Consider the following 55,756-nt stretch of genomic DNA (forward strand, 5'->3'; position numbering starts at 1 on the left):
TTGACCGCCGACGACGTGCTGGTCAACTTCAACACGCCCGGCCGGCTCTGGTCCTCGCACAACTTCTTCAACATGCTCGCGCACCAGTCGGGTTCGGTGGTCGTCCCGCTGGGTTCGGTCGACCACGACGAACTGGACGAGTGGCTCGGCTTCGTGGAACGCCTCGGCGCCACCGCGCTGGACGCCACCCCCAGCCAGATCGCGCACATCCTGCAGTTCTGCGAGTCCACCGGCCGGCCCGCCCCGGCCTTCCGCAAACTGCTGTGGACGGGCGAGAAGTTCGGGGAGCGGGCCCTCGAACTGACCAGGCGCCTGCTGCCCGGGGCCGGCCTGCACGGCGTCTACGGCTCCACCGAGACCTGGGTGATCGGCCTGAACGGGCCGTCCTGCCCGGTGAACACCTTCCACGTGCTGCCCTACCAGCACGTGGAGATCGAGGACGGCGTGGTGCTCGTCACCAACACCCACCCCTCCTCGGTCAATCCCGTCCTGCGCTACCGGGTCGGCGACCGGGGGCGGTTCACCGCCTGCCCGTGCGGCCGCCCGGAGCCGGCCCTGGAGGTGTCGGGCCGCGACGACCCCCAGCTGAAGTTCGTGAGCATCCTGCTGATGCCCGAGGACATCGTGGAGTCGGCGCGCTCGGTCCCGGAGGTGCGGGACGTGCAGATCGCGCTCTTCGACCACGGCGGCCCCGCCGAGCGGATGGAGGTCCGCATCGTGGTGGATCCGGGCAGCGGGTGGGAGGCGGTGGAGGAGCGGACCCGGCAGCGGATCCTCACCCGGGTGTACCGGCTGGGCTGGGCGGTGGCCTCGGCCCCGGGCTCGTTCGCCGTCCGCGCGGTCGAGCGCCTCCAGGTGAACCCCCGGACGCACAAGACCCCGGTGCTGGTGCGCGAGGCCACGACGTCCTGAGCCGGCGGCCCGCACCGGCCGCCGCCAACGGCCGGTGCGGCCACCTGCCCGCCCTGCACCCCCGGGCGGCCCTGTACCGCCCTGACCGCCTGCTGATCCGCAGCTCCCGCTGACCCCCACGCGCCCGTTGAACCGCGCCCGTTGAACCGTGCCCGTTGAACCGTGCCCGTTGACCCGCGCCGCCCGCCGATCCGGCCCGTCCACCGCGGCCGGGCGGGCCGCCCCCGAGGAGAGAGCGTTCCATGACCACAGTGACAGTCCCGCCCGGCGGGACGACGGCCGACCTGTCCGTCTTCGAGCGGCACGAGTCGGAAGTACGGTTCTACAGCCGCAAGTTCCCGGTGGTGTTCACCCACGGGCGGGGCTCCTGGCTGCACACCGAGGACGGCCGCGCGTACCTCGACTTCTTCTGCGGGGCGAGCGCCCTGAACTACGGCCACAACCTGCCGCTGCTCAAGGAGCGGCTGCTCGACTACCTGGCGTCGGACGGCCTGATCCACGGCCTCGACCTGCACACCTCGGCCAAGCGGGAGTTCCTGCGGCGCTTCCACGAGGTGGTGCTCGCCCCGCGCGGCCTGGACCACCGGGTGCAGTTCTGCGGGCCGACCGGCACGGACGCGGTGGAGGCGGCGCTGAAGCTCGCCCGGAAGGCGACCGGACGGCAGACCGTGGTCGCCTTCACCGGCGCCTTCCACGGCATGTCGCGCGGTTCGCTGTCGGTCACCGGCAGCCGGTCCGCCCGCCGGGCGGGCGGCGTCGGCCTCCAGGACGTGGTCTTCGTCCCGTACGAGCAGGGCCCGGGCGGCGACTTCGACTCGATCGTCTACCTGGAGCGCCTGCTGTCCGACCCGGCCGGCGGGACGGAGCTGCCCGCCGCCGTGATCGTCGAGGCGGTCCAGGTGGACGGCGGCGTCTACCCCGCCTCGGCCGGCTGGCTGCGCCGGCTGCGCGACCTGACGGAGCGCTGGGGCGTCCTGCTGATCGTCGACGACATCCAGGCGGGGATCGGGCGGACCGGCGACTTCTTCAGCTTCTCGCACGCCGGCGTCGTCCCGGACCTGATCACGCTCTCGAAGTCGCTGAGCGGGTACGGCCTGCCGCTCTCGCTGCTGCTGATCGCCCCGGGGATCGACGTCTGGAAGCCGGGCGAGCACACCGGGACCTTCCGGGGCAACCAACTGGCCTTCGTCACGGCCGCGGCGGCCCTGGACCTGTGGACGGAGTCCGGCTTCACCGACCGGCTGGCGGACCGTGGGCGGCAGCTCCAGGGAGCGGTGCGGGCCTGGGCCGAGCCCAGGACGGACGTCACCGTCCGGGGCCGGGGCCTGCTCGTCGGCATCGACACCGGGGACGCCGCGCGGGCCGGCCGGGTCCAGCAGCGCTGCTTCGCGGACGGTCTCGTGCTGGAGCTCTGCGGCCGCGACGACCACGTGATCAAGCTGATGCCGCCGGTGAACATCTCCGCCGAGGACCTGGAGCACGGTGTCCGGATCGTCACCTCCGCCCTCGATGCCGAGTAGCCGCGGCGCCGTGCGGGCCGGCCGCCCCGGGCCGGCCCCGGCGGCCGGCCCGGCCGCACGGCCGGCGGACCCGGGGCCGCCCGCCCTGCTCGCGCTGCCGCTGGCACGCCGCACCGGCGCGGCGGCGGCGCGGGAGTTCGGCGCGGCCGGGATGAGCGAGGCGGCGAACGCCTGGGCCGCGGACGCCGACCGGCGGTACCGCGCGAGCACCGAACTGCGGGAGCTCCGCGGGGCGGAGGGCGCCGCCGTCCGGGTCGGCGTCAAGGACATCGTGGACGCGGCCGGCTTCGCCACCCGGCTCGGGCTGCGCGACTACCGGCACCACCCGCGCGCGTCCGCCCGCGTCCTGCGCGGGCTCCGGGGCGTCGTGGTGAACGCCAAGCTGGTCACCCCGGAGCTGAGCATCGGCCTGGAACACGGCTGTGTGAACCCGTACTTCCCGCATCTCGCCCCCTCCGGTTCGAGCACCGGGAGCGCGGTGGCCGTGGCGGCGAACATCTGCGACATCGCGCTGGGCACCGACAGCGTGGCCTCGATCCGGCTGCCCGCCGCCGCCTGCGGGGTGGTCGGCCTGCGGATGACCCACCGGCCCCGGCTGCTCGACCGGGTCTTCCCGCTCTCGCCGCCGCTGGACTCGCCGGGCTGGCTGGCGCGGACGGCCGAGGACCTGGAGCACTTCTGGCTGACCAGCGGGATCGCGGGCACCCTGGCCGGCGCCCCGGGCGGTGCCGGGCGTCCGGTGGGCCGGGTCTTCCGGATCGGGCTGGTCGAGGAGGCGCTGCGGGACCCGTGCGCCCCGCAGGTCCGGCAGGCCGTCGACCGCCTCTGCGGGGCCCTGGCCGACGCCGGCCACCGGGTGGTGCCGGTCCGCCCGGACGCGGTGACGCGCTGGCGCGGCGCGACGTACGAGCTGTGCTCCCGCACGGCCTGGGACGCCTACCGGGCCCGGCGGGAGGAGTTCGCCCCCCGGCTGGCCGACTCGACCCGGGTGGCGCTGGAGGCCGGTGCGGCCGTCGGCGACCGGCGCTACGGGGAGCTCCTTGACGCGCTGCGGGGCAGCCGGGCCGCCGTACCCGGGCTGTTCGCCGAGGCGGCGGTGGACGCCTGGCTGATGCCCGTCACCCCGGCGTTGCCCCGCGAGGTGTCCAGGCCGTCCGGCTCGGCCTCGACCATGCCCGATCCCGACGACCCCGACTACGAACTGCGGGTCGGCTGGAGCCCGGTGGCCAGCTGGGCCGGACTGCCGGCGATCACCCTCCCGGTGGCGGTGGACGCAGCGCACCGGGCTCCGATCGCCGTCCAGGCCGTCGGTCCGGCGGGGAGCGAGCCGGCCCTGATCGCCCTCGCCCGGGAGATCACCCGGCTGGTCGGGGGCCCGCTGCCGGCCCTCGCCGAGGCGGCGGAGGCGTCCGCGGCGTCCGCGGCGTCCGAGACCCCGGACGTCCCCGGGCGCCCGGCGAGCCCGCAGACCCCTGCGGTCCCCGAGGAAGGAGCCCTGCCGTGAGCGGCCCGAAGCCCCCGCCGTCACCGCTGCCCCAGCCGCCCCTGCCGGCCCGGCCACCGGCCACCGCCCCACCGTCCGCCGTCCCGCCGGACACCGAACGCCCGCTCGGCGCGGGCCCGTTCATGGCGGTGTGGATCCCCAGCCTGCTGACGGTGATCTCCACCGGACTGTGCGTCTTCGGGCTGGGCTGGTGGATCAGCCGAGCACCGGGCGGCGGTGCCCATCTCGGCACCACCGTCGCGCTGTCGAGCGCCCTGTCCCTGATCGTGACGACCATGCTGGCCGGCACCCTGGACCGGGCCGACCGGCGGCGCGGCCTGGTCGTCCTGCTGACCGCCCTGCTGCTGCCGCTGGCCGTCCTGACCGTGGTGTTCGGGCGCCGGCCCGATGTCGGCACCCTGGTGGTGGGGACGCTCTGCTACGTGGTCGTCTTCACCCTGCAGACCCTCTACATGGCGGCGATGGAGAACCTCGGCGCGGATCTCGCCCCCGGGTCCTGGCCGCCGGTGCGGACGGCGCTGCTCACCCAGATCCACACCCAGGTGGCCCGCGCGGCGGCCCCGATCGTCGGCGGCGGGCTGCTGGCCGCCGGGTCGTTGCGGGGGCTGGCGGTGATCGCGCTCGGCGGGGTGCTGGTGGTGCTGGTCGCGGTCCGGGCCGCCCGGCGGCACATCGACCTGGTGCCGGTCGCGCGGACCGGTCCGCCGGGCCGGTCCGCCGGCGGGGCCGGGGCGCTGCGCCGGACGCTGCGCGAGGCCGCCGACTCGACCCGGCTGATCCGCAGCCGTCCCGAACTCGTCTTCCTCGTCCTGTTCGGCGCGCTCGCCAATCTGGTGGTCTTCCCCTTCTACGCGGTGCTGCCCGCGTTCATCGACGAGTACCGGATGCCGGCGGCGGCGCAGGCGGGCCTGTACAGCTGGGCGTCCTCGGCGTACGGGGTGGGGATGCTGGCCGGCACCGTGCTGCTGATCCGGGTGCGCGGGCGCAGCGGTACGGTCGCGGGCCTGCGGACGGCCGCGTCGGCCTTCGCCGCCATCTGCCTGGTGCTCCTGCTGGTGACGGTGGTCCCGTGGCCGCCCGCGCTGGTCGTCGCGATGGCGCTGGCGGGGGCGCTGTTCGCCGTCCTGGTGGCGGTCGGCGGCGCGGTCTGGCTGGACCGGACCCCGGCCGCGATCAGGGTGCGGGTCTTCAGCCTGCGCCGGCTCTCGGTGTTCTCCAGCATCCCGCTCGGTTCGATGCTGATGGGCATCGGCGGCTCCCAGTTCGGCTACCGGGTGTTCGTCCGGGTGCTGCTCGTCCTGGTGCTGGCCGTCCTGGCCTGGCTCTGGGCGGGCTTCCTGCGTGGGCGTCCGGACGGGCCGGACGGGCCGGGGGTGTCGGGGCCGCCCGGGGCGCCGGCGTAGCTTGCCGGCCCGGGCGGCCCCGGCGGGCTCAGCGCCCGGCCAGCGAGCCGCCGTTGACGTGCAGGGTCTGGCCGGTGAGGTGGCCGGCGGCGGGGGAGGCCAGGAAGAGGACGGTGCCGGCGATGTCGGCCGGGGTGCCGGCCCGGCCGGTGCTGGTCTGGGCGATCAGGGCCGCCCGGCGCTGTTCGGTCATGGCGCCGCCGAAGAACTCGGTGGCCTCCACGAAGCCGGGGGCGACGACGTTGGCGGTGATCCGGTCCTTGCCGAGGTCCTGGGCGAGGGTGAGGTTCCACACCTCGACGGCGGCCTTGGCGGCGCCGTAGGAGCCCGACCCGCCGCGGTGGGCCGCGATGGAGCTGACGCTGACCACCGCGCCCCCGGCGGCGAGCCTCGGCCGGAGCGCGGCGGTGACCAGGACGGCCGACAGGACGTTGGCGTCCAGGTTGGCGCGCCAGGCGGCGGCGAGGCCGGCCAGCCCGGTGGGGGCCGGTGCGCCGATGTCGGTGTTGCCGCCGGCGTTGTTGACCAGGACGTCCACCTGTGCGGGCAGGGCGTCCAGGGCGGCCTCGACCTGCCCGGGATCGGTGGCGTCGAAGGCCACGGCGGTGACGCCGGGCCCGAGTTCGGCGGCGGTCCGCTCCAGGACGTCCTTGCGGCGGCCGGTGATCACGACCTGGTCGCCCTGTGCGGCGAACGATCCGGCGATCGCCCGGCCGATGCCGGTGCCGCCTCCGGTGACGACGATCTGACGCATCCCCACTCCTCGTTTAGCGCTAAACGTTTATGGGACACTATCAGCATGACCACGCCCGAGCAGCTCCCGATCGACCGCGCCGAGGAGATCTCCCGGGCCTGGCAGCGCGAGCAACCGGGCCTGCCCGTGGGGTCGATCGGCATCCTCACCCGGATCCGCCAGGCGGCCAAGCTGCTGGACGACGAGCGCCGCAGGGTGCTGGCCGTGGTCGCGATGGACGCCGCCACCCTCGACCTGCTCAGCACCCTGCGGCGCTCCGGCCCGCCCTACCGCCTCACCACCCGGGAGCTCGCCGACCGCTCCCTGATCACGGCCGGGGCGGTGACCCAGCGGGTGGACCGCGCCCAGGGCGAGGGCCTGGTCAGGCGGTTGCCGCCGGAGCCGGGCACCCGGGCGGTCGAGGTCGAGCTGACCGCTCCCGGGCACCGGGCGGTGGAGGAGGCGGTCGGCGGGCTGCTGACCTACGAGCAGGGCCTGGTCGAGAGCCTGGCGCCGCACGAACAGGACGAGCTGGCCCGCCTGTTGACGATCCTGCTGCGGGACCTGAGCGCCCGGGCCCGGGGCCCGCGCGGCTGACCGCGAAGCCCCCGCCGGTGGGGACGGCGGTCAGGCCCCGGCCGCCGCCAGCACCGCGTCCGTGGTGACCACCTTGGCGAAGCGGGCGGTGTGCAGCACCGCCGAGGTGGCCCGGGCCAGTTCGGTGGCGGGGATGAGTGCGCCGTCGGGGCCGGCCATCGCGAAGGTGTGCATGGCGTCGGCCGGGAAGATCACGTCGTAGCCGAGGTTGCCGCCCATCCGGGCCGTGACCTCGTTGCAGACGTTGGTCATGATCCCGGTGATCACCAACTGCCCGGTGCCGCGGGCCTGGAGCCACTCGTGCAGGTCGGGGGTGCCGTAGAAGGCGCTGTTGACCGACTTCACGATGTGCAGGTCGGGCTCGACGGCCGCGATCTCCGGCTTCAGCTCGTGCCCGGGGGTGCCGGCCACCAACGGCCCGGCGGTCGAGGCGTGCTGGACGGTCACGATCGGCCGGCCGGTGGCCTGCCAGCTCTCGATCAGCTGGACCATCCGCTTCTCGGCGTCGGGGTTGTCCCGGGGGCCCCAGAACTCCTCGTCGTCGAATCCCCGTTGGACGTCGATCACGATCAGGACGGCGTCGGGGGCGAGGGTGAGCGGGGCGTCGAATGCGCTGGTGTTCGTCATGCGTCGATCGTGCCGCCGGCCGGTCCGGGCCGGTGAGTGGCGCCGGCGCCATCGATCGATACATTCCTGCCAGCGCCTCCGGGCGGCCGGTGACGGTCCGCCCTGCCCGCCCTGCCCGCCCTGGCCGCCCCGGAACGCCCGTGCCGGTGACGCGGGAGGGCGTCGGTCGATAGATTCCTGCCATGCGCACAGTGGGCTGCCTGATCTTCGACGGCGTACGGGCCTTCGACTACGCGGTGATCGGCGAGGTCTGGGCGAACCGGGTCAGCCGGCCCGGCGTGCCCGCCTTCGACCTGCGGGTCTGCGGGCCGGACGGGGTGAGGGTCCGGCTCGGCGGCGGGCTGGAGCGGACGCCGGACCACGGCCTGGAGGGCCTGCTCGACTGCGACCTGGTGGTCGTCCCCGGGGTGGAGCGGCCGCTGGCGCCGACCGCCCCGGAGGTGCTGGCGGCGCTGCGCGCGGTGCATGCGCGCGGCATCCCGATCGCCTCGCTCTGCGCCGGCGCGTTCGTCCTCGCGGACGCCGGCCTGCTGGACGGCCGGGCCGCCACCACCCACTGGTGCGTCGCCCAGGACCTGGCCGCCCGCCACCCGGCCGTGGACGTCCAGCCGGAGGTGCTGTTCACCGGCGACGGCGAGATCTGGACCTCGGCCGGGGTCGCCGCCGGCATCGATCTCTGCCTGCACCTGGTCCGCTCCGCGCACGGCCAGCAGGCCGCCGCCACGATCGCCCGGGCGATGGTCACCGCGCCGTTCCGGGCTGGCGGCCAGGCCCAGTTCATCCCGTCCCCGGTGCCGGAGGAGGCCGGCGACGACCCGCTGGCCCGGGTCCGGACGGAGGTGCTGGCCGGCCTCGACACCCCGTGGACGGTCCGCCGGATGGCGGGCCTGGCGCTGATGTCCGAGCGCTCCTTCGCCCGCCGCTTCGTCGAGGCCGCCGGCACCTCCCCGCTGCGCTGGCTGCTGGACCAGCGGGTGCTGGCCGCCCAGCGCCTGCTGGAGGAGACGGACCTGCCGGTGGACGAGGTGGCCGCCCGCTGCGGTTTCGCCTCCGCCGTCTCGCTGCGCCCGGCCTTCGTCCGCCGGGTGGGGCTCGCGCCGCGCGAGTACCGGCGGTCCTTCCGGGGCCGCGAGGCGGGCTGAGCCCGGCGCGCCACGGGACGCCGGGCGCCCGTCAGACGTCCCGGCGGCGCACCACCACCAGCGCGAGGGCGACCGCCACCAGCGGCCAGAGCGCGTACACGGCCCAGGACCCGGCGTACGAGGCGTAGTGGTCGACGGCGGACGGCGCCCCCCAGGTGCGGGTGAGGCGCTGCCAGGCGCTGAGCACCAGGGTGTGGTTGAGGCCGACGGTCGAGCGGTTGTTGGCCGGCAGGATCACCGTGGGCAGGATCAGCAGGACGAGGACGCCGGTCAGCACGGTGGTCGCGGCGTGCCGGATCAGGGCGCCGAGGCCGAGGCCGACCAGGGCGCAGACCGGGCCGAGCAGCACGGACGCCGCCAGGGCGGTCGGCGCGCCGGGGGCGGTGACGGCGATGCCGGCGTCCCGGCCGTCCAGGATGCTCCAGGAGAGCAGGTACGAGCCGGTGACGGTGACGGCGCCGACCGCCGTCCACAGCAGGAACTGGACGGCGGCCTTCGCCAGCAGCACCGAGCCGCGGGCGGGCACGGCCACCGTGGTGGTGCGGATCAGCCCGCTGCCGTACTCGCTGACCACGGCGATCGCCCCGAGGCTGGCGGCGGCGAGCATCAGCATCAGGTAGCCCTCGGGCGGGAAGGCGTCGTGCAGGGCGAAGGTGGGCTCCCACGGCGACTCGGGGCCGCGGCGGGGGATGGCGTCGTAGTCCGCGAGCGACACCAGCCCGGCGGCGCCGACGGCGACCAGGACGACCAGTCCGAGCAGCCAGGGGGTGGAACGCAGCGAGCGGATCTTGATCCACTCGGCCGCGACCAGGTCGCCGAAGCGGACGGGCGGCGGGGCGCCGGCGCCGACGGTGGCACGGGGTGCGGTGGCCCGGCCGGTGACGGGGGCGCTCATCGGGCTTCCCCCGCCCGGTACTCGATGCTCCCGGCGGTCAGTTCCATGAAGGCTTCCTCCAACGAGGCGGTACGGACGGTCAGTTCGTGCAGGGTGATCCGGTGTTCGGCGGCCAGTGCGCCGATCCGCCCGGCCGGCAGGCCGGTCACGACGAGCCGTTCGGAGCCGGCCGAGCCCTCGGGCGTCACCGCTGCCCCGGCGGCCGTCAGCAGTGCGGTCAGTTCGGCGGCCCGTGGCGTCCCGACCAGGACGCCCGGCCGGCCGGCCCGGGCGGCGAACACGGCGACCGGCTCGGCGGCGATCAGCCGGCCCTGCCCGATCACCACCAGCTGGTCGGCGGTCTGCTCCATCTCCGTCATCAGGTGGCTGGAGAGGAACACCGTGCGGCCCTCGGCGGCGAGCCGGCGGAAGAGCCCGCGCACCCAGAGCACGCCCTCCGGGTCCATGCCGTTGACGGGTTCGTCGAACATCAGCACCGGCGGGTCGCCGAGCAGGGCGACGGCGACGCCGAGGCGCTGCTTCATGCCGAGCGAGAACCCGCCGATCCGGCGCCGGGCCGCCCCGGCCAGGCCGACCTCCTCCAGCACCTCCTCGACCCGGCGCGCGGCGATGCCGTTGCTGCGGGCGAGCGCCGCGAGGTGGGCGGCGGCGGTGCGCCCGCCGTGCACCTGCTGCGCGTCCAGCAGGGCGCCGGCGTGGTGCAGTCCACGCGGGTGGTCGCGGAACGGGACGCCGCTGACGGTGGCGGTGCCGCCGTCGGGCGCGTCCAGGCCGAGGATCATCCGCAGGGTGGTGGTCTTGCCGGCGCCGTTGGGGCCCAGGAACCCGGTGACCTGCCCGGGGCGCACGGTGAAGGAGAGACGGTCCACCGCCGTCCGGCGGCCGTAGCGCTTGGTGAGTTCGTTGACTTCGATCACGCTGCCAACCCTGCCGGTGCGGCGCCCGCCTGACATCGGGCCACGGGCGGCACCTGCCCGGCCGGCACTGGCCCCCGGGCGTACGCCCGGGGGCTGATGTCCGCAGCTCGCGGGCCGGTTAGTCTCGCCGGATGGACGCCACAGCAGCTGCCCCGCCCCCGCCCGCCGCCGCGCACCGGTTGCGGCCGGCGCTGCTGTGGGCGGGCGCCACCATCCTGATCGTCACCGTGGCGGAGAGCCTGCTCGGGGAGCCGTACGGGGTCGGCGAAGGGGTCCAACGGCCGGGCCCGCTGGCCGCGGTGGGCGTGGACCTGCTGGCCGCCGTCCTGCTGCGGCGGTTCCCCGTGGCGGTCTTCGGGATGCTGCTGTCGGCCGGCCTCGGTATGGCGCTGACCGAGGAACTGCTGCCGTTGAACCTGCGGATCGGTCATCTGCTGCCCGCCGCGGCAGCCCTCTGCTACCTGGTGACGGTCCGCTCGGGCAAGATCGCGCTGCGGGCGCTGGGCGTGTCCGTCGCGGTGATGGCCGGGTACCAGGTGGTCCAGGCGGAGCGGGGCGTTGACGTGCAGCTGGGTCAGGTCCAGTACCCGGCCGCCTTGATGATGCTGTTCGCCTGGTCGATCGGCCTTTCGGTGCGGCAGGCACGGGAGGCCGCATCGGCGGCCCGCACGCAGGCGACCGAACAGGCGATCACCGCCGAACGACTGCGGATCGCCCGGGAACTGCACGACATGGTCGCCCACAGCATCGGCATCATCGCGATCCAGGCAGGGGTCGGCAGCCGGGTGATCGGGACGCAGCCGGACGAGGCCAGGAAGGCGCTGCAGGCGATCGAGGAGACCAGCCGGGAGACCCTGGCGGGGCTGCGCCGAACGCTGGTGGCGTTGCGTCAGGCCGATCCGCAGGGCGCGGGCCCGGTGCTGTCCGAGCCGATGGCGGGTCTGGCGGACGTGGAGCGGCTGGCGGAGGCGACCGCGACGGCCGGGGTGCGGGTGGAGGTGTGCCGGAGCGGGGAGCGGCGGCCGCTGCCGCCGGACATCGAGCTGTCGGCTTTCCGGATCGTGCAGGAGGCCGTGACGAACGTCGTCCGGCACGCGGGCACCGGTCACTGCCGGGTGAGCGTCGGCCACGGGGACGAGGAGCTGTCGGTGGAGGTCGTGGACGAGGGGCGCGGGGTGACCGGCCCGGCGCCGGGGCGCGGTTTCGGCCTGGTGGGGATGCGGGAGCGGGTGGCTCTGCTGCACGGCCGGTTCGAGGCCGGGCCGCGCCCCGGGGGCGGGTTCCGGGTGGCGGCCGTGCTGCCGCTGCCCGCTCCGGCGTCCACCGTCGTCACCGCGCGGCCGCTCCCGGACGCGGCGGAGGTCCGGTGACCGTCCGGGTGGTGCTGGCCGACGACCAGCCGTTGGTCCGCTCGGGCCTGCGGGTGCTGATCACCGACACCCCCGACCTGGAAGTGGTCGGCGAGGCGGCGGACGGCGAGGAGGCCGTCCGGCTGACGGCCGAGCTGGCGCCGGACGTGGTGGTGATGGACATCCGGATGCCCGGCATGGACGGGATCGAGGCGACCCGCCGGATCATGGCGGGCCAGGGCCCGACCCGGGTGCTGGTGCTGACCACCTTCGACGAGGACGAGCACGTGCACGGCGCGCTGCGGGCCGGTGCGAGCGGCTTCGCGGTGAAGGACATGGCGCTGGACGACATCCTGGCGGCGGTCCGGGTGGTCGCCGCCGGGGACGCGCTGATCGCGCCGGGCGTCACCCGCCGCCTGATCGCGGACTTCCTGGCCGGGGCCCGGGCGGGGTCCGGCCGCGCCCCGCGCCCGCTGGAGGGCGTCACCGACCGGGAGCGCGAGGTGCTGACCCTGGTCGGGCGCGGCCGGTCCAACGGCGAGATCGCGGACGACCTCTTCATCTCGGTGGCCACCGCCAAGTCGCACGTGGCCCGGCTGCTGTCCAAGCTCGGCGCCCGGGACCGCGTCCAGCTGGTGATCATCGCGTACGAGGCGGGCCTGGTCGCCCCGCCGGGCTGAGCCGGCCGGCACCCCGGCGGCGGCCTTCCCCCGGCTCCGCCCGGGGCTTCCTGGCAGGATGGAAGCTCCGGGCGGCCGCCGCGCCGCCCGGCCCGCCCGTCCGCACGAGACCGAGATCGGAGCCCGATCCGCACCATGCGTCTGCTGCTCATCCGCCACGGCGAGACCTTCTCCAACCTCGGCCGCCTGCTGGACACCGCCCGGCCCGGCGCCGAGCTGACCCCGCTCGGACAGCGGCAGGCCGCCGCGCTGCCCGCCGCCCTGGCCGAGGAGGACCTCGGCCTGCTGTACGTATCCACCCTGGTCCGCACCCAGCAGACCGCGGCGCCGCTGGCCGCCGCGCGCGGGCTGGAGCCGCTGGTCCGGGACGGCCTGCGGGAGCTCTCGGCCGGGGACCTGGAGCTGCGCGGGGACGAGGCGGCGGGCGTGCTCTACATGCGGACGGCCTTCGCCTGGTCGGCCGGTGACCTGGAGCTGCGGATGCCCGGTGGCGAGAGCGGCGCGGAGGCCCTCGCCCGGCTGGACGAGGTGGTGGCCGAGGCCGCCGCGTCGGGCGCCGGCACGGTCGCCATGGTCAGCCACGGCGCCGCCATCCGGATGTGGGCGGCCGCCCGGGCCGAGAACGTGGACGTGCCCTTCGCGGCCCGGCACCCGCTCGACAACACCGGCGTGGTGGTGCTGGACGGCAGCCCCGAGGACGGCTGGAAGGCGCTGTCCTGGATGGGCTCCCCGCTGGGCGGCCCCACCCGTCCGGACCAGGTGGCGGACAGCCCGGCCGGCCGGCCGGTCACCCCGGCGCCGGCCCCGCCCCCGCAGGGCTGATCCGCGCCTCCCCGGCGTCCGGCGGCGCCGGCCGGCGGGAGGGCCCGAGCACCCGGCGCCCGTCCTCCGGGGCCGGCGCCAGCAGCTCCACCCGCACCTGGACGGGCGGCCGCCCGGCCGCCGCGATCTCCCCGGCGAACACGCACGCCCCCTCGAAGGGCCGGTCCGCGCCGAGCGCCCGGAGCAGGTAGGCACGGACGGGTGCCAGCACCTGGGGGAGGGTCTGCGGCCCGCCGGCGGGCAGCATCTGCTCGACGGTGTCCAGGAGCCCCGCCGTCCCCGCGTCCGCCCGGGCCAGCTCCTGCGCGATCCGTGGCCACCGCCCGGCCCGCCCCCTCATGCCGTACCCGGCCCTGCCGGCGTCAGCGCCGCGACGGTGTCCGACGTTCCGGTCACGGCCCCGGCCGGCCCGGCCGGGGTGCACTCGAACCAGACGAACTTCCCGATCCCGCCCGCTCTCGGGCAGCTGCCCCAGCCGTCCGACAGCTCCCGGACCAGCAGCAGCCCCCGGCCCGCCTCCGCGTCCGGCCGGGCAGGCGCGGGCTCCGGGACGGGCCGCTGCGGGCTCGCGTCGTGCACCTCCACCCGCAGCCGGTCCGCCTCCAGCGCGAACCGCACCTTCACCAGCCGCCCGGCCGGCACCCTGGCGTGCTCCACCGCGTTGGTCACCAGCTCGCTGAGCAGCAGCTCGCCCACCTCGGCGAACCGCTCCCCGCCCGCGAAGCCGCCCAGGTAGGTCCGCAGCAGCAGCCGCGCCACCCCCGGTGACCGCCGGTGGCGCGGCAGCCAGCAGGAGTACTCCCCCTCCACGGTCGTCGGTCGGTCGAGTGTCTCGGCCATGGGCCCACCTCCGGTGTACGAGCTGCCGACATGCGCCCCACAGGGCGTGCGCGACCGTGGACGGGCGCGCACGCTCACGCAGAGCGAGGGAACAATCGCGTTCCGCTCACAAGCATCGGTGCCCGGAGGTAGCGTGACGAGCGATCAAGGGTGCCAAGGTCCAATGTCACTACGGGGGTTGGCTGTGCCGCGTCCCAGGCCCGACACGGGTTCGACCATCAGTTCGGCCGTGCTGTTCGGCGGCGAGTTCCGCCACGCCCGTGAGGCGGCCGGCTACTCCCAGGCCGGACTGGCCAAACTCCTGCACTGCGACCGGACGCTCATCACCCGGATCGAGAACGGCGGCCGGATCCCGCAGGAGAAGTTCATCAAGCAGTGCGACGAGGTGCTGCTGATGGGCGGCGTCCTGATCCGGATCTGGAAGCGGGTCGACTGGTACGCCGAGGTCGAACACCCCGACTGGTTCCAGCGCTTCGCACAGATGGAGGCGGAGGCGGTCGCGATCCGCGCCTACCAGGTGTCCCGCATCTACGGCCTGCTGCAGACCGAGGAGTACGCCCGTGCGCTCTTCACGCGCGGCGCGGCCGCCGGGAACCCCGACCTGATCGAGGAGCGGGTGGCGGCCCGAATGAGTCGGCAGCACCGCTTCCTCGCCGACGACGGCCCGCTGCTGGTGGTCGTGCTGGACGAGAGCGCGATCCGGCGGAACGTCGGTGGGCCGGCCGTGATGCGTGGCCAGCTGGAGCATCTGTTGGAGGTGTCCCGGCGTCCGAACATCGCCATTCAGGTGGCGCCGTTCGAGTCGGCCGACCTGGCCCCGCCCAAGACCTCGATGACCTTCATCAAGCTTCCTGACGGACATGAGTGGGTCTATTCCGAGAGTCTGGGGCGAGGGCACTTCAGCGACGATCCGTCAGTGCTGGTCCGTCACGCGCAGATCTATGATGTGCTGCGGACTGACGTACTCTCGGGCCGAGAGTCGACTGCCTTGATCACCAGTGCGATGGAGGGGTACAGCGCCCATGACGAATCTCGATCTCAACACGGTGACCTGGCGCAAGAGCAGCTACAGCGGGGACGACGGCGGCGAGTGCATCGAGGTGGCCCCCGGATTCCCGGGCCTCGTCCCCGTACGTGACTCCAAGGACCCGTCCGGTCCGGCGCTGGTCTTCCCGGCCGCCGCCTGGCAGTCCTTCGTCGCGGGCGTCCGGGCCGGGGACTTCCCGGACTTCCCCGCCGGCTGCTGAGCACGACCGCAGAGCGACGGCCCGGCCCGGCGATGCCGGGCCGGGCACCTGCGTCTCAGGGCTTCACGATCCCCGAGGCCTTGCGGACGATCCGGCGCTTCCCGAGCAGGGGGACGGTCCCCAGCAGGCCGCCGACCGTGACCTTGGCCCGGAGGGTGACCGTCAGCGGCAGTTCGGCCGTCCCGGCCGGGAGCGCGACCAGTGCGCGCAGGTTGCGGTCCACGTGCAGCGGGGTCTCGCCCTGCTGCAGGAAGTCCCACTGGGCGTAGGAGAATTCCCGTCCGGAGACGGTCAGCCCGGGCAGGAAGACGTCCTGTTCGCGCACCCGTTCGGCGGCCACCTCGGGAGCCAGCGGGATGAGTTCGGTCTGGAGGGAGAGCCCGCCGCCGTACCGGGTGACGATGTGCACCGGCCGGTCGGCGATCTCACCGTCGGGGCTGAGGTCCAGCACCGTCCCGTCCTCGGGCAGGTCGACGGTGAGCCTGACCCAGGCGAGCTTCACGTCGGGGTGCCGGTGGAACGCGCAGCGCAACGACAGGTCGACGAGGGTCTGCGGCGGGGGCGTGTGCTCCACCCAGACGCTGGGCAGGGCCCGCAGGGCGAGCCGGCTGCGACGGGCGAGCAGCACCGCCTCGTCGTCCAGGTCGATGTCCTCGGCCTCCGAGTCCCCGGCCCGCTCCTCCAGGGCGCCGGTGTCGAGCTCCAGCGGGATGTCCTCGTCCCACTGCTCCAGGGGTTCTTCGAGCACGCTCTCTCCTCGTTCGACGGATCGGCTGTTCCCGGTGGGGTGGATCTGGCGCGTGCACCGGACGCGGTCCGGCGGGCCGGTGGTCAGGCCCAGTCGCCCACCAGGACGAACGCGCCCCAGTGGTAGAGGTGTTCCAGCTTCCCGCCGGGTGTCCGGAACGTCTCCGCCGCCGCGTGGTGCAGGGCCAGGGCGGGGGCGTCACCGGTGGCCAGCTTCCGGTGGAAGGCGGTGAGCAGATCGCGGGAGGAGGAGTCGGCCACCCGCCACTGGCTGACCAGGACGGACCGGGCGCCGCCGAGCAGCAGCGCCCTCGGCAGCCCGACCGGCTCGTCCCCGGCCCGCTGCTCGTTGACGCCGGTCTCGCAGCCGCTGAGCACCACCGTTCCCGCCCTGATCCGGCGGCCGACCAGGTCGGCGGCCCGCACCGGACCGTCGGACAGGTGCACCCCGCGCTCGAAGCCGCTGCCGGTGGTGATCAGGCCGTGGCCGGCCAGATGCACCAGCCCGGCGGTCTCCAGGGCTCCGAGCAGGGCGGCCCGGGTGGCCGGCTCGCCGGTGACGGCCGGTACGCCGAGCAGTCCGGCCACGGCCGCGCCCTCCGCCACGGCGTGCGGCAGGTTCCGCTGCGGATCGGCGAGCACGCTCGCGCCACCGGCCCGCGAGGCCGGACCACGGGCGTCCCGCCGCAGCAGGTCGGCGAGCACGGAGCTGCTGGGCACCTGGACGACGGGGTTGCGCAGCAGCAGCGGGACGCCGTCCACGGGCAGGGTGTGCAGGGGCAGGTCGTGCAGCGGTCCGTGCGGGACCAGCACCACCACGTCCCCGGGCTGCGTCCAGGAGGCCAGCGGCCCGACCAGGCCGGCGAACCGTACCCAGGTGCGCAGCGCCCCGTCGCCCATCGTCCGCACTTCGCCGGAACGGTGGAAGGTGCTCGCGGTGAACCGGCGCAGCCTGGCCAGGTCGATGTCGATCACCTCCACCCGGGGCTGCTCCCAGTCGTGCCGCAGCCCGAGCAGCAGGAGCCCGGTCGGCGAGCTGCGGTACTGGGCGACCACCAGTCGCTGCCCGCTGCGCTCGAACTCGGCGGCCAGCGCGGCCCGCAGAGCCGGCCAGGTCACCGCCTCGGCGGCCGCCGGGGTCTCGACGGCAGGGCTGCCGCCGGTCGCGCCGCCTTCGGTCACGCCGCCGTCCGTGGCGCCGTCCCGGCCGAGGGCGGCCAGCCCGTCCAGCAGGGCGCGGCTCTTGGCCCGCTCCAGCCAGTACAGGGCCGTGGCGGAGTCGCCGAGCCGGTGCCAGTGCAGTTCGAAGGCCGAGCGGTACAACTCGCCCTTGTCGTGGGCCGAGGCGATCCCGGCCTCCTGGGCCCGGACGGGAGCCGTGCCGGGGGTCGAGGTGGCGATCCGGAGGGTGTCGGCCTCGGCCGCCGCCTCGGTGAGCAGCCGCCCGGCCTCGGCCCAGCGCTTCCGCTGCTCCGCCGGGATCCGGTCGCCCGACTCCAGGGCGCAGACGGCCCGGTGGAAGAGCAGGCGCCACCCGTCGCCGGTCATCCCCGCGGTCGTGAACAACCGCTGGGCCTCGGCGAAGCGGGCGTCCGCCCGGTCGTAGCGGGCCGGGTCCGTCCGGGCCTCCGAGAGCAGCAGGATGCCCTGGTAGCCGAGGGTGAAGGCGAGCGTCGGCCCGAGCCCCGCCGCCCGGCCGACCTCCTCCGAGCAGGCCAGCCAGTACTCCGCGGCCGGGGCGTCCAGCCGGAAGAAGGCCGCCTGTCCGCGCTGCTGGAGCGCGGTGGCGAGGTGGTCGAGGGCCTCCAGGGTCCGCAGCGGCAGCAGCAGGTCGACCGCCTCGCCGAACAGCGCCTCGTACTCGGCCGTCCGGTCGACGCCGCCCGGGCCGGCCGCATCCACCGACCGGCGGGCGATCGTCCAGGCGAGCAGGCCCAGGCAACGGGCCCGGTCCATCGGGTCGCCGATGGTGCCGGCCACCTCCGCGCCCCGGCGCAGGCACTCCTCGGCCGCGTCCGGGTCGTCGCCGGCCAGCAGGCCGCTCAGCGAGAGGTAGACCTGCGGCAGCAGCCCGGACACCCCGGGCCGGGCCTCCAACTCCTCGGCGCAGGAACGCAACAGCGCGGTCGCCTCGCCCGTCAGTCCCATCACGGCCAGCGCGGAGCTACGGACCACGCGCAGGCCCACCGGGTCGCCGAGGGCGCCCGCGGACCGGGCGGACGTCAACTCCTGCGCCTCCCCGAGGCGGCCGTCACGCAGGGCGGTGTCGGCCACGTCCATCGCCAGCCCGTCGGCGGCGAAGCCGTTGCCCAGCCGGGCCGAGACCGCCGCCGCCTCCTCGTGCGCCCGGGCCCGGCCGGGCCCGTCGCCCGTGCGGGTGTGGAACATCACCAGGTCCTGCCACAGGGCGAGTTCGTCACTGTCGACCCCGTGCTCCCGGAGCAGCACGGCCGCCTGCTCGGCCTGCGCCACGCCCTCCGGCGCCCCGTGCGCGAGCAGCAGCCGCGCGCCCGTCGCGGTCGCCTGCGCCGTGGCGGTCACCACACCGGCGGCGGTCAGGGCCTCGGTGGCGAGGTCGCACTCCCGGGTCAGCGCCTCCAGCTCGTTCCCCGCGGGCCCGTTGCTCTCCGGCTCCGGGCCCACCCGGTCGTCCGCCGGCGGCGTTCCGCCGCTCCCGAGGGCGGCGAACCACTCCCGGAGCGCGCCCTCGGCGAGCGCGAAGCGGGCCTCGGCGATACGCAGGTCGTCCCCCTGGGCGACGGCCGCCGCGTGCTCGGCCCGCAGCAGTGCGCGGGCTCCGGCGTGGTCGCGCAGGTACCCGGCGGAGACGAATCGCGCCGCCCGGCGCGTGGTCCGGCCGGCCTCCCGGCCCAGGCCGGCCTCGCGGTACGCGGCCGAGGCCCGCTCCCACTGCGCCACGATCGGCGCCGCCGCGTCGAGCGGTCCGCCCTGGAGGAGGAACTCCAGGGCCATCGCCTGCGCCTGCAGCTCCAGGGCGAGCGCGGCCGTGCCCGGCCGGGGCGTCGAGGCTGCCACCGCGCTTGCGTGCGCGTGCAGTTCGGCGAGCATCCGGGGACGCTCGTCGTCCGGTGTGTCGAGCACGACCGCCAGCCGTCCCCAGAGACCGGCCGGACCGTCCTCGGGGAAGTACGCCCGGCCGGAGCGGGCCGCCTTCGCGGCCGTGCGGAACGCGCCGCGTTCGATCCGCCCCCGGAGCAGCAGCACGAAGGCCGCCTCGTCGGCCGGGGCCTCCGGGCCCGCCCGGCTCGCGTCCGGGGCCGGTCCGTCGGCCGGTTCGTCCGCCGGTCCCTCGGCCGGCTCCCCGGCCGCCGCGACGCCGGGTGGACAGCGGAGCGCCGCCCACGCCTCCAGGTCCTGGTAGCGCTTGGTGTCGAGCAGGCCCTGCCCGTCTCCGCCCACCCCGGAAATCTTCGGCACGGTCCCCTCCTTCCCCGTGGGCGGAGACTCTACCGGCGGCCGCCGACAGCCGCCGGGAATCCTCCCGGACCGTGCGCCGGCCGGACCACGCCCGCCCCGACGGTCTGAGGCCGCCGTTCCCCGCTACGGAGGGGAACGGCGGCCTCAGGGGTGAGCGGGGGCGTCCGCCGGAGCGGCTCGGCGAAGCCCCGCCCCCCGGGGAACCGGACCGGCGGGAGAGCAGCCTTCCCGCCGGTCCGGAGGTCACTTGTACGAGGGCAGGTGCCAGTAGCAGCCGATGCCGTCGCCGTCCTTGGTGGCCTCCAGCAGCACCGTCCCGGTCTGCGGGCCGACGATGCCGTCCTGCGGCAGGCTCGCCCACCGCTGGACGGCCTTGATCGCCCCGTAGGTGTCCTGGCCGAAGTGCCCGTCCTCGGCGACGACGTGGTAACCGGTCTGCCAGTGCAGCAGGTTGGCGAGGATCTGGGTGCACATGACGCCCTCGTACTCGTTGGGCTTGCCCGGTCCGATGTACGCCTGCCCGGGCTCGGCCTGGGCGCTCCCGCCCAGCGCGCCGACACTGGCGAGCGCGACCGCCGCCACCAGGAACACACTGCGTCGCTTGAGGGTCTTGCGGGCCACGAGGAGCTCTCCTTGCTCGGGATCGACCGACGAGCAGCACTCTTCCGCGCCCCACCAACGGCCCACCAACGCCGCCCCAACAGGGATCGCCGGAGGGCACCGGGTACGGCAACACGCCCGTATTGTCACGATAAGTGCCGCTACGGTCGGCGGACAGTACTCTCGGCTCGACCATGACAAGCAGGTCGGCGCCCCCGGCCGGGGGCCGGACGGCGGCTTCGAGCGCGGGCAAGAAGGTGGCGGTGCTGGGCTGGTCGCAGGGCGGCGGCGCGGGGCTGTTCGTCGGCCAGGACTCCCCGGCCTACAGCCCGGGCCTGGACCTGGTGGGGGTGGCCGCGCTGGCGCCGGCGGCCGACCTCGGCCCGCAGTTCGCCGGCCGCGCCCCGCCCGGTCCGCGCAACGACTCCTCCGAGTCGCACAACGCGGCGCTGCGGATCAACGTCTACCGGGGGTTCCTGGCGGCCTATCCGGAGCTGCGCGCCACCGACGCGTGCTCCAGCCTCCCGGCATCCAGGCACTGGAGGGCGACGGGGTCGCCTGCATCGAGCACTTCGCCGACGTGATCCAGAACAACGTCGGCGACGCGCACCAGCTGGACACCCTGTTCAAGCCGCTGCGCGAGGTGCCGGACAGCTGGCACCAGCGCTTCCACGAGAACACGCCGGGCTACGTCAGCACCGTCGCGCCGGTGCTGGTCATGCAGGGGACGGCCGACACCGTGATCAACCCCCACTCCACCGAGCAGTACATCAGGCGGGCCTGCGGGTTCAGCCAGCCGGTGGAGTACACGACCTACGAGGGCGCGACCCACAACACGATCCCGTTCGAGGCGCGCAGCAGGAGTACCTGTCCTGGATCGCCGACCGGTTCGCCGGGAGCTGGGCCCCGTCGAACTGCTGACGGCGCGACGGCCGGGCGGGCCCACGGGCCCGCCCGGCCCCGGGCGTTCCGCCGCCGGACACGCCCTACTTGCCGGCGTCCTCCGCCAGGGTGTGCGCGACCAGGGCGTTGGCGTGGCCGTGCCCCAACCCGTGCTCGGTCTTGAGCCAGGAGACCAGCTCCATGTGCTTCGTGAGCGGCGAGGCGCGGATCAGGTCCTGCCACTCGCTGATCGGCCGGCCGTACTTCTTCTCGATCGAGGGGAAGTAGCTGGCGGGGCCCTTGACCGGTTCGGTCATGTCGGTACGTCCCTGGGGTCGGTGCGGGTGGTTGCTTGCGTGGTGGACCTGCGGCGGGCGGGCGGCGAGGCGTGCCCGCCCGGCGGAGGCGGCGTCAGCCGGACTGCGCGGCGCGCTCGTGGCGCATCAGGACGACCTGGGAGTCGAAGGTCCGGGTCTCCGTGAGGGTCAGGCCGAACCGCTGCTGCGGGCTGCGGAAGACGGGCTTCCCGCCGCCGAGCACCACCGGGTGGACGAAGACCCGGTACTCGTCGATCAGCCCCTGCCCGGTGAGGAACCCGGCGAGCGAAGAGCCGCCGAACAGCACCAGCCGGGCGCCGCCCTCCTTCAGCGCGGTGAGCTCCTCGACGACGTCCGAGCCGATCACGCGGGTGTTCCAGTCGGCCTGCTCCAGCGTCGACGAGACCACGATCTTCGGGGTCGCGCGCCAGACCGGCGCGAAGGCCAGGTCGTGCGGGTGGGTCGAGATCTCCTCGGCACGCGGCCAGTAGCCGGACATCATCTCCCACACCACGCGGCCGTACAGGAAGTAGTCGGCGCTGTCGGTCAGCGTGTGCGAGTACGCCGAGAGCTCGGGGCCCATCACCGGCCAGTCGAACTCGCCGGCCGGGCCCTCGACGAATCCGTCCAGCGACTGGTGGACGAAGTGGGTGATCCGGCCCATGGCTGCCTCCGAGGTGCGGTGTTCCGATCCGTCCGACAACCTACGGGCCGGCACCGACAACGGCCGGCGGACACCCCGGCCCGACTCCGCCGGGAAGGAGGTGACCTGACGGACGGTCGGGGGGCGGCACAATCGGTGGATGCTGAGAATCGGAACGGTGGTCCTGGGCGTCCAGGACGTACGGCGGGCGGCGGAGTTCTGGGGGCGTGCCCTCGGCTACGTCCCGCGTGACGGCGAGCCCTCGGACGACTGGGTCGTCCTGGTCCCGGCGGCGGGGACGGGCACGCCGGTGGCGCTCGGCCGGAGCGTGACGCCCGCCCAGGAGCACCCGCGGGTCCATCTCGACCTGTACGCGGACGACGCGGCCGAGCAGGCCGCCGAGGTCGAACGGCTGGTCGGGCTGGGCGCCGTCCGGGTCGACTGGGACAGCTACCCGGAGGACCCCGACTTCGTCGTCCTCGCCGACCCGGAGGGCAACCGCTTCTGCGTGATCGACACCGCTCACGGCTGAGGCCCGCCGGGCGGGTGGCGGGTGACCGGTTGCGGGTTGCGGGTTGCGGGTTGCGGGGGAGGTCCCGTCCGCCCTCCTGGGAGAGCAGGGGGCGGACGGGAGTCGGCGGTCGGCCCGGGCCGTCCCCGGCGTGGGCCGTGTCAGGCCGTCACGTCGTGCAGTTCACGAAGGTGTCGCCGGTGTGGCTGAGGCCGTCCTCGGTGCCGGCCCCGCCCGCCCACTCGTAGTAGACGTAGGAGTAGAAGCCCAGCTTTATGGGGCCGCCGCAGTTGCTGTCGGCGCCGATCCGGTAGGTCAGGGTCGCGGTGCGGGACTCGCCGGGATGGATCAGCGCGGTGAAGCCCGGCGTGACGCCGGGTGTGCAGGCGTTGCCCTGGTCGTCGGTGCAGCCCGTCCAGCTGTAGGTCAGCCCGGCGGACACGGCCAGCATGGTCTCGTAGGTCTGCTGGAAGGACTGGAAGACGAACTGCACGTCGGTGGTCCGGGTGTTGGTGAAGGTCATGGTCACCGTGACGCTCTCGCCGGGGTGGGCGGACGTCCGGTCGGCCGACATGGCGAAGTAGGACGGCACCGTCGAGGTGGCGGCCCGGGCCGGCTGGGAGAGGCCGACGAGGCCGAGCAGCAGGAAGAAGAATGCGGTAAGCCTGAGGCTCCGTAACTTTGTCCTTGGCATAGTCCGGAGCGTAGGCGCTCGACGCCTGTCCGTCACCGGCGCCTGCGGGGTCTGACCGGATATCGCCGCCGCCGGGGCGGGGGCGGGGGCGGGGGCGGGCCCGGCCGGGCAGCGGCGGCGCCGGGCCGGGCCCGCCGGGAAAATCCCGTCGGCCGTCGGCGGGCATCGGGTTAACGTTCCGGACCATGGGATCACGAGCGAACTACGTGGTGGTGGAGGGCGGCGACTGGTCGCTCCACCGGTCGCACTGGGGCGCCGGCCGGGTGGCGACCGACCTCGCCCACGGGCCGGCCGCGGCCGGCCGGTGCTTCCGGGCCAACAGCCGGGTCGACGACGCCCTGCGGACCGACCCGGACGGCTGGCTCGACGACGTGTGGTGCGAGGGCGCCGCCCTGGTCGACCACGACCGGAGGACGCTCCTCTGGTACTGCGACGAGACGTCCGGCTGGGCCCGGTACGCCGCGCAGGCCGCGGTGCTGGCCAGGACCTGGCCCGGCTGGGAGATCCGCTGGGCCTCCGACGGCCTCGGCGACCTGCACGACCACCTCGGCCTCGGCCGGGGCTTCGGCCGCGCCGCCGCGAAGCCCCCGGAGGCCGGCGAACCGCACTGGTGGCCGCCCGGCGAGGACGAGACCTGCACGCTGCTGACGGTCCGGCGCCCGGACGGCCGGGTGCGCGCCTGGGGCTCCTGGGCGGAGGTCGTGGAGCAGCTCGGCGGCGGCGAGGCCCTGCTCGGCCTGCTGCCCGACGACGCGCCCGCGCCGGAGCTCACCGCGATGCCGGACAGCGGCATCCACTTCGACCAGCTCACCCGCACGGTCGGGGTGTGGACCACCGTCCCCGCCCTCGGTCTGCTCCCCTGGCCGCTGCCCGGCTGGGAGGGCTGGGAGTTGTGCCTCTGGGGCGACGACCACACCCGGCAGACGGCGGCGTCCGACGGCGCGGTGCCGCTGCCGCGGACGGACCTCACCGTCGAACTCCGGCGGTGGCTCGAACGCGTCGGCGAACCGCCGGCCGACAGCCTGCCCCGCCTCCTGCAGGCCCTCACGCCCCCGCCGGGGTCGGGCCTGACGGCGGTGGTCAACCCGTCGGCGGCCGTGCCGCACGCGGGGCCCGAGCCCACCGCCGCGGAGCGCCTCGCGCTACGGGCCGTGTTCGAGACCGTCCTGGCGGAGCGGCCGGGCGCCGGCGGGTGATCCCCGGGCCGGCCGGCCGGCGCGTTGCGCGGCGCCGCGGCCCGGGCTCAGGTGTGCTCCATGACGATGACCGCGGCGGTGTCCGGCGCCAGAGCGCGGAAGATGTGCGGGGTGTCCCCCGGGTAGGCGATGTAGTCGCCGGGAGCCAGCTCGACCGGGTCCTCGGCGGGGCCGACCAGGGCGCGTCCGGCGCTGAGCAGCAGGTGTTCGGTGGTGCCGGGGTTGTGCGGGTCCGAGGTACGGGCCTCGCCGGGCTGGGCCTCGATCCGATAGATGTCCCGGCGGGCGTTCGGCGGGCAGGACGCCAGCAGGGTGGCCGAGTAGTCGGCGCGCTCCGAGTGGGTGACCGGGCCCTCGCCGGCGCGGATCACCTTGACGACGGGCCGGGGCGGGTCGACCAGCCGGCTGAACGGTACGTCCAGGGCGACGCCCAGCGCCCACAGGGTCTCCACGCTGGGGTTGCCGGTGCCCGATTCGAGCTGCGAGAGCGTGGACTTGGCGATCCCGGCGCGCTTGGCGAGCTCGGTCATGGACAGGCCGGTCCGCTCGCGCTCCCGGCGGATGGACACCGCGATCAGCTCGATCGGATTGGGTCCGCCCGCTCGGCCGCTCCCGGTCACCGCGTCCGCCGCCGCGCCGTCGCCTGCCACGTCTGCCACGTGTTCGCTCCAGAAGTCTGCTCGTTCGACTTGACGAACGCCTCCATCGTCTCGTTCACTCTAATGGACAGACGTTCGCCAAGGCGAACATCAGGCAGTGCGGACCGGATGAGTGTGACCGGATGAGTGTGGAACAGGACCTGCCGGCCGTCGGGGAAGCCCCCGCCGGGCCGGCCCCCGCCCGGAAGGCCACGGCGGCCGTCGTCCGCGACTCGCTCGGCATCGGGCTCACCGTGGGCGTCTCCGGCCTGGCCTTCGGCGTCGCCGGCAGCGCCGCCCACCTGAGCGTCTGGCAGACCTGCGCGCTCAGCCTGCTGGTCTTCACCGGCGCCTCGCAGTTCGCCCTGGTCAGCGCGCTGGCCGCCGGGGCCGCCCTGCCGGCCGCCGTGCTCGGCGCGCTCTTCCTCGGCGCCCGCAACGCCTTCTACGGGCTGCGCCTCGGGCCCCGGCTGGAACTCTCCCGCCTCACCAGGCCGTTCGCCGCGCACCTGATGATCGACGAGACCGCCGCCGTCGCCCTCACCCAGCCCGACCGCCGTACCGCCCGGCTCGGCTTCGCCGTCACCGGCATCAGCCTGTTCGCCACCTGGAACCTCTGCACCCTGGCCGGCGCCCTCGGGGCCGACGCCCTCGGCGACCCGGCCGTGTACGGGCTGGACGCGGCCGGACCGGCCGTCTTCCTGGCGCTGCTCGCGCCCCGGCTGCGGGAGGGCGCGACCGAGCTGAAGGTGGCCGCCGTCGGCGCCGTCCTGGCGCTGGCCGCCACCGTCGTCCTGCCCACCGGCGTGCCGGTGCTGCTCTCGATCGCCGCCGTCCCGATCGTGCTGGCCGTCGGCCGCACCCGCGAGGGTGACGCCGGGGACGGGCCGGACGGCCCCGCCGGCGACGGCCTCGCCACCACCGCCGGCCGGGCCGGCAAGGAGGACCTCGGATGACCGTCTGGATCGCCGTCGGCGCGACCGCGCTCGGCTGCTACCTGCTCAAGCTGATCGGCCTCAGCGTCCCGGCCGGACTGCTGGAGCGCCCGGCCGTGCGCCGCTCGGCCGCGCTCATCCCGGTCGCCCTGCTGGCCGCCCTCACCGCCCTGCAGACCTTCGGCCGGGACGGCGGCCTCACCCTGGACGCCCGGGCCCTGGGCCTGGCCGCCGCCGCGCTCGCCGCCTGGCGCCGGGCGCCCTTCCTGCTGGTGGTCGGCATCGCGGTGCTGGTCACCGCACTGGCCCGGCTGATCGGCGGCTGATCCGTCAGGATCCCTCCCCGGCACTCCGGTCGGACCACGGGCTGCGGTGGTCGCCGGCCTGCGCCGGCCATGGAGATGTTCACCGACGGCACCCAACTGGGCTTAGCGGCAAGGCAGTCGGGGCATCATAACCGCTGTGCGGATGCGGATCCTGGACGAAAGCGAGCTCCTCCGCCTGGAGGCGACGTGGCTGCGCGACATCGCCTCCCACACCCGCTGGTGCGTCGCCGAACTCCGCGACCTGGACGACGACGCCCGGCGGACGGTCCGGTCGGCGATGCTGTCCGCCTGCATCCGCCACCGCTGCCCCATCAGTCTGCAGTTCGTCACCAACTACGCCGCCATGGTCGTCACCGCCGTCGGCATGACGGCGTCCTGCGCCGCCGCAGGGGCGGTCGCCGAGGCCTTCGCGGGAGGCGCCGGTCCGGCCCGGGCGCCCTGGTGGCTCTTCCCGCTGGCCGCCTTCGCCGCGGCCTGCCTCAGCTCTCTCGCAGCGGGCCGGCAGGATGTCCGTGCCATCGTCGCGTTCTTTCGCCGGCTGGGAGTCCGCGCGACCGTGAGCCGGATCGTCCGGCTGGCACGACCCGGCCACTGGTTCCCGTTCGCGGTCAGCCTGGCCCTGGTCGTCGCCGGGGTCGCCGCCGCCTCCGTGACGGGCGCCGCCGCTGCGTCCGCCCCCGCCGGTCAGCGACCGGTGATCGCCGCGGCCGCCCTGTTCGGCGCCGTCCTCGGGCTCGGAGTGCTCCGCTGGATCCGCCTGGTCCAGAACTTCCTCCGCTCGCGGTACCGAAAGCCGTACCGGGCCCGCCCGCTCGACGGGGTGCTGGTCGAACTCGCCCACGCCGCCGCGCTCTGCCAGGCCCTCCGTCCCTCCTGGTGGACACCGCGCACCGTCCGGAGAGTGCGCCTGAGCCTCGGGCGGGCGATCGGCGCCGCCGACGACATCTGGGCCGTACGGCACCGGACGTCGTTCACCGAGCTCGCGGCCCGGCGGGAGGCCCGGCGGTTCCACTCGGCCCTGGCCGAACTCGTCCGGCGGCACGACCGGGCGCTGACCCAGGTACGCACGGCGTCCGAGTACGACGCCGTCGCTGCCTCGCTGCGCGCCGGGGTGCTGGCCCTCGCCGAGGGTGACCTGACGGCCCTGCTGGAGCACAGCGCGCCGGAGCCGCCCGTCTCCCGGGTCATCCGCTTCCTGCGCCGCACCGCCACCAGCCTCGTCCTGGTGGCGTTCGCCCTGGTCATCCCGCTGCTGCCCGGCGTGGACAGCGGCACCGGGGCGGGCGTGCGGGTGCTGCTGCTGATGACCGCCGCCCTGTCGCTCTCCCCGGCCGGCGACGCCGCCTCCACCTCCGTCCGGTCCGCGCTCGAACGGTCCCTGTTCCCCGGACGGGGTCAGTGACCCGGCGGCCCCGGCGCCGGTCCCCGGAGGGCGGCTGCCGCATCGCCTGACCACAGCCGAAGACGCACCTCAGGCGGCGACCCGGTGGCCTGCGGCGCCCGGCCGGCCGGCGAGCAGCAGCGCCAGGTCCTCGGGGACGGTCATCGGGGTGAACAGCCCGGCCGCCGTACGGCCGTTGTTCCCGACCGGCGCCCGGCCCGTCAGCGAACCCGGCGCCGCCACCAGCAACCTGACCACCTGGCCGACGGCCTCCCGGCGGTCCCGGTGGCGCAGCGCCAGGCGGAACATCGCCCAGTGCGCCCGGGTGTGCGGCCAGGCCCAGGGCTGGGAGAGGATGTGCGCCCGTTCCAGGGCGGTCCACATCCCGGCCGGGTCGGTGCTGGTACGGGCCCGGCGCAGCTCGGCCTCGAAGGCTTCGCGAACGCGGGACGGCATGGGGGACGGCATGGTTCCTCCTGACGGGCCGGTCCGCTCGGAGCCGGCGCGACACCCAGCCTGCCGGGCGCCGGCCGGCCTGACTTGAACGAACCTGCTGCGATCTTGCGGGCAGCGGGCAGCGGGCAGCGGGCAGCGGGCGGCGGGCAGCGGGCAGCGGGCAGCCTCGGGCTCGGCCTACGGCTGCGCCGGCCGGGCCGACGGCCCGGGCGCCCAGCGGACCCGGTGGGCGAACTCCGAGGGCGGGATGCCGAAGGTCCGGCGGCAGGTCCGGGTGAGGTGCGCCGCGTCGGCGAAGCCCGCCAGGTGCGCCGCCGCCGTCAGGGACGCCCCGGCGGCGATCAGTTCGGTGGCCCGCCGCATCCGCAGCCACCGCACGTACGGCCGTAGCGGCAGGCCCAGTTCGGTCCGGAACAGATGGGCCAGCCGGCTCTCCGACAGGCCCACCGCGGCGGCCAGGGCGCCGATCCGCACCGGGCCGTCCGCGACCAGCTCCGGCAGCCGGGCGACCGCCCGCGCCACCGCGGGGTGGCGGGCCCGCGCCGGGCCGTCACCGGCCGCCGCGTCCACCAACGCCCCGATCCGGGCGAGGAGTTCCTCGGGCCCGCCGCCGCTCACCGGCGGCAGCGCCCCGCCCGCGCGGGCCCAGGCGGCCGCGCACCCGGGCGGCTGCGCGCGGCGGGCGAATGCGCGGCCGGTCACGGAATCCGGGTCGAGCTGTGCCAGCACGCCCTCGGCGGCGCCCCGCAGCACGGTGTGCTCGGTGTCCGCGGGGACGACCACGGCCCGGCAGACCACCCGCAGGCCGGTGGCGTCGGCGAGTTCCAGCGTGCCCCGGGCGGCCACCAGCACCTGGACCGAGTGGTGGGCGTGCATCGCGGCGACGCCGATCCGGCCGCCGAACAGCAGCATCCCGGGCCGTACGGTGGCCGCGCCGGTCCATCGGTCCACGGCTGTCGCACCCCCTCGCCCTGCCGGTCGGGGGAGTCTACGTCCGCCGGGCGGGGCGGCGTCCGCCCGGCAGCCCCGGCCCGGCACCGGCCACCGGCCCCAGGACGGACCCGCCGGCCGGCCCGGGTGCCCGTACGGCCTCGGGCGGGCGGAGCTCCGCCGGTACCAGGGCGGCGGCCAGCAGCGGGAGGACGACCGTCAGGCCGTACGCCAGGCCGAAGCCGCCGGCGCCGATCACCTGGGCGGCCACCGGCGGCACACAGGCCGCCACCGCGTTCTGGACGGTGGTGTGCACGCCGAGGGCGCGGCCCGCCCAGCCGTTGCCCGCGTACTCGGCGACAGCGGTGAACGAGAGACCGTTGGTGCTCACCGTCAGCACCCCGGTGGCCACCAGCGCCACCGTCGCGACGGGCGAGCCGGTCAGCACGCACACCGTCAGCGCCGCCAGCGCCCCGGCGGTGACCAGGGCGAGCACCCGCATCGGCCCGGTCCGGCTGCCCACCACGTCCGACCAGCGGCCCGAGGCCAACCGGGCGCCCGCCCCGCCGACCTGGACGCAGGCCAGCAGCGCACCGGCCGACGACGGCGCCCAGCCCCGTTCGTCCACCAGCAGCACCAGCGCGAAGGCGGCCACCACGAACTGCGGCACCACCAGCAGCGTCGCCGCGCCGTGCAGCCGCCAGAGCACCGGCGTCCGGTACGGCGAACCGGCGCGCTCCACCGCGTCCCGGCCGGGCCGGGCCGGATCGCGGACCGCGATCACCACCAGCAGGGCGGCCGTCACGCTCATCGCGCCGAGCACGGCCAGCGCCGTGCCGCGCCCGTGCGCCGCCGTCCGGGGCAGCAGGACGGCGGCGACCGCCATCCCCAGCGGCAGCGAGGTCTGCCGCAACCCCATCGCGACACCGCGCTCACGGGCCGGGAACCAGCCGAGGATCAGCCGGCCGCTGGAGGCGTGCGCCGAGGCCCCGGCCGCGCCGGCCAGCACGAAGCAGCCGCCAAGCGCGGCCGTGCCGTGCACCGAGGGCGCCGCCAGCAGCACCAGCCCGGCCAGGCCCAGCCCGCCCGCCAGCACCCAGCGCTCGCCCCAGCGGTCCGCGGCCGAACCCCAGGCGGCCAGCGTCAGCACCAGCCCGACCGTCGGGCAGGCCGCCAGCAGGCCGGCCTGCCCCAGCGACAGGCCCTCGTCGCGCAGGGCCGGGATCAGGTAGGGCAGCCCGAACTGGAAGGCGCACCCGGCCGTCATCGCCAGCATCCCGACCGCCAGCACCACCCAGCGCCGCCGACCCGGCGCCGGCCCGCCGTTCGTTGCCGGCCCGCTGCCCGTCGCCCGTCCGCCGTCCGTCGCCGGTCCGTCCTGCGGGGCTCGCATCCTCGCCACCTCCTGGTCGACCGCCGTGCCCGCCGGACACTCAACCCGAACCGGGCGGGCGGGGGCGACGGCGTCCAGCAGGCAGACGGCCCGCCGGGCGGCAGCGGCCGGCCTTCCGGTCCGGTCCGGTCCGGTCCGGTCCGGGCCCGCCCCGGCCCGGGAGGCCCGCCGGCGCCCGGCCCGGCTACGGCAGGAAGGCCTCGTGCGGGGTGCCCGGCACGAGCGTCCGGGCGGCCAGCCAGGCGGCCGCCATGGTGTTGTCGCCGGCCACCACGACCCGGCCGGGCAGCCCGGCCAGGGCGGCCGTCAGGGCGTCCCGCACCGGGCCGGGGGAGGCCGCCACCGCGCCGGCCAGCACGATCGGCTCGGGCGGGGCACCGGCCGGCAGGGTGGCCTCGACCAGGGCCGCCAGGTGGGCCGCCGCCCGGGCGGCGATCCGCGCCGCGGCCTCGTCGCCCGCCGCCGCCGCGGCGCTGACCAGCGGCGCGAGGGCGGCCGGGGCGCTGGCCGGCGCGTCGTAGACCGCGCGCAGCAGGCCCGCGACGGCGCCGGCCCGGGGGCGGGCGGGGACGCCCAGGGCGGCAAGCACGGCGGTGGCCAGCGCGTCCGGCGCGCCGGACGGCGACCCCAGCGTGTCGAGGGTGTGCCGGGCGGCCTCGCGGCCGAGCCAGAACCCGGAGCCCTCGTCGCCGAGCAGCCAGCCCTGGCCGCCCCGGAGGGTGCTCACCCGGCGGCGCTGGAGCCGGCAGGCGACCGCGCCCGTGCCCGCGATCAGCACCACGCCGTCCGGCGCGGCGGTGCCGGCCGCGAAGGCCACCTCCGCGTCCGGCCGCAGGGCGAGGCGCAGCCGGCCGGGCACGGCCGGGCCGGCGGCCGTCCGGCACTCCTCGGTGAAGGCCACCGCGGCCGCGTCGGTGGCGAACCGCCGGTAGCCGGCCAGGCCGATCACGCAGGCGGCGAGCCCGTCGGGGTCGTGGTCGCCGAGCGCGGCCCGGATCGCCTCGCCGATCCTGGCGGCGGCCTCCGGTCCGCCCTGGGCCTGCGGGTTGCCGCCGCCCGTCCGGGCCTCGCCGAGGCGCCGGCCCGTCAGGTCGGCGAGGACGGCCCGGACGGCGGTGCCGCCGGCGTCGACGCCCAGCACGAGGCGCCGGCCGGCCCCGGGCGCCGGCCGGGCCCCCGCGTCCGGGGCCGTCGCACCGGTCCGGGCGGCCGGGCCGGTGCCCGGGGCGGTGGCCAGGTCTTCGGGCGTGGTCATGGACGGTCCTCCGGGTGCTGAACGGCGGGTGCGGCGGTGGGCGGTGAGCCGGCGGGCGGTGTCGGTGCGGCGGGTGCGGCGGGCGCCGCGGTCAGTTGCCGGACGGCGGCGGCCGGCAGCCCGCCCGCCGCCCGGAGCGCCGCCGCGGCGGCCCCGGCCCCGACCCCCGCCAGGAGCGAGACGAGCGCGGTCGCGGTGTCGTCCCCGCAGGCGCGCAGCGCCCGCTCGGCCTCGGCGGCGGACACCCCGCAGGCCGCGGACAGCGTACGGACCGCCCGCCGGCGCAGTTTCGCGTTCCCGGCCGAGGCGGTCACCATCAGGTCGGACCAGGTCCGCCCGGTGCGGACCATCAGGGCGGTCGAGAACATGTTCAGGGCGAGTTTCTGCGCCGTCGCGGCCTTCATCCGGGTGGAGCCGGTCACCACCTCGGGGCCGGTGGCCAGCACGATGTGCAGATCCGCCCGGGCGGCCAGCGGGGCGGCCGGATCGCCGGAGATCAGCGCGGTGACCGCGCCGGCCGCCCGGCCGTGGGCGAGCGCGGCGCCGACGTACGCCGTCCGGCCGCTCGCGCTGATCCCGATCACCAGGTCACCGGCCCGGACGCCGGCCGTGTCGATGCCGTCCGCCCGGTCCTCCGCGGCCTCGTCCGCCGTCCGCCCGGCCGCCGGGCCGCCGGCCAGGTGCGGGCAGACGGTCTCCGGCCCGACGCCGTAGGTGGGCAGCAGCTCGGCGGCGTCGGCCAGGGCGGCCCGGCCGGAGGAGCCCGCACCGAAGTAGTGCACCCGGCCGCCCCGGGCCAGGGCCGTCAGCCCGGCCTCCACCAGGGCCTCGATCGCGGGCAGCGCCGCGGCGACGGCGCCGGGCACGCCCGCGTCCTCACGGTTGATCAGGGCGAGGAGCTCGGCGGTGCCGAGCCGGTCCAGGCCGGTGCCGGCCGGGTTGCGCCGCTCGGTCGGGGGCAGCGACTCCTCGGACGGCAGCGGCTCCCCGGGCACCGGCATGTCCTCGGGGCCGGTCGGGTCCTCAGGGTCGGGCGGGCCGGGCGGGCCGGCGGTGCCGGGTCGGGTCACGGGACGTCCTTCGCGGGCGGTACGGGGGCGGGCCGGCGCCTCAGCCCCGCCCCTCGTCCCCCTCGGGCCCGGCCAGGCGCGCCGGGAAGCCCCCGGTGGCGATCGGGCCCCAGCGGCGCGGGGTGATCCGGATCAGCGACTTGCCCTGCTTGACCATCGCCGCCCGGTACTCGTCCCAGTCCGGGTGCTCGCCCGCGATGTTCCGGTAGTACTCGACCAGCGGTTCGACCGCCTCGGGCAGGTCGACGACCTCGGCCTCGCCGTCGACCTGCACCCACGGCCCGTTCCACTCGTCGGACAGCACCACCACGCTGACCGCCGGGTCGCGGCGGGCGTTGCGGACCTTGGCCCGCTCCGGGTACGTGGAGACGACGATCCGGCCCGCGTCGTCCACGCCGCAGGTGAGGGGCGAGGCCTGCGGGGAGCCGTCGGCCCGGCGGGTGAGCAGGAGCGCGCGGTGCCGCGGCCGGACGAAGTCCAGCAACTCGGGCAGTTCCACACGGGTGTTCGAGGCGATGGAGGGGCTCATGGGGAGGAGCGTAGACGAGCCGGACCGCACGGCGGGGGAGGCGTCCGCCGTGGGCGGGCCCGACGCGAGGGATCCGGAGTGAGGGCCGGACGTGACGGGCCCGGACAGGACGGGCCCGGACATGACGGCGTCCGCCGGGGGAGCCGGCCGGACAGGCGTGCGGGCCTGTCCGGCCGACCTCCCTGGCGGACGCCGGGTCGGAGGGTGCTGCCCCGGAGGGCGGGTGGCGCTGCGCCGGTCAGGCCGCGACCTGGTCCTGGAGCGAGTACGCCGAACGCAGCCGCTCCTGGGCCGCGGGGCCGCCGCCCAGGCCCGCCGCGGCCAGGTGGTCCAGGCCCAGCAGGGCGGCGCCGAGCACCGGCGGGGCGACCACGATCCGCGGTTCGGCCCGCGGGGCGGCGGCGGCCAGCCGGGCCGTCACGTTGTCGATCAGCAGCGGCTGGCGCGAGGCCAGCACACCGCCGCCGAGCACCACCGGGGTCGGCTCGTCGAGCAGGCCGAGCCGGGTGAGGGCGACGATCGCGAGGCGGGTGATCTCGTCCGCCTGGCGGTCGATCAGCTCCAGCGCCGGGCCGTCGCCGGCCTGCGCGGTGGCGAACAGCACCCGGACGATCTCGTGCAGCCGGCCGCGGTCCAGCTGGCCGAGGTGCATCGCCTCGGCGACCGCGCTGGAGCTCGGCAGGCCGAAGTGCGCGGCGATGGCGGCGGCCAGCGCGGTGGGCGCGCCCCGGCCGTCCTCGGCCCGTACCGCGTGCCACATGCTGCTGGCGGCCAGGCCCGCGCCGCCGCCCCAGTCACCGGTCAGCTCGCCGAGGGCGGGGAACCGCGCCGTCCGGCCGTCCGGCAGCAGGCCCACGCAGTTGATGCCCGCGCCGCAGACCACGGCGACCCCGCGCGGTCCGTCGGTGCCGGCCCGCAGCAGGCCGAAGGTGTCGTTGACGACGTCCGCGGTGACGCCCCAGGGCTGCTCCGCGATGGCGGCCTGCAGCAGCCGCTCCTCCACCGGGAGGTCGGCGTTGGCCAGACAGGCACTGACGTGGCTGGTCAGCGGTCTGTCGCCGAGGGCGTGGCCGGCCTGCGCGGCTGCGGCCGTGACCAGCGGCACCAGGGCGGCGATCGCCGCCTCCGGGCCGATCAGGTGCGGCTGGAACCCGCCGCCCCGGGCGCTGCCGAGGACGGTGCCGTCGGCGGCGACGAGGGCGACGTCGGTCTTGCTGTTGCCGGCGTCGATGGCCAGGACGCCGGGCAGGAGTGGATCGGGCTGGTGGGTCATCAGGTCCCCGCGCTCGTACGTGCCCCGGCCGTCGTCCCGACCGGGGTTTCTGGGTGCTGCTGAGGGCTGCTCAGGCCCAGCTGAGATGCTCGCGGTTGTTGGCGAGCAGGCTGTCCGTCAGCTTGTCCGCGAGCTCCAGCTGGCCGACCAGCGGGTGCGCGAGCAGGGCGTCGAAGACCCGGTCCCGGCCGCCCTTGAGCGCGGCCTCCAGGGCGAGCTGCTCGTACGCGGTCACGCCGGCGATCAGGCCGGCGTAGAGCGGCTCCACGGGGCGCTGCGGCAGCGGGCGCACGCCGGCGGCGTCGACCTCGGCCGGCACCTCGATCACGGCGTCGTCCGGCAGGAACGGCAGCACGCCGTCGTTGCGGGCGTTGACGACCTGCACGGTGGTCCGGCCGTCGGTGCCCAGCAGCGAGGCGATCAGCTGGACGGCCGCCTCGGAGTAGAAGGCGCCGCCGCGCTGCGCCAGCAGCTCGGGCTTGGTGTCCAGCGCGGGGTCGGCGTACATGCCGAGCAGCTGCCGCTCGATCGCGGCGACCTCGGAGGCCCGCGAGCCCTTGGCCTTCAGCTCCTGCACCACCACGTCGTGCTGGTAGAAGTACCGCAGGTAGTACGAGGGGACGACGCCGAGGCGCCGGATCACCGGCAGCGGCAGGTGGAGGTCCTCGGAGATCTCCTGGCCGAAGCCGGCCAGCAGCTCGGGCAGCACCTCGCGGCCGGTGGTGCTGCCGGGGGCGTCGAGCAGGGTGACGCCGCGCTCCCAGGTGAGGTGGTTCAGGCCGACGTGGTCGAGCCGGATCAGCTCGTGGTCGACGCCCAGGTGCTTGGCGAACCGCCGCTGGAAGCCGATCGCGACGTTGCACAGGCCGACCGCCTTGTGCCCGGCGCCCTGCAGCGCCCGGGTGACGATGCCGACCGGGTTGGTGAAGTCGACGATCCAGGCGTCCGGGTTGGCCCGGCGCACCTGCTCGGCGATGTCCAGCACCACCGGGACGGTCCGCAGGGCCTTCGCCAGGCCGCCGGCGCCGGTGGTCTCCTGGCCGACGCAGCCGCAGTCCAGCGGCCAGGTCTCGTCCCGGTCGCGGGCGGCCTGTCCGCCGACCCGCAGCTGCAGCAGGACGGCGTCCGCGCCCTGCACGCCGGCCGCGACGTCCGTGGTGGTGCTGATCGTGCCGGGGTGCCCCTGCTTGGCGAAGATCCGCCGGGCCAGGCCGCCGACCAGCTCCAGGCGGTCCGCGGCGGGGTCGATCAGGACGAGTTCGCCGATCGGCAGCGTGTCGCGCAACCGGGCGAAACCGTCGATGAGTTCGGGGGTGTAGGTGGATCCGCCGCCGACGATGGCGAGCTTGAGCGTGGGGGACATCAGCCCTTGACCCCTGTCAGTGTGACGCCTTCGATGAAGGCTTTCTGGGCGAAGAAGAACAGGATGATGACGGGTGCCATGACGAGGAGGGTGGCGGCCATCGTGAGGTTCCAGTTGGTGTGGTGGGCGCCCTTGAAGGACTCCAGCCCGTACGAGAGGGTCCAGGCGCCGGGGTTCTCGCTGGCGTAGATCTGCGGGCCGAAGTAGTCGTTCCAGGCGTAGAAGAACTGGAACAGCGCCACGGCGGCGATGGCCGGCCTGGCCATCGGCAGCACGACCCTGAGCAGCGTCCGCAGGTCACCGCAGCCGTCGATCTTGGCGGCCTCGATGTACTCCTTGGGGATGGTCAGCAGGAACTGGCGCAGCAGGAAGATCGAGAACGCGTCGCCGAAGGCCATCGGGATGATCAGCGGCCAGAGGGTGCCGCTGAGGTGCATCTGCTTCGCCCAGAACAGGTACATCGGGATGACGGTGACCTGCGGCGGCAGCATCATCATCGCGATGACGGCCATCAGGGCGAGGTTGCGGCCCCGGAAGCGGAACTTGGCCAGCGCGTACGCCACCGGCAGGCTGGAGACCACGGTGAGCAGCGTGCCGAGCCCCGCGTACAGCAGGGTGTTGCGCCACCAGGTGAGGAAGCCCGGGGTCTGCCACACCTTGACGTAGTTGCCCCACTCCCAGGTGGTGGGCCAGAGGTTCTTGGTGAGGGCCTGCTGGTCGGTCATCACCGAGGTGAGGAAGACGAACACGAACGGCAGGACGAAGAACAGCGCGGCCGCGATCGCGGTCGAGTGCACGGCGACCCAGTGCAGGGCGGCCCGCCGGCGGGCGGTCCGGGCGGCCTCGGAGGCGGACTTCGAGGAGCCGGGCGCGGCCGCGGGCTTGGTGAGGGTGGTGCTGAGTGTCATGGGTCAGTCCTCGTTCGCCATGAAGCCGGATTTGCGGCGCAGCAGGATCGACGTGAACGCCATCGAGATGGCGAACAGGATCAGGGCGATGACGCAGGCCGAGCCGTAGTCGAAGCGCTGGAAGCCCAGGTTGTAGACCATCTGCGGCAGGGTCCAGGTGGAGCCCTGGGGGTAGCCGGGTTCGAACTGCTGGCCGGACCCGCCGATCACGCCGCTGGCGACCTTCCCGGCGACGATCGCCTGGGTGTAGTACTGCATGGTCTGGATCACCCCGGTGACCACCGCGAACATCACGATCGGCGAGATGTTCGGGAAGGTCACGTAGCGGAACCGCTGGACCGGTCCGGCGCCGTCGAGCTCGGCGGCCTCGTACTGCTCCTTCGGCACGTCCAGCAGGGCGGCCATGAAGATCACCATCAGGTCGCCGATGCCCCACATGGCCAGCATGGTCAGGGCGGGCTTGGACCAGCTGGGGTCGGTGAACCAGCCGGGCGCCGGCAGACCGAGGTCGCCGAGCAGCTGGTTGACCGGGCCGGTACCGGGGTTGAGCAGGAAGGCGAAGGCCATCGTGGCGGCCACCGGCGGGGCCAGGTAGGGCAGGTAGAAGAAGGTCCGGAACAGCCCGGCACCGGTCTTCACCTTGGTGATCAGCATGCCGATGCCGAGACCGAAGACCACCCGCAGCGAGACCATCACCACGACCAGCCACAGGGTGTTGCGCAGGCCCTGCCAGAAGAACGGGTAGTCGTTGAAGACGTACGACCAGTTCTTCAGGCCGGTGAACGTCGGGGTCGTGAAGCCGTCGTAGTGGGTGACGGAGAAGTAGAGGGTGGAGACCAGCGGGTAGACGAAGAAGAAGCCGAAGCCGATCAGCCAGGGCGAGAGGAAGGCCAGGGTGCGGGCCGCCGCCCGGCGGCGCTTGCTGCGAAGCGCCGCCGGGACGGGGAGTCCGGCACTCGCCTTACGGGAGCCGAACGCGATTGCCATGTGTTGCTCGCCTTACGCTACTTCGCCTGGTTCACGGCGGCGTCGATTTCCTTGGCGGTGGCCGCGAGGCCGGCCGCCAGGTCGGTCTGCTTGCCCGACTCGTAGTCGTAGCCCAGGTTCTGCAGGGACACGATGTACGCGCCGCCGTTGACGCTGGCGGGCGTGGTGCCGGAGTTGGGGTTCTTGGCGATGTCCAGGAAGGTCTTGAAGTTCGCGTCGGCGTCCAGCTTCGGCGAGTTCAGCGCCTCGAAGGTGCTCGGCACGTTGTGGATCGCGTTGGCGAAGCTCACCACGGCGTCGGTGTTGGTGGTCAGGTACTTGACCAGCTCCCAGGCCGCGGCCTGCTTCTTGCTGTTCTTGGCGATGCCGATGATGGTGCCGGTCTGGTAGCCGCGGCCGTAGGTCGAGACCTCGGCGTCCGGCACCGGGAACGGCGCGGTGGCCCACTCGAAGTCCGGCTTGTCGGTGGCCAGCGAGGCGGTCCGCCACTCACCGTCGATCGCCATCGCGACCTGGCCGGTGTGGAACGGGTTCTTGGCGCTGAACTCGTCGCCGAAGGAGGCGCGGTACTTCTCCAGCTTGTCGAAGCCGCCCAGCTTGTCGACCAGGCCCTTCTGCCAGGTCAGCATCTCGGCGACCTTGGGGTCGGTGGCGATGCTCGACTTGCCGTCGGAGCCGAAGTAGCTGGGCCCGAACTGGCCGAGGAAGTGCTCGGTGGTCGACTCGTAGCCGTGGTAGTTCGGCATGAAGCCGAGCTGCTTGAAGCCGTCGCCGTCGGCGACGGTCAGCTTGGCGGCCGCGTCGGCGAACTCGCTGAAGGTCTTCGGCGGCGCGGTGATGCCGGCCGCGGCGAAGGCCTTCTTGTTGTAGTAGAGGCCGAACACGTCACCGAGCAGCGGCAGCGAGCACTGGTTGCCCTTGAACTGGGTGTAGTTGAGCATCGCCGCCGGGAAGGTCTTGGCGGCGTCTATGCCGTCCTTCTTCAGCAGCGGGTTGAGGTCCGCGAAGACGTTCGACGAACAGAAGGTGCCCACGTTGTTGGTGGTGAAGGAGGACACCACGTCCGGGGCGTCGTCGCCGCCGGCCCGCAGCGCCTGGTTGGTCTTGTCGTCCGCGATGTTGCCGACGGCCTTGACGTGGATGTTCGGGTGGGCCTTCTCGAAGGCGGCGATGTTGTCGTTGATCGCCTTGGTCTCGCTGTCCTGGCTCCAACCGTGCCAGAAGGTGATCGTGACGTCCTTGCCGCTGGCCGAATCGTCGTTGCCACCGGCGGAGTTGGTGCCGGTGCAGGCGGTGGCGAGCAGGGCCAGGACGGCGCTGCCGGTGACGGCGGCGATCGTACGGCGGGCTCTGCGGGAGGTGGTGGCGTGCACTTCGAGGTCCTCCTGGGGGGTGCGCGGGCAGGCGTCATTGCCTCGTCGCCCGGCGGGGGTTGGGGGAAGGTGTGCTGCGGTCGCGGTGTCGGGTACGGCGGGGTGCTGAGTCTTCCTCAGCCGTGGTGCGGCGGGTCGGTGCGGGGAGGGTCGGTGGGCGGAGCTTCGGGCGGTCGAGCTTCGGTCGGTGGAGCTTCGCCGGGTGGAGCTTCAGTGGGTGGAGAAGACCGCCTCGCGGGCGGCGGCCAGGGCGCGCTGCAGCGCCCCGTGCAGGACGGGCGGCCCGGGCAGCGCGCTGCTGCGGACCTCCGGCCGGGTGATCGCGATCCGGGCCAGTTCGTCCTCGACGAGCAGCCGCAGCCGCTCGCCGCCGGCGATCGGGACCCCGCCGGAGACCACCACGAGCTCGGGGTCGACGACGGAGACGATCACGGCCAGCCCGACGGCGAGCCGCCCGGCCAGCGCGGTGAGGAAGTCGTCGCCGGCGCCCGGGGTCTCCAGGGCCAGCAGGACCGCCTCCTCGGCGCTCGGCGCGCTCAGGCCGTGCTCCCGGGCGAGCGCCCGGACGGCCGGCGCGCCGACGAGTTCCTGGAACCCGCCGGAGTTCTTCCGGCGGACGTCCCGGACCACCGGCGCGCCGGGCACCGGCATGTAGCCGACCTCCCCGGCGCCCCCGGTGAAGCCCCGGTGCAGGCGGCCGGCGATCACGATCGCGGCGCCGGTGCCCTCGCCGGCCCAGAGCAGGACGAAGTCCTCGCAGCCCTGGGCCGCGCCCGAGGCCTGTTCGGCGACGGCGGCCAGGTTGACGTCGTTCTCGATGCTCACCGGCGCGGCCAGCGCGGCCGAGAGCTCGTCGGTCAGCCGCGGCGAGTGCCAGCCGGGCAGGTGCGAGGCGTAGCGGAGCTTGCCGGTGACCGGGTCGGGGGCGCCGCCGACGCCGATCACGATCTCGCGCAGGCTGCCGGGCGCGAGGCCGGCCCGGCGGACGGTCTCGGCGACGGCCTCGCCGACCTTCTCGACGGTGGCGGCGGCGGGCCAGCCCTTGCTGGGGACGACGTGCTCGGCCAGGGTGCGGCCGGTGATGTCGGCGACCGCGACCCGGACCTGGCTGGTGGTGACGTCCAGCCCGGCGACGTACCCGGCGGCCGGGTCGACCTGGTACAGCTGCGCGTTGGGCCCGGGGCCGCCCTCGGTGGTGCCGACCGGCACGACCAGCCCGGCCGCCTCCAGGCGGGCCAGCAGCTGGGAGGCGGTGGGCTTGGACAGGCCGGTGAGGGTGCCGATCTGGGTGCGGGAGAGCGGCCCGTTCTCCAGCAGCAGCTGGAGGGCGGCCCGGTCGTTGATGGCGCGCAGCAGGCTGGGGGTACCGGCGAGGGGGAGGCGGCTGGTGTTCTCGGTCACAGGTCGATCCTCCTCTTTCGGTGGCCCGGCCGGCAGGCCGGGGTGGCCCGGGCCCGCCCCGGCGGGGTGGCCCGGCCCCGGCGGACCGGGGTGGCTTCGGTGGGCTTCGTGGTGCGGCGGGCCGGGCGGGCGGGGCGGGTCCCGGCGGTACGGCGGTGGTGGTGCGGGGTGGCCGTGAAGCCGTCCGGCGATGCCGGGCGCGGGTGCGCCCGGGGTACGCCGGGGTGACCGGGCGGGGCGGCCCGGTGGTTGCGACAAGAACTGTTAGGAAACTTTCCAGTCGCTTGGAGAGGACCGTAGAACCCTGCTCAGCGGGGTGTCAATGGCCCGCCCGAAGGTGGATGCCGAAGCGTTACCGGACACGACCGAGCCCCGCCCCCCGGCAAGGGGGACGGGGCTCGGTGGAAGGCGTCGCGGCCCGTCGTCACGGGCGCCCGGGCGATGGCCGGAACGGGCCTCGGCGGCGGCCCGCCGGGCGGGCCCCGAGGGGCCTCAGGTGGTCTTCAGGGGCCCGGGCCCGGCCTCGTCGGCCGGACGGGCCGGAGCCGGTATCGGCGCCGCGGCCAGCGACCGCGGCGAGGCCGGATCGGCCAGCGCCGACGGCGGGCCGGCGTCGGCCACCAGCACCGGGAGGACCCCCGCGGCGGCGGCCGCGGCGGCGGCCGCCGCCGTCGGGACCTCCTCCTTGAGCTTGATCCCCGCCAGGTCGAAGGCCGCCTTCAGCCGCTGCCGGAGACCACGTCCCACCAGCGCGGACTTGCCCGGGGCCGTCCTCGCCTCCAGCCGCAGCACCACCGAGTCCGCCGCCACCGACTCCACCCCGAGCACCGAGAACGGCGCCCAGATCAGCTCGTCGTACGGGGACTCCTTGGACAGCGCCTCGGCCGTCTCCAGGATCAGCGCCTCGACCCGGACCAGGTCCTCCTTGTAGCCGACCTGGACGTCCACCGAGGCGGTCGACCAGCCCTGGCTCATGTTGGCGATCCGCTTCACCTCGCCGTTGCGGATGTACCAGATCTCGCCGTTCGCCCCGCGCAGCTTGGTCACCCGCAGGCCGACCTCCAGCACCGTGCCGGTGGCCACCCCGGTGTCGATCTCGTCCCCGACCCCGTACTGGTCCTCCATGATCATGAAGACCCCGGACAGGAAGTCCGTCACCAGGTTGCGGGCGCCGAAACCGATCGCCACACCCGCGACACCGGCACTGGCCAGCAGCGGCGCCAGATTCACCCCCAGGGCCGACAGCACCATCAGCGCCGCCGTCCCCAGAATGGTGAACGAGGCCACGCTGCGCAGCACCGAACCGATCGCCTCCGAGCGCTGCTGGCGCCGCTCCGGGTTGACCACCCCGGTGTTCGCCAGCAGCCCGCCGAGCCGGCTCGGCTCGGCCGCCTCGCCCTCCGCGGGCTTGGTCATCCGCGCTATCAGCTGGGTGATCAGCTTGCGCACCATCGCCCGCAGCACCAGGGCGAGCAGCACGATGAAGACGATCCGGATGCCGCTGGCCACCCACTCCTGCCAGTGCGCGTCCAGCCAGCCGGCCGCCTCCTTGGTACTGCTGGTGACCTCGTCCGCGCTGGTGGGGAGTCTGAGGTCGAGCCCGGGCAGGCCGGACGGCGGCTGGCCCGTACCGGTGGCGGGAGCAGAGGGAGCCGTCGTCGGGGTCGCGTCGGCGAGGAGACCGGTGACACCGGACCAGGACACGTGCGGGGCCTTCCTGCAGGGAGCGGTGGAGGGCCGCCGGGGACCCGGTGCGGCGCCGCTCCCGGGCCCGAAGGCCGTCCGGACCAGCCTAGCGGCCGCCCGGGGCCGTCCCGGACAGGCAGTCAGGGCCGCTCCGGCCGGCCGGGGCCGCTCCGGCCGGCCGGGGCCGGGCCGCCGCCCGGTGACGGCGGACGGTGACCGCGGGACGCGGGCGGGTGACGACGCGCCGAGGACGCCCCGGCGCGTCGGGTGCAACCGGGCCGCGACCTGGGCATACCGGGTATGACGGAAGACACATCCGGAATTCACGTCAGGTCCGTTACACAGGAGTGGTGGCGCCGCGCGAACGCGTGAGGCGACACTGGGGGAGATCACGCACCCGCTGCGTGGTCGAACCGCTCGTCCCGGCGCGAGCCACGCGCCGCAGGCGTCCAAGGAGGCATCCGTGCCGCATGTCCTGGTCCTCAACGCGTCCTACGAGCCACTCGGCGTCGTATCGATGCGCCGCGCACTCATCCTGGTCCTCAACCACAAGGCGGTCAGCCTGGAGGACTCGGGAGTCACTCTGCACAGCGCCACCAGCGCCCTTCCGGCGCCGTCCGTCGTCCGGCTGACCCGCTTCGTCCGGGTCCCCTTCTGCGGGCCCGTCCCGCTCACCCGCCGCGCTCTGTTCGCCCGTGACCACGGGCGCTGCGTCTACTGCGGGGCCGCCGCTACCAGCGTCGACCACGTCATCCCGCGCAGCCGGGGCGGCCAGCACCGGTGGGACAACGTCGTGGCGGCCTGCCGCCGCTGCAACCACACCAAGGCCGACCGGCACCTCACCGAACTCGGCTGGCGGATGAAGCGCCAGCCCGCCCCGCCCAGCGGCCTGGCCTGGCGCATCATCGGCACCGGGATCAAGGACCCGCGCTGGCGGCCCTACCTGGAGCCGTACGGGGCGAACGACCAGTTCCGGGAGTACGAGCACCACGACCATACCGAGTTCGCCGGGGCGCACCCGGTACCGCTCGGCCGGGCGCACGCCGCCCATCCCCTCCCGGTGCACGGCGCCCCCGCGCGCCCCGCGCCGGGCCGCCGCGGAGAGCAGCCCGAACCGCTCTCCGCCTGATCCCGCTCCACAAAAGGGCCTGCCCGTCATATCCCGGTACGCCTCATGGGCCGCCGGCGCACCCCGAACGGGGAGCGCCGGCGGCCCGCCGTCCGTCCGGCGGCGGCGCGCGTCAGTGCGGCTGCGCCGGGGGCGCGGCGGGGGGCGTGGCCGGAGCGGCCAGCTGCGCCGGGGGCACCGCCGGGGGAGCGGCCGGCGTGACCGCGTAGGTCTCGACGCCCCAGAGCGAGTAGCCGTACTTGGTGGCCCGCGACACGCCCTGCACCCGCAGGTACACCGCGCCCGGCGCGTCGAAGCGGACCGTCTCGGTACCGCCCCCGCCGTCGTCCACCGAGGCCACCGTCGTCCAGGTCACCCCGTCCGCCGAGGTCTGCACCTTGTACGAGGCGGCGTACGCGGCCTGCCAGTGCAGCACCACCGCGCCCAGGTGGGCCGGCTGCGGCAGCTTGAGCTGCACCCAGGCGCCGTCCGAGGCGGGCGAGGACCAGCGGCTCTTCGGGTCGCCGTCGGCCACCGCCGAGGCCGGGAAGGCCGGCGTCTCGTCGCCCGAGGAGGTCGCGGTCGCGGTCGGCGCCAGGTCGGCGCCGCCGGTCGGCGGCACCACGTGCACCTGCAGCACCTGGCGCACACTGGCGGTGCCCGCGGTGAACACCACCGGCACCTGGTACGTCCCCGAGGGCGTCTCCGGGGTCGCCGTGATCAGCAGCGGGGTCCCGACCCGGCCGCCGCGCGGCACCGTCACCGCGGCCACCGGAGTGACCGTCAGCCCCTTCGCGACCGGCGGCACCTCCGTGCGCAGCTCGCCGGCCACCCCCTCCGGGCGGCCGGCCTCGACGAAAGCGCGGGTCTGCGCGGGCGCGGCCGCACCGGTCACCACGTCCACCGCGGCGTCCGACAGGCTCAGCCGCGCCGCCGGCGTGTCCGCGTACCAGGGGATCACCTGGTTGACGACCGGCGGCTCCCCGCCGGGCTGCCAGGTCAGCCGGACCGCGCCCGCCGGCAGCCCGCCGGCCGGCAGCTCGTTGTAACCGGGCCGTACGGTGCCGATCTCCGCCCAGCTGCCGTCCGCCCGGCGCACCTGCACCGTCGCGGTGGCCCGCACGCCCGGGTCGGTCAGGACGGTCAGCCGGTCCAGCGGACGGTCGGCGCCCAGCTCCACGGTCAGCGGCTCGTCGGCGGCGGTCGGCGCGGTGGCCGCCCGGTAGGCGGTGTCCGGGTTGTTGTCCAGCACGGCCGCGGCCGAGAACCCGGGCGTCGCCGCCGGGCCGCCGGAGACACTCGTCGGGACCTCGCCCGGCGCCGTGACGGTGAACTCGCGGATCGCGACCGCGGTCTTCTGCGCGGCCGTGGCCCGCAGCCGCACAGCCCGCACCACCTCGCCGGCCGGCACCGGCGCCGTGACGCTCTTCTGCCGGCTGACCTGCGCCAGCTGCTTCCAGCCGCCCTCGCCGGTCGAGTACTCCAGGACCCCGTCCCGGATGTAGTCGTCCACCGCGGTGGCGGCGTCCGGACCGTTGCCCCAGGAGCCCATCAGTACGGTCACACTGCCGACCGGGCGCCCGTCGCCGAGCGACACCCCCACCGAGTCGCCCGGCTGCGGCGGCGCGGAACTCCAGTAGAAGGTGCCGGCCTCCCCGTCCGTCATCAGCGCCGCCGGATGCTCGTTCGCGGCGCCCAGGGTGCTGGTCGGCGTCGCACTGCCGCCCGCCACGCCGGCCCAGGTGTCCGCCGCCCGCACGGCGTGCTCCAGGAAGGGGCCCAGCACGCCCGCGCCGACCGTCGCCGGGCTCTGGCCGGCCTGGTCGCGCAGCCGGCCGAGCTCCACCCGGGCCTTCCAGGCCGCCGTGCCGTCACCGCCGCGCTGCGCCAGCAGCATGTCGATCGCGGACTGCCCGGCCAGCCCGTACGCGCGCAGCGGGGCCAGCCACGGGCCCGCCTCGGCGGCCAGCGCGGCCGTCGCCCGGTCGCCCGCCAGGGTCTGCGGGGCGGCCGCCATCGCCCCGAAGGCCTCCCGCAGCGGCGCCGCCGCCTCCAGCAGCTTCGCCTGGTCGGGGGCGTTGCCCGAGGAGGGCTCCACGGCGGACCAGAACCGCTCCAGCAGCGGCGCCAGGTAGCCGGACTCCTGCTTGGCCAGCGGCGAGGAGGAGCTGTTGCCGGCCAGCGCGGTGACTGCGCCCAGCACCGAGGCCGGACCGCCGGACGGGCCCGCGGCGGGGCCGGCCAGCGAGCGGACGGCGGCCTTCCAGGACTCGTCCGGCTGGTAGCCGGCCGGGTTCCAGGCGAAGTCGCCCGCCGTGGCGAGGGCGATCCGGGAGGCCACCGGCTGCTGCATCGCACCGGTCAGCAGGGCGGCCGAACGGGCCGCGACCTCCGGGTCCCGGCCGGTGTAGGCGCCCAGGTAGAGGCGGTCCGGGCTGGAGTCGTTGACCGGGTAGTTGTCCAGGGTGACCAGCGGGTGCCCGTACAGCGCGCCGGTGTCGGCGGCCTGAGCGCCGGTGATCTTCTCGGGGATCACCCCGATCCCGCTCCAGGCGATCTGCACCCCCTCGGGGAGCGCCGCCGCCAGCGCCTTGCGGTACGGCGTGGAGCCCGTCTGGTGGTACTCGGTCGGCACCACGGACAGCGGCGCCAGGCCCGGGTTCTTCGCGATCAGCCGCTGCTGCACCTTGCCGACCAGCTCGGCCTGCGCCTTGGCGGCCGCGGCCGGCCCGGAGCCGTAGGCGCGCTTGTCCCCGCCGCAGTGCCACTCGTCGTAGCTGACGTCCAGGAACTGCAGCTGGAAGGAGCCGAAGCCGATCCGGCGCAGCCCGTCCAGCTTCGCCACCAGCGCGTCCACGTCCTTGCCGGAGCTGTAGCAGAACGACTGCCCGGGGTCGATCGCGTAGCCCAGCGTGATGTGGTTGCGGCGGGCCTCGGAGGCCAGCGCCGTCAGCTCCTCGGCCTGCGCGGCCGGGTAGGCGTCCCGCCAGCGGGCCAGCCGGTACGGGTCGTCGCCAGGGGCGTAGAGGTAGAAGTTCTGCTTGGAGCGGCCGAGGAAGTCCAGCTGGTCCAGCCGCTGCTGCTGGGTCCACGGCCGGCCGTAGAAGGCCTCCGCGGTGCCGCGCACCGGCGCGCCGCCCGGCCAGTCGCGCAGCGAGATCCCGGGCAGGCCCAGGGTGCCGGCGTTCGCCTGGACCGGCTGCGGGACGGGCTGGCCACCCGGCGCCGGCGCCTGGCCCTGGCCGGCCGGGACGGCCGCCAGCAGCTGCCGCAGGCTCTGCGCCGCGTAGTAGGTGCCGGTGGCGTCCACGCCCGCCAGCACCACCGCGCCGTACGTCCCGCCGCCCTGCGCCGCCAGCTGACCGGCCGACAGCACGTACCCGCCGGCGGGCAGCCCGGCCGGCGACGGCACGGCACTGTCCTTGTTGCCCGCGGCGGCCGACAGCTCGCGCAGCACCTGGTCCACCAGCGGGTCGGCGCCCTCGCCCGGGCCGCCGACGTACACCACCAGCGAACCGGCCGCCGGCTGCGGCGACTCCGGCTGCGGGGTCAGCGTGCTCGCCCCGGCGATCGACAGCACCTCGCGGACCGCGTCCACCGCGGCGTTGTCCGCCTTCGGCGCCAGCACCAGCGTGACCTCGGCCGGCACCGTCACCGGCCGCCCCGCCACGGCCTGCTGCTGCGGACGCGGGAACACCTGCGGGTTCGCCAGGCTCCCCAGCGGCGTCTGCGCGTCCCCACCCACCACGTCGGCCGCCGCCGCGTACGCCGTCGGCGCCGCCTGCGAGGCCGGTGCGCTCACCAGCAGCCCGCCGACCACCGCGGCCGCCGACAGGGTCGCCGCGACCTGCAAGGTCCGCCGCCGCTGCGAGGGGACCCGCGCCCCGCCGGCCGGCACCGCCCGCTCGGCCCGTACGGAGGCCAGCAACGGCTCCGTCCCCTTGATGTCCGCTATCAGCCGGTCCGCCGCCCGCGGCGCCAACTGCCGTGCCGTCCGCGCGGTGGCCCGCCGGGCGGCCAGCGCGGCCGGATGCTGCAGCACGTCCCGCAGGGCGGCGCTCTGCTCCAACTGCTGCCTCAGCCTGCGGCCGGCGGCGACGGACACACGGGACTGCACAGGGGGCCTCCTCGCGGTGAGTGCCCAGGTCAACGGGCCGGACGCACGGAGTGATCATCGATCGGCGACCGACCCGGGTGCCGCGCTCCGCCACCCACGATCCCCGGTCGCGCCAAAGCCCACCAGTTGAGACTTGCGGTGTCAACGTCGGCGGCGTGTATATCCGATTTGTCCTGATTGATGACCTGTCAGGCCGGACCTCCTCCGCCGGACACGAACGAAGGGGCCCGCCGCACGGGACGGTACGGCGGGCCCGGTCGCCCGGTCACATCCGTCCTTGCCGTCATGGGGGTGGCGAGCCGGGGACCGGACTCCCCTCCGGACGGTTGCGGCGCCGGCCGGGTTGTCCGTGCAGTCGGTACGACCGGGCGTCGTCGTCCGCGGTGCTCAGGGTGAACCGCCGGGCCGGCCGACGACCGTCGCCCCTCTCCGTCGCCTTCGCCGGAGCGAGACCCGGTGGCAGCGGTTCGATGCCGCCGGAACCACCGTTGCTGTCCGGAGTGTCCCTGGCCACGCCGGGACCGTCACCGCGTACAACCTGACGGCCCGCCAGATTCGTACGTACGATGGGCCGCCGGGCACCATGCCGATCCTGGCCGGCAGCCGTGATCTGCCGCAGGGGTCGACGGCGCAGGGGCCAGCGCGGTGCCGACGCTTTCCCGCTCGACCGGGTGGAGCCCTGCCCGGCCGCGGTCGACTTCTTGGTACGGACAGGGGGCCTCGTGACGCGACATGTGCTGTTCGGCATCCGTGCGCACGTGCCGGGCGAGGCTGCCGCCGCCATCGGCCGGCAGTCCGGATGCGTCTTCGAGCAGCGGGAGAGTCACTATGCCGGCGACTACTGGACGGCACGGATCGGATCGGCGGTGGTGAAGGTCATGACCCAGCCTGATTCCTACGGCGATCCGGTGGAAGGCGAGTTCCTGGCCTACCGGACGCTCATTCGTGTGGACGGGGAGCAGTCGGGTCCGCAGATCGAAGGATTGGTCGTGGACGGTCACAGCGTGGAGCGGCTCCGAACGGCTTGACCCGTGAAGCCGGCAGGACTCGACGCCGCCGGAGGCCGCTGTCCGGTCTCCCGGCCGGAACCTGAGCCTGCCGTGGGCAGTGGAGCGGCCGGCCTGCGGGGCGGCGGCTCGGGAACCGCCGGGAAGCCCGGCCTCGGCCCGCCCCTCTGTTCGCCCGCGTCACCCGTCCCGCCGCACCGCCCCCGCCCCGTCGTGTCGTGCCGGGTCGGCCGACCCCCGCGCGGGTAGGACTTGTGCTGTCCCGTACGGGCGTCGCCGAGACCCGCAGGAGCCGCGAGTGGCCGCATACCTCGACCGTGACGAAACAGGCAGCCGGCAGGTGCCGGCGCAGGACGCCCCGCCGCCTCCGCCGGAGTTGGTGGCGCTGGCGCACGCGCACGGCGTGGACAGTACGTACGACCCGGGCAGCGGGCCGGTGCCGGTGGGGGCGCGGACGCTGGTGGCGGTGCTGGCCGCGCTGGGGGTGGAGGCGGGGACGCCGGAGGCCGTCCGGGAGTCGATGGAGCGTCATCTGGCCGAGGCCAAGGCACGGTTGCTGCCGCCGAGCGTGGTGGTGCGGGCCGGGCGAAGGACGGCGCTGGACGTGCCGGCCGACGCCCGGGTGAGCATCGAGCTGGAGGACGGCGGCGAGTGGACGCTGCCCGCCGCCCGCTCGCACTGGCTGCCCGCGGACCTGCCGCTCGGCCGGCACCGCCTGCTGGCCGTGGCCGGCGAGCGGCGGGCCGAGGCGGCGCTGATCGTCGCGCCGGAGCGGCTGGACGGGCTGCGCGGCCGCAGCTGGGGGTTCCTGGCGCAGCTGTACTCGGTGCTGTCGGAGCGGTCCTGGGGGATGGGGGACCTGGGGGACCTCGCCGAGCTGGCGCAGTGGGCCGGGGCCGGGCTGGGCGCCGGCTTCGTGCAGATCAACCCGCTGCACGCGGCGCTGCCGGGGGTGCCCTCCGACCCGTCGCCGTACCGCCCGTCCTCGCGCCGGTTCGCCGATCCGGTGCACCTGCGGGTCGAGGCCGTCCCCGAGTACGCCTACCTGCGGCCGGGGCAGCGCGGCCGGGTGGAGGACCTGGCGCGCCGGGCCGGTCTGCTGCGGGCGGAGGTGCTGGAGCACGACGGGCTGATCGACCGGGACGCGGTCTGGACGCTCAAGTGCGAGGCGCTGGAGCTGCTGCACCAGGCGCCGCGCGGGGTGGGGCGCGAGGCCGCCTACCGGGCGTACGTCCGGCGGGAGGGCGCGTGGCTGGAGAAGTACGCCGTCTGGTCGGCGCTCGCCGAGGCGCACGGGAGTGACTGGCACGCCTGGCCGAAGGGCCTGCGCCGTCCCGACAGCCCGCACGTCACGCTGGCGGGCGGCGAGCTGGCCGACCGGGTGGAGTTCCACCGCTGGCTGGCCTGGCAGGTGGACGAGCAGCTCGGGCAGGCCCAGCAGGCGGCCGAGCGGGCCGGTATGACGGTCGGACTGATCCACGACCTCGCCGTCGGCGTGCACCCGAACGGTGCGGACGCCTGGGCGCTCCAGGACGTGCTGGCCACCGGCATCTCCACCGGCGCCCCGCCGGACGCCTTCAACGCCCACGGCCAGGACTGGGGCCTGCCGCCCTGGCGGCCGGACGCGCTGGCCGCCGCCGGCTACGCCCCGTACGCGGAGCTGCTGCGGTCGGCGGCCCGGCACGCCGGCGCGCTGCGGATCGACCATGTGATGGGGCTGTTCCGGCTCTGGTGGGTGCCGGAGGGCCACCGCCCGACCGAGGGCGCGTACGTGCGCTACGACGCGGAGGCGATGCTCGGCGTGCTGGCCCTGGAGGCGCACCGGGCGGGGACGGCGGTGATCGGCGAGGACCTCGGGACGGTCGAGCCGGGCGTGCGCGAGGTGCTGGCGGCGCGGGGGATCCTCGGCACCTCCGTCCTGTGGTTCGAGCGGGACTGGCAGGCGAAGGGCGAGATCCTGCCGCCCGCCCGCTGGCGGGCCGACTGCCTGGCCACCCTGACCACCCATGACCTGCCGTCCACCGCCGCCCGGCTCTCCGGCGAGCACGTGGAACTGCGCCACCGGCTGGGGCTGCTGGCCCGCGCGCTGGGCGAGGAGCAGGCCGAGGCGGCGGCCGAACTGGCCGACTGGCGGGCCGAACTGACCCGGCTGGGCCTGCTGGCGAAGGACGAGCCGCTCGACCCGCAGGCGCTGCACCGGTTCCTGCTGGCCACGCCGGCCGAACTGGTGGGCGTCTGGCTGCCCGACACCGTCGGCGACCCGCGTCCGCAGAACCTGCCGGGCACCTGGGACCAGTACCCCAACTGGCGGCTGCCGGTGGCGGACGCGGCCGGGCAGCCGCTCACCCTCGACCGCCTGGCCGCCGCACCGGGCACCGCCGCCCTCGCCTCGGTGCTGGCCGGGCTGAACCGTGCGGAGGACGGCACGGACGCCGTGCCCGCGGAGGACGGGGGGAGCACCGGGCCCACCGGAGCCGCTCTCCCGGCGCCCGTCCCGGCATCCCACCGCACGACAGCTCCGGGGACAGCTCCGGCAACCGCTCCGGCAGCTGTTCCGGCGACGGGCCCGGAAGGCTGACCCCGGCGCGCGGCCCGGGGTAAGGGGCCGGTACGGTGGAAACGTGGACAAGAGGAACGCTTTGCGCGCCGGTGCGGTCTCCGCAGCGGCCACGCTGATGATGCTGATGTCGTCGCCCGCCATGGCCCTGACCCCGGACGACGGCGACGATCCGGGCACCGGTCTGAGCGTTGCCCAGACCCTCGGCCTGTACGTGGCGATCCCGATCGTGCTGTTCGTGGTCATCGCCGGCCTGGTCATGCTGCCGTCGGTGGTCGGCAAGGACAAGAAGAAGTAGCGCCTCCCACCCGTCACGCCTGACGACTGCCCCGCCCGCCCACCGTGGCCGGCGGGGCAGTCGCATGCCGGGCGGGAGGCGCGGGCGCCTGCCGGGCCGCGTCGCGCGGACGCGGCGGCGGTGCGTCGGGCCGCATCGCACTGCGTCGGGCCGCTTCGGCCGGACCCGGGCGGGGCCGGGGGTCAGTCCCGCAGGGCCCGCCCGGGCGGGAGGCCCGGGGCGACCAGGGCGGGGAAGCCGCTGGTCCAGCGCTTGCGGCCGTCCGGCAGGACGGCCAGCGCCTCGACGCCCGGACGGGCCTCGGCCCAGGCCAGGCCGCGCCGGGGGCCCATCGCGAAGGCGGCCGTGGCCCAGGCGTCGGTACGGGCCAGGCCCCGGCCCACCAGGGTGAGCGAGCGCAGGCCGGTGGCCGGCCGGCCGCTGTGCGGGTCCAGGATGTGCGGGCCCCGTTCGGCGGTGCCCGAGGTGGCCACCGCCAGGTCGTGGCCCGCCACCACCGCGGTGAGGGCGCCCGGCCTGGTCGGGTGGGCGATCCCGACCCGCCACGGGCCGCCGACGCACTGGACGTCCCCGCCGCCGGAGACGCTGAGGTCCGTGGCACCTGCCGTGCGGAGCAGCCGGACGGCCTCCTCCACGGCCCAGCCCTTCACCCAGCCGCTCGGGTCCAGCCGCCCGCCGGGGTGGGCGGTGAACCAGCCGTCCGTCTCGGCGGCGACCTCCCGGCAGCGCTCCAGCACCTCGGCGAGTTCCGGGTCGCAGTCGGCGAGGGTGGTCTCGGCCCTGGCCAGCCGGCTGACCTGGCTGTCCCGCCAGTACGGGGAGAAGACCTGGTCGATCCGGTGCAGCCGGTCCACGGCCCGCCGCAGGGCGGCCTCGACGCCGGCCCGCCGGGCGCCCCGCCCCGCGTCACGGACGGTGAACGAGAACACGGTGCCCATCACGTGCTCGGCGTGCCGCAGCGGGTCACCGGGCCCGGCGGCGGGCCGTACGACCCGGACGGACGAGGCCGGCAGGGCGCTCGGGGAGACGCTCATCGGCCGGCCGCCTGGTCGAGGGCGCTCTGCAGCGAGGTGGCGTAGCCCTGGCTGGTGAAGGTCGCGCCGGAGACGACGTCGATGTCGGCGCTCTGCGCGTCGAGGGCCTCCTGGTTGAGCAGCGGCACCGCGTAGCTGTTGATCTCCTGGTCGCGGCGGTCGTGGGTGGGGTACTCGACCGCCTCCACCTTGGTGATCTTCGTGCCGTCCAGGGTGACCTTGACCTGGACCGGGCCGAACCGGGTGTTGGCGGCGCTGCCGGTGACCGTCCGCACGGTGCCGGAGGCGGCGCCGCCGGTACCGGCGGACGGGCTCGCGGCACCGGCGTCGGTACCCGCGCCGGTCCCCGGGGAGCCCGAGGAGCCCGTTCCCGAGGATCCGGTGCCGGTGCCGAGGGCGGCCGGGGTGGTGGCCGCCTCGTGCGGCTTGAGCGAGAGCAGCAGGACTATGCCGGCCACGGTGGCGCTGCTGGCGACGACGGCTCTGCGCACGGTGACTCCCGAATGGATCTGACGGAACGGTGGAGGTGGGTTCGGTGGAGGTGGGTTCTGGCGGTAGTGGGTCCTGGCGAGGGGGCCCGGTGGGGACGGGCTCCGGCGGTGTCCCGGGCCGGGACACCGGCTCTCACAGGCTGAACGACTCGTGGTGGATGCGTCCGCGCGGCACCCCGGCCGCCCGCAGGGCCCGGACGGCCGCCTCGGCCAGCGCGTCCGGCCCGCAGAGGAAGACCTCGTGCCGGGCCAGCCCCGGGACCAGCCGGGTGAGCGCGGCGCCGGTGTCCCCGACCTCCGCGCGCGGGCCGAGCAGGTAGTGCACCCGGGCGCCGCGCGCGGCCGCGACCTTCGCCAGCTCGTCCCGGAAGAGCACGTCCGCTGCGCTGCTCGCCCGGTAGACCAGCGTCAGCCCGCCGCGCGGCGCCGGCAGGGTCTCGAACAGGGCCCGCAGCGGCGTGATCCCCACCCCGGCCGCCAGCAGCAGCACCGGCCGGCCCCGGCCGCGGACCCGGCGGGCGGTCAGGGCGCCGTACGGGCCCTCGGCGCGGACGGCGGTGCCGGGGCGCAGGGCCGCCACGGCGGCGCTGTGCCGGCCGAGGTCCTTCACCGTGAAGCGCAGGAAGTCCGGGTGCGGCGGCGCGGACAGCGAGTACGGGTTGGCCGTCCAGCGCAGGCCCGGCGCCTGGAACTGCAGCCGGAAGAACTGGCCGGCCTCGGCCCGCAGCTCCGGCAGCCGCCGCCCGGTGACGAAGACCGAGACGACCCCGGGTGCCTCGGGCCGTACCTCGGCGACCCGCAGCCGGTGCCGCCGGTCGCGCAGGGCGGGGACGGCCAGCCGGTACCAGCCGAGCGCGGCGGCGGTGCCCAGGTAGAGGACGTACCAGCAGGTCCGGGCCGGGCCGGGGCCCAGGTCCGCGCCGTTGGTGAGCTGGTGGCCGAAGCCGAGGGCGACCGCCAGGTAGGTCGCCAGGTGCAGGTGGTACCAGAGGTCGTAGCTCATCCGGCGGCGGGCGGCCCGGGCCGAGACGGCGCCGACGCCGAGCATCAGCAGGGTGGCGAAGGCCGCCTTCAGCATGTCCGGGTAGTGCAGCACGATGTCCACGGCCTCGCCGGCCACGTTCCGGTGCACGGTGAGCGCGTAGCCCCAGACGACGGTGAGCACGTGGACGGTGAGCAGGCCGACCAGGTAGCGGCCGCCGGCGGCGTGCCAGCGGGCCAGGCGGTCAGCGCCCAGGCCGCGCTCCAGCGGCGGGATCCGGGCCATCAGCAGGATCAGCACGGGCGCGGTGTAGCCGGCCAGCAGGCCGGTGATCCGCCCGGCGCCGGTCAGCCACTGGTCGGCGCCGCCGACCGACCGGGTGTCCTGCCACCAGAGCAGCAGCACGGCGGCCGCGCCGGCCCCGACGAGCGCGAGGACGGTGGCGGCGAGGGTGTCGGCGGGCAGCCGGGCCCCCCGCGTGGTGCGCCGCGCGGTGCGGGCGGGGGGTCGGGCTGGTCCGGCGGCTGAAGTGGTCATGGGCTGGCCTCCTTGGCGAGCCAGCGTGCCACCGGAAGATGGGGGTTTCCTTTGAAAATCCCTACGGGAACGACAGAGCCCGGGCCGGGAACGCCGGAGCGGGCCGGTGCCGGAGGTGGATCATCTCCGGCACCGGCCCGCTCACGGGTGCCTCAAAACGTCAGTGCGTCAGTACCTCGGTACCTCAGTGCCCCAGCTCCCGGGCGCCCGCCGCCCGGTCGGCGGCCTGGGCCCGCAGGGCGCGCTGGACGCCGTCACGGGCCTCCACGACCTGGCGGCGCAGGGCGGGGACGGGCTCGGCCGAGGCCAGCCAGGCGTCGGTGGCGTCCAGGGTGGCCTGCTCGACCTGGACCGACGGGTACAGCCCGACCACGATCTGCTGGGCGATCTCGTGGCTGCGGCTCTCCCAGACGTCCTTGACCGCCGCGAAGTACTTGGCGGTGTAGGGCGCGAGCAGCTCGCGCTGGTCCGAGTCGACGAAGCCGGCGATGACCGCGTCCTGCATGTAGTTGGTCAGCTTGTCCGACTCGACCACCGAGGCCCAGGCCTCCGCCTTGGCGGCGGCGGTCGGCCGGGCGGCCCGGCAGGTCGCGGCGTGCTCCTCGCCGGCGGCCGTGCGGTCCCGGGCGAGTTCGGCCTCGATGGCCTTGTCGTCCGCGCGGCCGGTGGCGGCCAGCCGGCCGAGCAGCGTCCAGCGCAGCTCGGTGTCGACGGCCAGGCCCTTGAGCTCGACCGAGCCGTCCAGCAGGCCGGCGAGCAGCGCGAGCTGCCCGTCGGTGCGGGCGACGGCGGCCAGCGCGCGGGTCCAGGCCAGCTGGTGGTCGCTGCCGGGCTCGGCGGCGCGCAGCTGCTCCTCGGCGGCGGCGGCCCAGCGGCCCAGGCCCTGCTCGCGCCAGGCCGGGTCGGTGTAGACGTCCAGCGCGGCGCGGACCTGGCGGTGCACGGACTGGACGACGCCGATGTCGCTCTCCCGGGGCAGGCCGGAGAGGGCCAGCGTCAGGTAGTCGCGGGCGGCCAGCTCGCCGTCGCGGGTCATGTCCCAGGCGGAGGCCCAGCACAGGGCGCGCGGCAGCGAGTCGGCGAAGGCGCCGAGGTGCTCGGTGACGAAGGCCAGCGAGTCCTCGTCCAGGCGGACCTTGGCGTACGACAGGTCGTCGTCGTTGAGCAGCAGCACGGCCGGCTTGCGGCGGCCGGTCAGCTGCGGCACGGCGGTGCGGGCCCCGTCGACGTCCAGCTCGATCCGCTCGGTGCGGACGAGCTTGCCGTCCTGCAGCTCGTAGGCGCCGATGGCGATCCGGTGCGGGCGCAGCACGGCCTCGCCCTTGGCGCCGGCGGGCAGCGCGGGGGCCTCCTGGAGGACGGCGAGCGACTCGATGGTGCCGTCGGCGGCCAGCGTCAGCTCGGGGCGCAGGATGTTGATGCCGGCGGTCTCCAGCCAGGCCTTGGACCAGGCGCCGAGGTCGCGGCCGCTGGTCTCCTCCAGGGCGCCGAGCAGGTCGCTGAGG

Annotated in this window: 52 protein-coding genes and 1 pseudogene (2 of these 53 only partly in view); 21 read left to right on the plus strand and 32 right to left on the minus strand. The window is 75.5% G+C overall.

Annotation, left to right across the window (positions count from 1 at the left end; translation table 11 throughout):
- The 4 genes from IE329_RS19870 to IE329_RS19885 all read left to right on the plus strand — a co-directional run.
- A protein-coding gene (locus tag IE329_RS19870; protein ID WP_190212281.1) for an AMP-binding protein crosses the window boundary here: on the plus strand, positions 1–912 show its 3' portion. It extends 375 nt beyond the left edge of the window; 912 of the gene's 1,287 nt are visible here — the last part of the coding sequence; its start codon lies beyond the left edge, outside the window; the stop codon is at positions 910–912.
- A 242-nt stretch (positions 913–1,154) separates the two neighbouring features.
- Positions 1,155–2,432 (plus strand): diaminobutyrate--2-oxoglutarate transaminase, encoded by a 1,278-nt coding sequence (ectB, locus tag IE329_RS19875; protein WP_190212282.1) that lies wholly within the window; start codon positions 1,155–1,157, stop codon positions 2,430–2,432.
- The gene (locus tag IE329_RS19880; protein WP_190212283.1) at positions 2,422–3,936 is read left to right on the plus strand and encodes an amidase; all 1,515 of its coding nucleotides are present in this window, start codon (positions 2,422–2,424) and stop codon (positions 3,934–3,936) included. The genes ectB and IE329_RS19880 overlap by 11 nt, the downstream gene beginning before the upstream one ends.
- Positions 3,933–5,339 carry an MFS transporter gene (locus tag IE329_RS19885; protein WP_190212284.1) on the plus strand — a complete coding sequence of 469 codons (1,407 nt, stop codon included), beginning with the start codon at positions 3,933–3,935 and terminating at the stop codon, positions 5,337–5,339. The genes IE329_RS19880 and IE329_RS19885 overlap by 4 nt, the downstream gene beginning before the upstream one ends.
- Positions 5,340–5,367: 28 nt before the next feature.
- Here IE329_RS19885 and IE329_RS19890 read toward each other — a convergent pair whose 3' ends face one another.
- Positions 5,368–6,093: an SDR family NAD(P)-dependent oxidoreductase gene (locus tag IE329_RS19890; RefSeq protein ID WP_190212285.1), complete on the minus strand. Its 726-nt coding sequence runs from the start codon at positions 6,091–6,093 to the stop codon at positions 5,368–5,370.
- A gap of 45 nt (positions 6,094–6,138) precedes the next feature.
- On the opposite strand from IE329_RS19890, the gene IE329_RS19895 reads away from it, so the two are divergent.
- Positions 6,139–6,669 (plus strand): MarR family winged helix-turn-helix transcriptional regulator, encoded by a 531-nt coding sequence (locus tag IE329_RS19895; protein ID WP_190212286.1) that lies wholly within the window; start codon positions 6,139–6,141, stop codon positions 6,667–6,669.
- 30 nt (positions 6,670–6,699) lie between these two features.
- Here the strand turns inward: IE329_RS19895 and IE329_RS19900 are convergent, their stop codons facing one another.
- Positions 6,700–7,296, minus strand: coding sequence for a cysteine hydrolase family protein (locus IE329_RS19900; RefSeq protein ID WP_190212287.1), 597 nt, complete (start codon positions 7,294–7,296; stop codon positions 6,700–6,702).
- 182 nt (positions 7,297–7,478) lie between these two features.
- On the opposite strand from IE329_RS19900, the gene IE329_RS19905 reads away from it, so the two are divergent.
- Entirely contained in the window at positions 7,479–8,438 is a 960-nt protein-coding gene (locus tag IE329_RS19905) for a GlxA family transcriptional regulator (RefSeq protein ID WP_190212288.1), read from the plus strand.
- A 31-nt stretch (positions 8,439–8,469) separates the two neighbouring features.
- Here the strand turns inward: IE329_RS19905 and IE329_RS19910 are convergent, their stop codons facing one another.
- Positions 8,470–9,333 carry an ABC transporter permease gene (locus tag IE329_RS19910; RefSeq protein ID WP_190212289.1) on the minus strand — a complete coding sequence of 288 codons (864 nt, stop codon included), beginning with the start codon at positions 9,331–9,333 and terminating at the stop codon, positions 8,470–8,472.
- Positions 9,330–10,250: an ATP-binding cassette domain-containing protein gene (locus IE329_RS19915; protein ID WP_190212290.1), complete on the minus strand. Its 921-nt coding sequence runs from the start codon at positions 10,248–10,250 to the stop codon at positions 9,330–9,332. Before IE329_RS19915 ends, IE329_RS19910 begins: the two co-directional genes overlap by 4 nt.
- A gap of 131 nt (positions 10,251–10,381) precedes the next feature.
- Between IE329_RS19915 and IE329_RS19920 the strand changes: the two genes are divergently transcribed.
- The 3 genes from IE329_RS19920 to IE329_RS19930 all read left to right on the plus strand — a co-directional run bounded on the left by IE329_RS19920 (position 10,382) and on the right by IE329_RS19930 (position 13,101).
- Complete coding sequence (locus IE329_RS19920) at positions 10,382–11,620, plus strand: sensor histidine kinase (RefSeq protein WP_190212291.1); 1,239 nt, start codon at positions 10,382–10,384, stop codon at positions 11,618–11,620.
- On the plus strand, positions 11,617–12,279 hold the full coding sequence (locus IE329_RS19925; RefSeq protein WP_190212292.1) for a response regulator: 663 nt from the start codon (positions 11,617–11,619) through the stop codon (positions 12,277–12,279). The genes IE329_RS19920 and IE329_RS19925 overlap by 4 nt, the downstream gene beginning before the upstream one ends.
- Before the next feature lie 135 nt (positions 12,280–12,414).
- Positions 12,415–13,101 (plus strand): histidine phosphatase family protein, encoded by a 687-nt coding sequence (locus IE329_RS19930; protein ID WP_190212293.1) that lies wholly within the window; start codon positions 12,415–12,417, stop codon positions 13,099–13,101.
- Here IE329_RS19930 and IE329_RS19935 read toward each other — a convergent pair.
- Complete coding sequence (locus IE329_RS19935; RefSeq protein WP_190212294.1) at positions 13,067–13,441, minus strand: hypothetical protein; 375 nt, start codon at positions 13,439–13,441, stop codon at positions 13,067–13,069. The genes IE329_RS19930 and IE329_RS19935 overlap by 35 nt on opposite strands.
- Complete coding sequence (locus tag IE329_RS19940) at positions 13,438–13,941, minus strand: ATP-binding protein (RefSeq protein ID WP_190212295.1); 504 nt, start codon at positions 13,939–13,941, stop codon at positions 13,438–13,440. The genes IE329_RS19935 and IE329_RS19940 overlap by 4 nt, the downstream gene beginning before the upstream one ends.
- Positions 13,942–14,170: 229 nt before the next feature.
- Here IE329_RS19940 and IE329_RS19945 point away from each other — a divergent pair, with 229 nt between their 5' ends.
- Together IE329_RS19945 and IE329_RS19950 are read left to right on the plus strand one after the other, a co-directional pair.
- Positions 14,171–15,079: a helix-turn-helix domain-containing protein gene (locus tag IE329_RS19945; protein WP_308438388.1), complete on the plus strand. Its 909-nt coding sequence runs from the start codon at positions 14,171–14,173 to the stop codon at positions 15,077–15,079.
- Positions 15,042–15,188, plus strand: a complete 147-nt coding sequence (locus IE329_RS19950) for a DUF397 domain-containing protein (protein ID WP_190212296.1) — start codon at positions 15,042–15,044, stop codon at positions 15,186–15,188. The genes IE329_RS19945 and IE329_RS19950 overlap by 38 nt, the downstream gene beginning before the upstream one ends.
- A 55-nt stretch (positions 15,189–15,243) precedes the next feature.
- On the opposite strand, the gene IE329_RS19955 is transcribed toward IE329_RS19950, so the two are convergent.
- The 3 genes from IE329_RS19955 to IE329_RS40760 form a co-directional block, all read right to left on the minus strand.
- On the minus strand, positions 15,244–15,936 hold the full coding sequence (locus IE329_RS19955) for a hypothetical protein (protein WP_190212297.1): 693 nt from the start codon (positions 15,934–15,936) through the stop codon (positions 15,244–15,246).
- Positions 15,937–16,019: 83 nt separating this feature from the next.
- A complete protein-coding gene (locus IE329_RS19960) occupies positions 16,020–19,373 on the minus strand; it encodes a CHAT domain-containing protein (protein WP_190212298.1) in 3,354 nt (1,117 codons plus the stop codon).
- Positions 19,374–19,616: 243 nt separating this feature from the next.
- Positions 19,617–19,994 carry a peptidoglycan-binding domain-containing protein gene (locus tag IE329_RS40760; protein WP_229927605.1) on the minus strand — a complete coding sequence of 126 codons (378 nt, stop codon included), beginning with the start codon at positions 19,992–19,994 and terminating at the stop codon, positions 19,617–19,619.
- A gap of 173 nt (positions 19,995–20,167) precedes the next feature.
- Here IE329_RS40760 and IE329_RS19970 point away from each other — a divergent pair, with 173 nt between their 5' ends.
- Positions 20,168–20,557, plus strand: coding sequence for a lipase family protein (locus tag IE329_RS19970; RefSeq protein ID WP_190212299.1), 390 nt, complete (start codon positions 20,168–20,170; stop codon positions 20,555–20,557).
- 103 nt (positions 20,558–20,660) lie between these two features.
- Here IE329_RS19970 and IE329_RS41550 read toward each other — a convergent pair whose 3' ends face one another.
- From IE329_RS41550 to IE329_RS19980, 3 genes are all read right to left on the minus strand, one after another.
- Complete coding sequence (locus tag IE329_RS41550; RefSeq protein WP_268257302.1) at positions 20,661–20,783, minus strand: hypothetical protein; 123 nt, start codon at positions 20,781–20,783, stop codon at positions 20,661–20,663.
- A 176-nt stretch (positions 20,784–20,959) separates the two neighbouring features.
- Positions 20,960–21,172 carry a DUF4287 domain-containing protein gene (locus tag IE329_RS19975; RefSeq protein ID WP_190212300.1) on the minus strand — a complete coding sequence of 71 codons (213 nt, stop codon included), beginning with the start codon at positions 21,170–21,172 and terminating at the stop codon, positions 20,960–20,962.
- Between the two features lie 94 nt (positions 21,173–21,266).
- Positions 21,267–21,836, minus strand: coding sequence for a dihydrofolate reductase family protein (locus IE329_RS19980; protein ID WP_190212301.1), 570 nt, complete (start codon positions 21,834–21,836; stop codon positions 21,267–21,269).
- Between the two features lie 139 nt (positions 21,837–21,975).
- On the opposite strand from IE329_RS19980, the gene IE329_RS19985 reads away from it, so the two are divergent.
- On the plus strand, positions 21,976–22,347 hold the full coding sequence (locus tag IE329_RS19985; protein WP_190212302.1) for a VOC family protein: 372 nt from the start codon (positions 21,976–21,978) through the stop codon (positions 22,345–22,347).
- A gap of 148 nt (positions 22,348–22,495) precedes the next feature.
- On the opposite strand, the gene IE329_RS19990 is transcribed toward IE329_RS19985, so the two are convergent.
- Positions 22,496–23,020, minus strand: a complete 525-nt coding sequence (locus IE329_RS19990; RefSeq protein WP_190212303.1) for a hypothetical protein — start codon at positions 23,018–23,020, stop codon at positions 22,496–22,498.
- 185 nt (positions 23,021–23,205) lie between these two features.
- On the opposite strand from IE329_RS19990, the gene IE329_RS19995 reads away from it, so the two are divergent.
- Complete coding sequence (locus tag IE329_RS19995; RefSeq protein WP_190212304.1) at positions 23,206–24,216, plus strand: hypothetical protein; 1,011 nt, start codon at positions 23,206–23,208, stop codon at positions 24,214–24,216.
- Positions 24,217–24,263: 47 nt separating this feature from the next.
- Here IE329_RS19995 and IE329_RS20000 read toward each other — a convergent pair whose 3' ends face one another.
- Positions 24,264–24,836 carry a helix-turn-helix domain-containing protein gene (locus IE329_RS20000; protein WP_268257304.1) on the minus strand — a complete coding sequence of 191 codons (573 nt, stop codon included), beginning with the start codon at positions 24,834–24,836 and terminating at the stop codon, positions 24,264–24,266.
- A 161-nt stretch (positions 24,837–24,997) separates the two neighbouring features.
- On the opposite strand from IE329_RS20000, the gene IE329_RS20005 reads away from it, so the two are divergent.
- From IE329_RS20005 to IE329_RS20015, 3 genes are all read left to right on the plus strand, one after another.
- A complete protein-coding gene (locus IE329_RS20005; protein WP_190212305.1) occupies positions 24,998–25,810 on the plus strand; it encodes an AzlC family ABC transporter permease in 813 nt (270 codons plus the stop codon).
- Entirely contained in the window at positions 25,807–26,115 is a 309-nt protein-coding gene (locus IE329_RS20010) for an AzlD domain-containing protein (protein ID WP_190212306.1), read from the plus strand. Before IE329_RS20005 ends, IE329_RS20010 begins: the two co-directional genes overlap by 4 nt.
- 136 nt (positions 26,116–26,251) lie before the next feature.
- Positions 26,252–27,517, plus strand: a complete 1,266-nt coding sequence (locus IE329_RS20015; RefSeq protein WP_190212307.1) for a hypothetical protein — start codon at positions 26,252–26,254, stop codon at positions 27,515–27,517.
- A gap of 69 nt (positions 27,518–27,586) precedes the next feature.
- On the opposite strand, the gene IE329_RS20020 is transcribed toward IE329_RS20015, so the two are convergent.
- The 13 genes from IE329_RS20020 to IE329_RS20080 all read right to left on the minus strand — a co-directional run bounded on the left by IE329_RS20020 (position 27,587) and on the right by IE329_RS20080 (position 42,042).
- A complete protein-coding gene (locus IE329_RS20020; RefSeq protein WP_190212308.1) occupies positions 27,587–27,964 on the minus strand; it encodes a DUF3703 domain-containing protein in 378 nt (125 codons plus the stop codon).
- A gap of 165 nt (positions 27,965–28,129) precedes the next feature.
- Positions 28,130–28,903 (minus strand): helix-turn-helix transcriptional regulator, encoded by a 774-nt coding sequence (locus IE329_RS20025; RefSeq protein ID WP_190212309.1) that lies wholly within the window; start codon positions 28,901–28,903, stop codon positions 28,130–28,132.
- A gap of 37 nt (positions 28,904–28,940) precedes the next feature.
- Positions 28,941–30,275: an MFS transporter gene (locus IE329_RS20030; RefSeq protein ID WP_190212310.1), complete on the minus strand. Its 1,335-nt coding sequence runs from the start codon at positions 30,273–30,275 to the stop codon at positions 28,941–28,943.
- A 184-nt stretch (positions 30,276–30,459) separates the two neighbouring features.
- Entirely contained in the window at positions 30,460–31,530 is a 1,071-nt protein-coding gene (locus IE329_RS20035; RefSeq protein ID WP_190212311.1) for an N-acetylglucosamine kinase, read from the minus strand.
- Positions 31,527–32,600, minus strand: coding sequence for an N-acetylmuramic acid 6-phosphate etherase (locus IE329_RS20040; RefSeq protein ID WP_229927606.1), 1,074 nt, complete (start codon positions 32,598–32,600; stop codon positions 31,527–31,529). The genes IE329_RS20035 and IE329_RS20040 overlap by 4 nt, the downstream gene beginning before the upstream one ends.
- A 40-nt stretch (positions 32,601–32,640) precedes the next feature.
- Positions 32,641–33,129 carry a PPOX class F420-dependent oxidoreductase gene (locus IE329_RS20045; RefSeq protein WP_190212312.1) on the minus strand — a complete coding sequence of 163 codons (489 nt, stop codon included), beginning with the start codon at positions 33,127–33,129 and terminating at the stop codon, positions 32,641–32,643.
- Positions 33,130–33,367: 238 nt separating this feature from the next.
- Complete coding sequence (locus tag IE329_RS20050; RefSeq protein ID WP_190212313.1) at positions 33,368–34,402, minus strand: N-acetylglucosamine kinase; 1,035 nt, start codon at positions 34,400–34,402, stop codon at positions 33,368–33,370.
- Between the two features lie 70 nt (positions 34,403–34,472).
- Positions 34,473–35,765: a 6-phospho-beta-glucosidase gene (locus tag IE329_RS20055; RefSeq protein WP_190212314.1), complete on the minus strand. Its 1,293-nt coding sequence runs from the start codon at positions 35,763–35,765 to the stop codon at positions 34,473–34,475.
- A complete protein-coding gene (locus tag IE329_RS20060) occupies positions 35,765–36,673 on the minus strand; it encodes a carbohydrate ABC transporter permease (RefSeq protein ID WP_190212315.1) in 909 nt (302 codons plus the stop codon). The genes IE329_RS20055 and IE329_RS20060 overlap by 1 nt, the downstream gene beginning before the upstream one ends.
- A 3-nt stretch (positions 36,674–36,676) precedes the next feature.
- Complete coding sequence (locus IE329_RS20065) at positions 36,677–37,660, minus strand: carbohydrate ABC transporter permease (RefSeq protein WP_190212316.1); 984 nt, start codon at positions 37,658–37,660, stop codon at positions 36,677–36,679.
- A gap of 17 nt (positions 37,661–37,677) precedes the next feature.
- The gene (locus tag IE329_RS20070) at positions 37,678–39,033 is read right to left on the minus strand and encodes an ABC transporter substrate-binding protein (RefSeq protein ID WP_190212317.1); all 1,356 of its coding nucleotides are present in this window, start codon (positions 39,031–39,033) and stop codon (positions 37,678–37,680) included.
- Between the two features lie 210 nt (positions 39,034–39,243).
- A complete protein-coding gene (locus IE329_RS20075; protein WP_190212318.1) occupies positions 39,244–40,434 on the minus strand; it encodes an ROK family transcriptional regulator in 1,191 nt (396 codons plus the stop codon).
- Positions 40,435–40,926: 492 nt separating this feature from the next.
- Positions 40,927–42,042: a mechanosensitive ion channel family protein gene (locus IE329_RS20080; protein ID WP_190212343.1), complete on the minus strand. Its 1,116-nt coding sequence runs from the start codon at positions 42,040–42,042 to the stop codon at positions 40,927–40,929.
- A 541-nt stretch (positions 42,043–42,583) separates the two neighbouring features.
- On the opposite strand from IE329_RS20080, the pseudogene IE329_RS20085 reads away from it, so the two are divergent.
- A pseudogene (locus IE329_RS20085) lies at positions 42,584–43,087 on the plus strand (HNH endonuclease); the annotation flags it as partial.
- Positions 43,088–43,361: 274 nt separating this feature from the next.
- On the opposite strand, the gene IE329_RS20090 reads toward IE329_RS20085, so the two are convergent.
- The gene (locus IE329_RS20090; RefSeq protein WP_229927607.1) at positions 43,362–47,345 is read right to left on the minus strand and encodes a beta-N-acetylglucosaminidase domain-containing protein; all 3,984 of its coding nucleotides are present in this window, start codon (positions 47,343–47,345) and stop codon (positions 43,362–43,364) included.
- A 722-nt stretch (positions 47,346–48,067) separates the two neighbouring features.
- Between IE329_RS20090 and IE329_RS20095 the strand changes: the two genes are divergently transcribed.
- The 3 genes from IE329_RS20095 (at position 48,068) to IE329_RS20105 (ending at position 51,207) form a co-directional block, all read left to right on the plus strand.
- A complete protein-coding gene (locus tag IE329_RS20095; RefSeq protein ID WP_190212320.1) occupies positions 48,068–48,373 on the plus strand; it encodes a hypothetical protein in 306 nt (101 codons plus the stop codon).
- Between the two features lie 319 nt (positions 48,374–48,692).
- The gene (gene malQ, locus IE329_RS20100) at positions 48,693–50,930 is read left to right on the plus strand and encodes a 4-alpha-glucanotransferase (RefSeq protein ID WP_229927612.1); all 2,238 of its coding nucleotides are present in this window, start codon (positions 48,693–48,695) and stop codon (positions 50,928–50,930) included.
- A 43-nt stretch (positions 50,931–50,973) separates the two neighbouring features.
- On the plus strand, positions 50,974–51,207 hold the full coding sequence (locus IE329_RS20105) for a hypothetical protein (RefSeq protein WP_190212322.1): 234 nt from the start codon (positions 50,974–50,976) through the stop codon (positions 51,205–51,207).
- A 182-nt stretch (positions 51,208–51,389) separates the two neighbouring features.
- On the opposite strand, the gene IE329_RS20110 is transcribed toward IE329_RS20105, so the two are convergent.
- The 4 genes from IE329_RS20110 to pepN all read right to left on the minus strand — a co-directional run.
- On the minus strand, positions 51,390–52,145 hold the full coding sequence (locus IE329_RS20110) for an FAD:protein FMN transferase (RefSeq protein WP_190212345.1): 756 nt from the start codon (positions 52,143–52,145) through the stop codon (positions 51,390–51,392).
- Between the two features lie 92 nt (positions 52,146–52,237).
- Entirely contained in the window at positions 52,238–52,732 is a 495-nt protein-coding gene (locus IE329_RS20115; RefSeq protein WP_190212323.1) for an FMN-binding protein, read from the minus strand.
- 133 nt (positions 52,733–52,865) lie between these two features.
- Positions 52,866–54,251, minus strand: a complete 1,386-nt coding sequence (locus tag IE329_RS20120) for a ferredoxin reductase family protein (protein ID WP_190212324.1) — start codon at positions 54,249–54,251, stop codon at positions 52,866–52,868.
- Positions 54,252–54,435: 184 nt separating this feature from the next.
- On the minus strand, positions 54,436–55,756 hold the 3' portion of the coding sequence (pepN, locus tag IE329_RS20125) for an aminopeptidase N (protein WP_190212325.1). The gene runs 1,271 nt beyond the window's last position; 1,321 of the gene's 2,592 nt are visible here — the last part of the coding sequence; its start codon lies beyond the right edge, outside the window — the gene reads right to left on this strand; the stop codon is at positions 54,436–54,438.

The organism is Kitasatospora indigofera (assembly GCF_014655955.1).
Classification (GTDB): Bacteria; Actinomycetota; Actinomycetes; order Streptomycetales; family Streptomycetaceae; genus Kitasatospora; species Kitasatospora indigofera.

What these genes read in the sequence shown, in the direction of transcription:
- ectB (WP_190212282.1), top strand. Translation starts at nt 1,155, where the DNA reads ATGACCACAGTGACAGTCCCGCCCGGCGGGACGACGGCCGACCTGTCC.
- IE329_RS19880 (WP_190212283.1), top strand. Translation starts at nt 2,422, where the DNA reads ATGCCGAGTAGCCGCGGCGCCGTGCGGGCCGGCCGCCCCGGGCCGGCC.
- IE329_RS19890 (WP_190212285.1), bottom strand. Translation starts at nt 6,093, where the DNA reads ATGCGTCAGATCGTCGTCACCGGAGGCGGCACCGGCATCGGCCGGGCG.
- IE329_RS19895 (WP_190212286.1), top strand. Translation starts at nt 6,139, where the DNA reads ATGACCACGCCCGAGCAGCTCCCGATCGACCGCGCCGAGGAGATCTCC.
- IE329_RS19900 (WP_190212287.1), bottom strand. Translation starts at nt 7,296, where the DNA reads ATGACGAACACCAGCGCATTCGACGCCCCGCTCACCCTCGCCCCCGAC.
- IE329_RS19905 (WP_190212288.1), top strand. Translation starts at nt 7,479, where the DNA reads ATGCGCACAGTGGGCTGCCTGATCTTCGACGGCGTACGGGCCTTCGAC.
- IE329_RS19910 (WP_190212289.1), bottom strand. Translation starts at nt 9,333, where the DNA reads ATGAGCGCCCCCGTCACCGGCCGGGCCACCGCACCCCGTGCCACCGTC.
- IE329_RS19920 (WP_190212291.1), top strand. Translation starts at nt 10,382, where the DNA reads ATGGACGCCACAGCAGCTGCCCCGCCCCCGCCCGCCGCCGCGCACCGG.
- IE329_RS19930 (WP_190212293.1), top strand. Translation starts at nt 12,415, where the DNA reads ATGCGTCTGCTGCTCATCCGCCACGGCGAGACCTTCTCCAACCTCGGC.
- IE329_RS19935 (WP_190212294.1), bottom strand. Translation starts at nt 13,441, where the DNA reads ATGAGGGGGCGGGCCGGGCGGTGGCCACGGATCGCGCAGGAGCTGGCC.
- IE329_RS19940 (WP_190212295.1), bottom strand. Translation starts at nt 13,941, where the DNA reads ATGGCCGAGACACTCGACCGACCGACGACCGTGGAGGGGGAGTACTCC.
- IE329_RS19970 (WP_190212299.1), top strand. Translation starts at nt 20,168, where the DNA reads ATGACAAGCAGGTCGGCGCCCCCGGCCGGGGGCCGGACGGCGGCTTCG.
- IE329_RS19975 (WP_190212300.1), bottom strand. Translation starts at nt 21,172, where the DNA reads ATGACCGAACCGGTCAAGGGCCCCGCCAGCTACTTCCCCTCGATCGAG.
- IE329_RS19980 (WP_190212301.1), bottom strand. Translation starts at nt 21,836, where the DNA reads ATGGGCCGGATCACCCACTTCGTCCACCAGTCGCTGGACGGATTCGTC.
- IE329_RS19985 (WP_190212302.1), top strand. Translation starts at nt 21,976, where the DNA reads ATGCTGAGAATCGGAACGGTGGTCCTGGGCGTCCAGGACGTACGGCGG.
- IE329_RS19990 (WP_190212303.1), bottom strand. Translation starts at nt 23,020, where the DNA reads ATGCCAAGGACAAAGTTACGGAGCCTCAGGCTTACCGCATTCTTCTTC.
- IE329_RS19995 (WP_190212304.1), top strand. Translation starts at nt 23,206, where the DNA reads ATGGGATCACGAGCGAACTACGTGGTGGTGGAGGGCGGCGACTGGTCG.
- IE329_RS20005 (WP_190212305.1), top strand. Translation starts at nt 24,998, where the DNA reads ATGAGTGTGGAACAGGACCTGCCGGCCGTCGGGGAAGCCCCCGCCGGG.
- IE329_RS20010 (WP_190212306.1), top strand. Translation starts at nt 25,807, where the DNA reads ATGACCGTCTGGATCGCCGTCGGCGCGACCGCGCTCGGCTGCTACCTG.
- IE329_RS20020 (WP_190212308.1), bottom strand. Translation starts at nt 27,964, where the DNA reads ATGCCGTCCCCCATGCCGTCCCGCGTTCGCGAAGCCTTCGAGGCCGAG.
- IE329_RS20030 (WP_190212310.1), bottom strand. Translation starts at nt 30,275, where the DNA reads ATGCGAGCCCCGCAGGACGGACCGGCGACGGACGGCGGACGGGCGACG.
- IE329_RS20035 (WP_190212311.1), bottom strand. Translation starts at nt 31,530, where the DNA reads ATGACCACGCCCGAAGACCTGGCCACCGCCCCGGGCACCGGCCCGGCC.
- IE329_RS20045 (WP_190212312.1), bottom strand. Translation starts at nt 33,129, where the DNA reads ATGAGCCCCTCCATCGCCTCGAACACCCGTGTGGAACTGCCCGAGTTG.
- IE329_RS20050 (WP_190212313.1), bottom strand. Translation starts at nt 34,402, where the DNA reads ATGACCCACCAGCCCGATCCACTCCTGCCCGGCGTCCTGGCCATCGAC.
- IE329_RS20055 (WP_190212314.1), bottom strand. Translation starts at nt 35,765, where the DNA reads ATGTCCCCCACGCTCAAGCTCGCCATCGTCGGCGGCGGATCCACCTAC.
- IE329_RS20060 (WP_190212315.1), bottom strand. Translation starts at nt 36,673, where the DNA reads ATGACACTCAGCACCACCCTCACCAAGCCCGCGGCCGCGCCCGGCTCC.
- IE329_RS20065 (WP_190212316.1), bottom strand. Translation starts at nt 37,660, where the DNA reads ATGGCAATCGCGTTCGGCTCCCGTAAGGCGAGTGCCGGACTCCCCGTC.
- IE329_RS20110 (WP_190212345.1), bottom strand. Translation starts at nt 52,145, where the DNA reads ATGGGCACCGTGTTCTCGTTCACCGTCCGTGACGCGGGGCGGGGCGCC.
- IE329_RS20120 (WP_190212324.1), bottom strand. Translation starts at nt 54,251, where the DNA reads ATGACCACTTCAGCCGCCGGACCAGCCCGACCCCCCGCCCGCACCGCG.